This is a genomic window from Saccharopolyspora aridisoli, from assembly GCF_004348445.1.
Lineage (GTDB): Bacteria > Actinomycetota > Actinomycetes > Mycobacteriales > Pseudonocardiaceae > Saccharopolyspora > Saccharopolyspora aridisoli.
The window spans coordinates 1-56383 of the sequence record NZ_SMKV01000024.1; the positions used below are offsets into that span (position 1 = coordinate 1).

Below are 56383 nucleotides of genomic sequence, written 5' to 3' on the forward strand. Positions count from 1 at the left end.
GGGCCGGGGTGGTGGCTCGTTGGCGGGCCCAGCGGTAATCGGCTTTGCCGCTGGGGGAGCGTTGCACCTGGGGTACGCGGATGATGGCTTTGGGGAGCTTGTAGCGGGCCACGTGGTGGGCGGCTTCGGTGAGGAGCGCCTCGTCCGAGGCCTCGTGGTCCTCGAGGAGTTCCACGATGGCCACGACCTCGCTGCCCCAGCGTTCCGAGGGGCGTCCGGTGACGACGACGTCGGCGATGGCCGGGTGGGCGGCGATGGCGCGTTCGACCTCCTCGACGAAGATCTTCTCCCCGCCGGAGTTGATGGTGATGCTCTGCCGCCCGAGCAGCTGGATCCGGCCGTCGTCCAGGCGGAGCGCGCGATCCCCGGGGACGCTGAAGCGCCGGCCGTCGATGACCGGGAACGTGCGGGTGGTCTTGTCGGCGTCGCCGAGGTAGCCCAGCGGCACCAGGCCGTGGCGAGCGAGCCAGCCCTGGCCTCCACCGGGGGAGAGCTCGCGGGTGAGGTCGTCGTCGACGACCGTGGTGTCGCCGTCCGGGGTGAAAACACCCGTTTCGGCGCCGTTCCCGTCGGCGACCTGGCTCATCTGGATGCCGGTCTCCGAGGAACCGACGGTGTCGACGAACAGCACGTTCGGCAGCTGCGCCTGCAACCGCGCGCGCACCGTCGGGGTCAGCGGAGCCCCTCCGTTCTGCACCGCGAACACGCCGGAGAGGTCGTAGTCGCCGCGTTCCAGCTCGGCGACCATCGGCCGGGCCATCGCGTCGCCGACGACCGGGACGCTGACCACCCGCTCACGCTGCACGGTGCGCAGGACGTCCGGCCAGTCCAGGGTTCTCGCGTCGGTGGGCAGCACGACCGCACCGCCCTGGGTGATCATGTGGAAGGTCGACCACTGCGCGGCACCGTGCATGAACGGCGCGGTCATGATCAGCCGCATCCCGCCGCCGCCCTGCCTGGCGGCCTCGGCGATCTGCTCGTAGGAGCGGTAGGGCTCGGAGCTGCCGAACGGCGTGCCGCCCATCGCGCCGACGTAGGCGTCGTGCTGCCGCCACATCACGCCCTTGGGCATCCCGGTGGTCCCGCCGGTGTAGAGCAGGTACAGGTCGTCGCCGCTGGGTTCCGGCAGCACCTCGGGGGCCGGTGTGCCCACGATGGACTCGTACGGCACGGCGCCCGGCAGCAGCGGGTTGCCGCTGTCGTCGTCGACCTGGATCAGCAGCCGAACTCCCGGCAACCGGTCTCGGATCTCAGCGACCTGCGGCGCGAACGCGGAGTGGAACACCAGCGCCTCGGCGCCGGCGTCCTGGAACAGGTGCAGCAGCTCCTCCGCCACGTACCGGTAGTTGACGTTGAACGGCGCCGCCCGGGCGCGCAGCGCGCCGATCAGGGCCTCCAGGTACTCGTTGCCGTTGTGCAGGTAGAGGCCGACGTGGTGCTGCCCGGACTCGTGCCCGGGGAGCCGTTCGCGCGGGGTGTGGCAGCCGAAGCCCTGCCGGGTCAGGTAGTGCGCGACCCCGTCGATGCGAGCGTTGAGATCGGCGTAGCTGAACCGCTGCTCGCCCCGGACCAGGACCTCCTGGTCCGGGACCGCCTCGGCGACCGTCCGGAAGACCTCGGACAGGTTGAAGCTCGTTCCCGTCATCTGGTGCTCCTCACCGAACAGGCGTGATCGGAATGGACTTCCGGGGTTGGAAGGCGAAGTTGGATCCCGTGCTGATCCGGGTCACGGCCACCTCGGCGAACTCCCCGGCAGGTTCGTCGCCGGAGGTGACGCGCGCGGTCCAGGAGTCCTCGGTGCCCTCCACCACGACGTCCAACCGGGGGTCGACCGCGCGCACCACTGCCTGCAGCGGGGCGGTGGAACCGGGCCCGCACAACGAGATCCACGCCCCGTCGGCGTGCGCCGGGCCGGGCCGCACGGTGATCGATCCGGGGTCCGGGGACGCAACGACGTAGTTCGCCGGGTTGAGCAGGGGGTGCAGCTCCAGCACCCGCAACGCGCCCTCGACACCCCCGGGCAGGTCCAGCGCCCGGTGGATCCTTTCGGCGGCCAGCCCGGCGATGCCCACCAGCTGCTTGGTGCAGATCTCCCGCGGATCATCGGTCCGCCTCGCCACCGCGCGGACGAAACCGAGGTTGAGCAGGTGCATCTGCAGGCACACCTCGTCGGCCATGCGCACCAGCGCGGAGGTGCTGAAATCGGCGAAGTCCAGGTCGCCGAGCAGCGGCCCGGTGTAGTCACCGCGCCCGTCCTCGGCCGGGTCGATGGCGGACAGCTCCAGGTTCGCGGCCCGGGATTCCCGCAGCGCCAGGCAGTCCTGGCTGGGGGAGACCGGCGGGTGCGCGTCGTCGATGATCACCGTCCACGCGCAGTGCGGTTGCCGGTCGGCGGGTGTCCGAGGTGGCCGGTGCAGCGGTCGGACCTGCGCCTTCGGGTTCGTGGCCACGGCCGTGGCGTCGAAGGTGGGGTCTTCGATGTCGTGGCACATCGCGCGCACGTAGCGCTCGCCCATCGGCTCGACGTCCATCAGCGCACCGCAGTGGTCGAGCTGGAACTCGCCGTACCACGGGTCGTGCACGGTGTAGCGGAAGTCCATGAACTGCGGCGGAGCACCGATGTCGAGCTGCAGCCCCTTGAAGATGGTGACCACGTCGTCGCCGGAGTAGTCCAGCGCTCGCTGCATCCGGCGGGTGTAGATCGGGCTGGCCGCCATCCACTCCTCGATGGCGATCCGGGTCATCTCCTCGCGGCCGAACGACGAGATGCACCAGGCCATGGCCGATCGGTCGATCAACTGCCCGGCCAGCAGCAGTTCCGGCAGCAGCGCGGCCAGCCGGGGTCGGGTCAACGTTGCGTAGCGACTCTGCATACGTGCACCTCGCGCCAGTGCGGGGACGTGTGATCCTGCAACGACGGATGTCGCCTTCCGGTGCTGCTGAACCGATCACGAGGGGCGTCCCGGACGAGGCGCCCCTCGTCGGCTCACTTGCCCTGGAAGTCGGGCTTGCGCTTCTCCGCGAACGCCTTCGGGCCTTCCTTGGCGTCCTCGCTCATGAAGACGCCGATGCCGTGCTGGGCCTCGATGGCGAATGCTTCCTCTTCCGGGATCGCCTCGGTATCGCGGATGGTGCGCAGGATCGCCTGCACGGCCAGCGGGCCGTTGGCGGCGATCATCTCGCCCAGTTCGAGGGCCTTGTCCAGCGCCGTTCCGTCCGGCACGACGTGGCCGATCAGGCCGAGGTCCTTGGCCTCGGGCGCCTTGATGTGGCGTCCGGTCAGCAGCAGGTCGGCGGCCACCGTGTAGGGGATCTGGCGCGTCAGCCGAACGGCCGAGCCGCCCAGCGGGAACAGGCCCCAGCGCGGTTCGGAAACGCCGAAGCGCGCGCTCTCACCGGCCACGCGGATGTCGGTGGCCTGCAGTATTTCGGTGCCGCCCGCGATGGCGGGGCCCTCCACCGCGGCGATCAGCGGCTTGGTCAGCCGACGGCCCTTGAGCAGGCCTTCGATCTTGGCGGGGTTGAAGGAGCCCTGCGCGTGCTGGTCACCGGGGTGGTTGTTGCTCATGCTCTTGAGGTCCGCACCGGCGCAGAAGGCGCCGCCCGCGCCGGTGAGCACGCAGGCCCGGATCGAGGGGTCGTCGTCGACCCGGTCCCACGCCTCGATCATGATCTTGATCATCTCGCCGGACAGCGCGTTCTTGGCGCTCGGGCGGTTCATGGTCACCACCAGCACGCCGCCGCGCTGTTCCACGAGGCAATGCGGCTGCTCGGTCTCCTTCGCGGTCATCCCGCCTCCTTACGGGGCAGCTCGCCGGAACTGCCCGTGATCGACGAAGTTCGTGTCCGGTCAGTTCTCGGCCTTGGCCACGAGGTCCAAGGCGGCCACGTAGCCGAAGGTCATGGCCGGGCCGATCGTCGCTCCGGCTCCCGCGTAGGTGGAGCCCATCACCGCCGCGCTCGCGTTCCCCGCGGCGTAGAGGCCGGGAATGGCCGAGCCGTCCTCCCGCAGCACCCGGGCGCGGGCGTCGGTGCGCAACCCGCCCTTCGTGCCCAGGTCGCCGGGCACGACCTTGATCGCGTGGAACGGCGCGACCTCCAGCGGAGCCAGGCTCGGGTTGGGCAACCGCGGGTCGCCGTAGTACCGGTCGTAGGCGCTCTCGCCACGGTGGAAGTCCTCGTCGGCGCCCTTCTCAGCGAAGCCGTTGAAGCGCTGCACGGTCGCGCGCAGCTGGTCGGCGGGCACCTCGATCTTGGCCGCCAGCTCGTCGAGGGTCCGGGCGGTGTGCACGATCCCTGCCTCGTACCAGCGGCGGGGGAAGCGCTGGCGCGGCGGCAGTCCGGCGAAGGTGTAGTTGTTGCGGTAGCGCTGGTCGGCGACCAGCCACGACGGGATGTGCGACACCCCGGTTTCGTGCCCGCGGTACATCGCGTGCACCGCGTCGACGTACGGCGTCGCCTCGTTGACGTACCGCTGACCCGCGGCGTTGACCAGGATGCAGCCGGGCAGGTTGCGCTCGGACAGGCAGAAGTACGGTCCGCGGGGGAGCGGGATCGACGGGCCCCACCACGCGTCGTCCATCAGGTCCACGTCCGCGCCGAGTCGTTGACCGGCCTCGATGCCGTCACCGGTGTTGGACTCGGCGCCCACGGTCCAGTCGGTGCCGATCGGCTCGCGCTGGAACTGCTTGCGCATCCGCTCGTTCTTCTCGAAACCGCCCGCAGCCATGATCACGCCGTACCGGGCGCGGACGAGCACCTCCTCGTCCCGGCGCTGCACGCGCACACCGGTGACCGCGCCTTCCTCGACGTGCAGTTCGGTCAGCGGGCTGTTGAGCCACACCGGCACGTCCGCGCGCAGCAGTCCGGCGCGCAGGCCGGCGGCCAGGGCTTGGCCCAGTGCGAGCAGCGGGCGCTTGGTGGCCAGCGAGACCACCCGGCGCAGACCGACCTTGGCGGAGGTGAGCATGCCGCGCGGGTGGCGTGCGATGAGGTTCATCCACTTGTACTCGGCCGCGGTGACCGTGATCCCGGCCGGTGCGGGCAGGTACGGGGGTTGCAGGTTGGCCAGCTCGTCGCCGAGCAGCTTGCCGTTGAACGGTTCGGGTTCCAGCGTGCGGCCCTGCGGGGTGCCGCCGGGGGTTTCCGGGTAGTAGTCGGAGTAGCCGGGAATCCACTTCAGCTTCAGCGGGGTCCGGCGCAGCACGAGCGAGACCATGTCGGGTCCGTGCGACAGCAGCGCTTCGCGACGGTCGGCGGCAATCTCGTCGCCGATCAGGTGCCGCAGGTAGGTCGCGGCCTTCTCCGGGCTGTCCCCGGAGTTCGCGCGCCGCAGCACCTCGTTGTGCGGGGCCCAGACGGCACCGCCGGAACGGGCGGTGGAGCCGCCGAAGTAGCGGTCCTTCTCCACGACCAGCACCGACAACCCCCGGTCCGCCGCCGTGAGCGCGGCGGTCATCCCGGCGGCGCCGGAGCCGACCACGACGACATCGAAGGTCGCTTCTGCCATGGCACCTCCATGTGGGCCTCGCGGTACTGAAACAGGTTATAGTTTCGAGCGCTCCGATGCTACGGTTCGACGCGATTTCCGTTGTCACAACGGCGGCGTGGCAGTGAGAACTTGTTGCATGTGTCTGGAGGGGTGCGGATGTCTGGGCAGTGGGACGAGGAGGTCGACGTCCTCGTCGTCGGCTTCGGCGGAGCAGGTGCCTGCGCGGCGATCGAAGCAGTCGACAACGGCGCGTCGGTGCTCGCCCTGGACCGCTTCACCGGTGGCGGGGCCACCTCGATCAGCGGCGGCATCGTCTACGCCGGCGGTGGCACTTCGCACCAGAGGGCGGCCGGGTTCGAGGACTCCGCCGAGGAGATGTTGGAGTACCTGCGCCTGGAGACCGAAGGCGCGGTGTCCGACGAAACCCTGCGCAGGTTCTGCGAGAGCAGCGTGGTCAACCTGGAATGGCTCGAATCGCGAGGGGTCCCGTTCAACTCGAGCTTCTGCCCCTACAAGACGTCGTACCCGACCAACGACCACTACCTGTACTACTCCGGCAACGAGATCACCCCGCCCTACCGCGACAAGGCCAAGCCCGCGCCGCGCGGGCACCGGGTCTACGGCAAGGGGACCTCGGGCAAGGTCATGACCGAGAACCTCGACGCCTCGGCGCGCGAGCGCGGCGTGCGGGTGTGGACCCAGACCTCGGTCACCGAACTGCTCACCGACGGCTCCGGGCGTGTCGTTGGCGCCGAGTGCAGGCAGGTCAGGCCTGGTTTGGCGCGCACAGCGCACCGGCTGCTGTCGACGTGGAACCGAAAGCTCAACATCTACTACCGGCCGCTGGGCAAGCAGCTGGACAAGCCGATCCGGCGCATCGAGCAGCGCAACAGCGTCGTCAAACGGGTGCGGGCGAAGGGCGGAGTCGTGCTCGCCGCCGGGGGGTTCGCGTTCAACCGCGAGATGCTCGCCGAGCACGCCCCGGACTACCGCAAGGGCTCGGCGATCGGCACCATCGGCGACGACGGCAGCGGCATCCGGCTCGGCGAGAGCGTCGGCGGCGCGACCGCGCGCATGCACCGGGTGTCGGCGTGGCGGTTCATCAACCCGCCGCTGGAAATGGTCAAGGGCGTGCTGGTGGACCGGGCGGGGGAGAGATTCGTCAACGAGCTGATGTACGGCGCCAAGGTCGGTGACCGCATGGTCAACGAGCACGACGGCCACGCCTACCTGGTCCTCGACCAGCGCATCCTCGACGAGGCGAAGAAGCAGCTGCCCAGCCAGACGCTGTGGTTCCAGCGGTTGCAGATGGAGATCCTGTTCCGCTCCGCCCACCACAGGGCCGACAGCATCGCTGAACTCGCGGGCAAGGCCGGTATCGCCGAAGACGCGCTGCGGCGCACCGTTTTCGCCTACAACGAGGTGGCGCGCGCTGGTGGCGAGGACGAGTGGGGCAAGGCCGCCGAGTACGTGCAGGCCATCGACAGCGGGCCGTACTACGCCTTCGACTGCTCGCTGCGCTCGCAGATGGGCTACCCGTGCCCGATGATCACCCTCGGCGGCCTCACGGTCGAGGAGGGATCGGGCCTGGTCACCCGGGAGAACGGGACCACCATCCCCGGCCTGTACGCGGCTGGGCGCAACGCCTCCGGCATCTGCTCGGAGTCGTACGTCAGCGGCCTGTCCATCGCCGACTGCGTCTACTCCGGCCGCCGGGCGGGCCACTCCGCCGCCACAGCCTGCTGAGCCACCACGGGCGAGGCGAACACCTCGTGATCGCCTCACCCGCTGCAGGGCCGTCAGCCGTAGTCGACCTTGATCTTGGGGGTCTTGGGCAGGGATTGGCAGGCCAGGACGTAGCCGTCGGCGAGGTCCTCCTGCTCGAGGACCTGGTTGTTGACCATCGTGACCTCGCCCTCGGTCACCCGGCACTCGCAGGCCGCGCAGATGCCTTCGGCGCAGGACGAGGGGGCCTGGATGCCGTTGTCCTCGAGGAGGTCGAGCAGACGCTTGTCGGCGGGCCAGGTGAACGTGCGGGCCTCGCCGTCGATCGTCACCTCGACCACCGAATCCTCCGGCTGGGCCTCCTCGCCCGCTGGCTCGGCCGGTGCCGCGCTGTCGAAGGGGTTCCCGGCCAGCGAGGCGAAGCGCTCCAAGTGGATGGCGGACTTCTGGAACCCCGCTCCGCGCAACGCCTTCCGCGTGGCGTCCATGAACGGCTTCGGCCCGCAGACGAACGCGTCGTGGTCCGGGAACGCGTCGGCCAGCGACTGCAACGCGCCCTGGTCCGGCAGCCCCTGCACGGACTCCAGCCAGTGCAGCACCAGCAGGCGTCCGGGATGCGCCGCCGTGAGCTCGGCGAGCTCGCGGGCGAAGATGACCGACTGCTCGTCGCGGTTGGCGTAGACGAGCACGACCCGGCCGGTCCCGGTGGCCAGCGCCGACTTCAGGATCGACATGATCGGCGTGACGCCGCTGCCCGCCGCGAACAGCAGCAGGTCGTCATCCAGCGACTTCGGGGTGAACACCCCGGCCGGTTCGAGCACGTCGAGCTCGGTGCCCGCGGCGACGTTGTCGCAGATCCAGTTGGAGGCGTAGCCCTCGGCGGTGCGCTTGACCGTGACGGCCAGTCGTCCGTCGGTGACCGGTGAGCTCGACAAGGAGTAGGCGCGGGCCACCGAACCGCAGCGGTCGCTGGGGATCCGCAACGTCAAGAACTGGCCTGGCCGGTAGGGCAGCCGGGTGGTGTCGACGTCGAAGACCAGTGAGCGGGCGTCGGCCGTCTCCTCGACGACCTCGGCCACCCGCAACCGGTGGAACTCAGGCATCGCAAGTCTCCTCGCTGGTCAGTAGGTCACCAGGATCGCGTTGGCCTCGGCGGTGGTCTCGCCGTCGGCGACGATCTCGCCGGTGGCGAAGACCTTGCGGCCTTCCTTGCCGGTGAACCGGGCCTTGATCGTCAGCGGCACGCCGTGCGGGGTGCCGCGCCGGTAGTCCACGGTCAGTGAGACCGTCATCGCCGGATGGCCGGCCACCGCCACCGCCCGGCCCACGGCGTGGTCGAGCAGTGAAGCCACCCAGCCGCCGTGCACGCGCCCGGGCGGTCCCTCGTAGGCCGCGCCGAGCAGCGCGGACGAGGACGTCGCCCCGGAACCGTCGATCTCCAAGCCCACCATGGGCGGTGCGAGCGGGTTGCCGGGGCCCTCGACCGGGTTGTGCACGCTGACCTGTTTGCCGTCCACGTAGGACAGCAGCAGCGGCTTCTCGCGGGTGCGCTCGCGCAGCAGCTCGGTGGCGGCGGCGACGTGATCGGCGGCGGCGCGGAGGTCCTCGGTCGCGACATCGGTGAACACGCCGGCCTCGACGAGCTCGCGGATCCGCGCGGCCAGCAGGGTCGTCTCGGCCGGGATCTCCGGGAGGACCGGGGCGGGTCCCGCCGCCGGTGAGGAGGTCGTGCCCTGTCGCTCGTCGGTCATCCGGTGGTCCCCTCGTGCGCCGAATATCTAGAACATGTTCTATGCCTCGATTATGCTGTGTCAACGGGAGCTCGCGGAGAGGGGGAAACCGGTTCTATTGGGCGCGGACCTTGTGGGCCGGGAACGTGGATCTTAGTCTTGACACGTGTCTAGAAACCGGATGTGTTGCCGATGAGCGTCTGGACCGACAAGGCGTCGTCCCTGCTGGTCGACGGCGAACCCGCCCCCGGATCAGGGCAGCGGTTCGAAACCGCCAACCCCGCCACCGAAGAGGTGCTCGGCACCGCGGCCAACGCCACCGCCGCCGACATGGACCGCGCGATCGGCGCGGCACGCCGGGCCTTCGACGAAACCGAGTGGTCGCGCGACCTCGACCTGCGCGTGCACTGCCTCGAACAACTCAGCCGATCCCTGCGGGAACGCGCCGACGAGCTGCGCGAACTCACCATCGCCGAGGTCGGAGCACCGCGCTTCCTCACCCACGGCGCCCAGCTGGACGCGCCGATCGCCGACGTCGCCCACTTCGCCGACATCGCCGCCGGGTACGAGTGGACCCGTGACCTCGGCGTCGCCGAGCCGATGGGGATGCCCAGCAGGCGCTGGACCCGGCGCGAAGCCGTCGGCGTCGTCGGGGCGATCACGCCGTGGAACTTCCCGCACCAGATCAACCTCGCCAAGCTCGGACCGGCACTGGCCGCCGGCAACACCGTGGTCCTCAAACCCGCGCCTGACACCCCGTGGTGCGCGGCCGCGGTCGGCGAGGTCCTGCTCACCGAGACCGACATCCCGCCCGGCGTGGTCAACATCGTCACCTCCGACGACCACGCCCTGGGCGCGCAGCTGTCCTCCGACGACCGGGTGGACCTGGTGTCGTTCACCGGATCGACCGCCACCGGACGTGCCGTGATGGCCGCCGGTGCGGCCGGGATCAAGCGGACCTTCCTCGAACTGGGCGGGAAATCGGCGTTCGTCGTGCTCGACGATGCCGACCTGGGTGCGGCCTGCGGACTCGCGGCCTTCACCGTCTGCACCCACGCCGGGCAGGGCTGCGCGCTGACCACGCGCCTGCTCGTGCCCCGCGCCCACTACGACGAGGCGGTGCAGCTCACCGCCCAGGCGCTGCGCGGCATCGGGGTCGGGGATCCCGACGATCCCGGAACCGTGTGCGGGCCGCTGATCTCCGCCCGCCAGCGCGACCGGGTGGAGAGCTACCTGGGACTCGCCGCAGGAGAAGGTGGCGAGTTCGCCTGCGGCGGTGGCCGCGCCGAGCGCGACCGCGGCTTCTTCGTCGAACCCACGCTGATCACCGGGCTGAGCAACCAATCCCGGGTGGCGCGCGAGGAGATCTTCGGTCCGGTGCTGGTGATCCTGCCGCACGACGGCGACGACGACGCCGTGCGCATCGCCAACGACTCGCCCTACGGGCTCTCCGGCGCGGTGCACGGGCAGGACCTGGAACGGGCGCGGGGAGTGGCCGCGCGCATCCGCACCGGGACGGTCAGCGTCAACGGCGGGGTCTGGTACGGCGCTGACGCCCCGTTCGGCGGCTACAAGCAGTCGGGCATCGGCCGCGAGATGGGCGTTGCCGGATTCGAGGAGTACCTGGAGACGAAGCTGGTCGCCGAACCGGCCTAGGAGGCCAGGAGTCGTTCAGGGGCGGCGCTGCGCACCCCTCGTGGGTTTCGGGGCTACCGCACCGCCGACCGGAGCGATTGCTCAACAAATCCCAATGGAGGACGCAATGGGGCGTTTCGAAGGCGAGGTCGCCGTGGTGACCGGCGCCGCGCAGGGCATCGGTGAGGCGTACGCGCGAGCGCTGGCGGGGGAGGGCGCGAGCGTCGTGGTCGCCGACCTCAACACGACCTCCGGGGAGGAGGTCGCCGAGGAGATCAACGCCGATGGCGGCACCGCCGCGTTCGTCGAGGTCGACGTTTCCTCGCCGGAATCCACCGCCGCGATGGCGGCCTTCGCCGTCGAGCGGTTCGGCGGTATCGACCACCTGGTGAACAACGCCGCCATCTACGGCGGCATGAAGCTGGACCTGCTGTGCACGGTGGACTGGGACTACTACAAGGAGTTCCTGAGCGTGAACATGGACGGCGCGCTGCTGTGCACCAGGGCGTGCGTGCCGCACATGCAGGAACGCGGCGGCGGTTCCATCGTCAACCAGTCCTCCACGGCCGCCTGGGTCTACTCGGGCTTCTACGGGCTGGCCAAGGTCGCGGTCAACGGGCTCACCCAGCAGCTCGCGCACGAGATCGGCGGCATGGGAGTGCGGATCAACGCCATCGCGCCCGGCCCGATCGACACCGAGGCCACGCGCGAGACCACCCCGCCGAACATGGTGCGAGCACTGGTCGGGGGAATGGCGTTGAAGCGCATGGGCCAGCCCGAGGACCTGGTGGGGATGTGCCTGTTCCTGCTGTCGGAGGAAGCGGGCTGGGTCACCGGGCAGATCTTCAACGTCGACGGCGGGCAGGTGATCCGCTCGTGAGCGCGGTTGGGTTCATCGGGCTCGGGCAGATCGGGGCTCCGATGGCCCGCAAGCTGCTGACCTGGCCGGACGGGCTCGTCGTCCACGACGTCCGCCTCGAGGCCGTCGCCAAGCTCGTCGAAGGCGGCGCGCGGGCGGCCACCTCACCGAAGGAGGTGGCCCGCCAGGCCGAGGTCATCTCGGTGATGGTGCGCGACGACGCGCAGGTCGAGGAGGTGGTGTGCGGCCCGGACGGGCTGCTCGCCGGGGCTGCCGAGGGCACGGTCCTGGCCATCCACTCCACGATCGGCGAGGACACCGCGCCCCGGCTCGCGGAACTGGCCGCGCTGCACCGGGTCGCGGTGGTGGACGCGCCGGTGAGCGGCGGTGCGGTCGGTGCCGACCGGGCAGACCTGGCCGTCATGGTCGGCGGCTCGGAGGACGCGTTCAGGCGCTGCGAATCCGTTTTCGAGCGCTGGGCCGGACTCGTCGTGCACGCCGGCGAGGTCGGCGCGGGAACCCGCTGCAAGCTGGCCCGCAACCTGCTGCACTTCGTGGCGTTCACCGCCGCTGCGGAGGCCCAGCGGCTCGCCGAAGCCTCCGGGATCGGCCTGCGCGAGCTCGGCGAGATCGTGCGGCACACCGACGCCATCACCGGAGGACCCGGGGCGATCATGCTGCGCGGTGACACCGCGCAGCTGGACCCGTCGGACGGCTGGTACCCGATCTTGCGCAACGTCAGCGAACTCGGCGAGAAGGACCTCGCGCTGGCCCTGCGACTCGGTGAACGGCTCGGCGTCGAGCTGCCGCTGGGAGAGCAGGCGCTGCGCGACCTGGCGGCCGGACTCGGCGTGGCGGAGGAGGACGCATGAGCGACGAGCAGCGAGAACGCGGCCTGGCCAAGATGGGCGAGGTCTACGGCTGGGAGGTCTCCGACGGGCCGGGTGATTTCTTCGCCGTCACCGTCGACCACCTCTTCGCCGAGATCTGGTCCCGGCCCGGCCTGAGCCTGCGAGATCGCCGGTTGCTGCTGCTGGGGGCGCTGGCCGCTCAGGGGCTCGACGGCGTCGCCGCCATCCAGGTGCGGGCGGCGCTGGGCAACGAGGAGCTGGATGCCGAGCAGCTGCGCGAGATCGGGTTGTTCATGACGCACTACGTCGGCTGGCCGCTGGGCACGAAGCTCACCATGCGCATCGAGGAGATCCTCGGAGAGGAGGACCACTGATGGAGTACGGCATCGTGCAGTTCACCAGCGACCGCGGTCTCGCACCCGCCGTCGCCGCGAAAGCCGCCGAAGAGGCGGGGTTCGACTCCTTCTGGGTGCCCGAGCACACCCACATCCCGGTCAAGCGCGAAGCCGCGCACCCGGGCACCGGCACCGGGGAACTTCCCGACGACCGCTACTCGCGGACCCTGGACCCGTGGGTGGCGCTGTCGACGATCGCGGCGGTGACCTCGCGGATCCGGCTCGCCACCGCCGTGGCGCTGCCGGTGGAGCACGACCCGATTACCCTCGCCAAGACGATCGCCACGCTGGATCACCTCTCCGGCGGGCGGGTGAGCCTGGGGGCCGGGTTCGGCTGGAACATCGACGAGCTGACCCACCACGGCGTGCCCAAGGCCAAGCGCCGCACCGTGCTGCGCGAGTACCTGGAGGCCATGGAGCAGCTGTGGTCCCAGCAGGAAGCCGAATACCACGGTGACCACGTCGATTTCGGCCCCAGCTGGGCCTGGCCCAAGCCGGTCCAGCAGCCGCGGCCGCCGGTCCTCATCGGTGCAGGCGGCACGGAGAAGACCTTCAGCTGGATCGCCCGCTCCGCCGACGGCTGGATCACCACCCCGACCGAGGGCGAGATCGACGACAAGGTCGCCCTCCTCCAGCGCACCTGGAAGGAAGCCGGTCGAGAGGGCGAGCCACAGATCGTGGCGCTGTCGGGCAAGCCCGACTTCGACGCGCTGGCCCGCTGGGAGCAGCTCGGTGTCACGGAAGTCCTCTTCGGGTTCCCGGAGAAGGGCGAGCAGTGGGTCGCGGAGTACTTCCACCGCCTCGCAGGCAAGCTCGGAATCACCCCGTAGGACGAGGTCTTCCCCCGACTTCGCGGGAGTTGTGTCGTCGCGGTGACGACACGACCTCCGCGAAGATCTCGGCCGATCAGCTCGGTTCGCAGATGACCACCGGGATCTCACGTTCGGTCCAGGACTGGTAGTCGTCGAAGTCCGCGTAGACCTCCAGCAGGCGTGGCCAGAGCTCCGCCCGCTCCTCCCGGCTCGCCGTGCGGGCGCGCATCCGGCGGACGTCGCGCTTGACCTGGACCGTGACCTCGGGGTTCGCCCTGAGGTTGTGGTACCAGGCCGGGTGCGCGGGCAGACCGCCCTGCGAGGCGACCAATATGACCCGGTCGCCGTCGGGCACGTGCAGCAGCGGAGCGGTGCGGGGTCGGCCGCTGCGACGGCCGGTGGTGGTGAGCAGGCAGATCGGAACGCTCTTGCGGAAGCCGGCGCCGATGCGCCAGTTACCGCCCAGCCGCCCGCCGGTGGCGCGGTACAACCTGGTGTTGGCCCGCGAGACCACCTTGATGACCTTGCCCACGATCGGCGAATCCAGCTGCGGGGGACGTTCCTTCGGCATGCTCACCCCTCCAGCGACAGGGCGGCCTTCGGGCAGGAGTGCACGGCCTGCTCGATCGAATCCCGCAGTTCGGGTGTGGGGTCGGCGATGATGTTGAGGTTGTCGTCATCGTCGATCTCGAAGACCTGCGGTGCGACGGCCTCGCACATGCCGTTGGCCTCGCACAGGTCGAAGTCGACCACGATCTCCATGGGTCCTCCCGTTGCTCGCAGGTCACCACAGCTCGATCGGCGCCGTGCCCTTGCGGTAGTGGCCGGGCTGCGGCATGCCGGACGCGGCGACCTCCATGCGCTGCTCCATCGCGGGCGAGAGCGCGTCCACTTTAATCATCTCCAGGAAGAGGTGCGCGGCGTTGCCGAAGTCGAAGAAGTCCCGCTGCCACGACCACCGCATGTTCCCGCCGTAGCGGAACCAGCTGCCGCCGATGCCGGCGACCTGGTACGGACTGCCGTCGGGCCGCTGCGCGTCAGCGATCTGCTTCCACAACCCGATCACCTCGCCCTCGACGTCGTCGATGAGCACCCGCTGGTACGGGTAGCTCCAGCCGTGCAGGCCCTCCATCTCCACGCCGAGGGCGATGTCGCGGATCTCGTCGCGCCCCACCGTCATGAAGTCCTCGTTGGGCCCGGTGTTCCAACCGTAGGTGGCGTCTTCGGTGTAGAGCTGCGCGAGCGGCTTCCAGTCGCCGAGCCCTTCGCAGCGCTCGTTCTCGTCCAGCCAGTGCTGGACCATGCGTTCCAGTTCTGCCCGAGGGTATGCGGGCATGTCAAGCCTCCTCGATGCTCAGGGCCTGCGTGGGGCACTCCCGCACGGCACGTTCCACCTCGGCGCGCAGATTCCGCGGCGGCTCGCTGGTCAGCACGTCGACCTTGCCGCGCTTGGGGACCGAGAACACCTCCGGCGCCTCCACCTCGCACATCGCGTGCCCCTGGCACAGGTCGAGATCGCACACGACTCGCATCAGGACTCCTTCCGGCGGCGGTAGGTCACCCGGCACGGCTGGGTGAGCTGGACGACCATCTTCGAGTGGTCGTTGCGGTAGGACTCCGGAGGCTGTGAGAGTTCGAAGCTGAAATCCCGCAGCAATACCGAGAAGATCGCCTTGAGCTGCATCATCGCGAACGCCGCCCCCACGCACCGGTGGCGCCCGGCTCCGAAGGGGATCCACGTCCAGCGGTTGACCAGGTCCTCCTGGCGCGGCTCGGCGTAGCGCTCCGGATGGAAGGACTCGGGATCGGGGAAGTCCTCCGGTATCCGGTTGGAGATCGCGGGCGTGGCGGCCACGAAGTCACCGCGCTCGATCCGCTGCCCCCGCACCACGAAGTCGTCCTGAGCGACCCGCAGCAGCAGGATCAGCGGCGGGTGCAGCCGCAACGCCTCCTTGATCGCGCCCTCGAGCCGCGGAATCGCCCGCAACGAGCGGAAGCTCACCTCGGAACCGTCGGAGTACAGCTCGTCGAGCTCGGCGACGACCCCGTCCATCACTCCCGGGTTGCGGAGCAGCTCGATCAGCGTCCACGCGGCCGTGCCGGAGCTGGTGTGGTGCCCGGCGAACATCATCGATATGAACATCCCGGTGATCTCATCGGCGCTGAACCGCTGCTCACCCGCCTCGTCCTCGACCGACATCAGCACATCGAGCATGTCCCGCTCGTCGCGCGGCGGTTTCCCCGCCGCGGCCCGGCCGTCCATGACCTCCTCCACCAGCCGCACCAGACCGGCCCGCGCCTCGTCCCGACGCCGGAAGCTCTCGATCGGCGCGTACGGATCGACGTAGGCCAGCGCGTCAGTGCCGCGCTCCAGCTCGTGGTAGAGCTCGGCGAAGCGGTGGTCGAGCTGGTCGCGGAACCGCTTGCCGATCAGGCACGCCGAGGACGTGTAAATCGTCAGCTCGGCGAAGAAGTCCAGCAGGTCGATCTCGCCCTCATCGCCCCACCCCGCCACCATGCGGGCGATCTCGGCGTCGATGGTCTGGGCGTGGCCGCGCATCTGCTCGCCGCGCAGCGCCTGGTTGTGCAGCATCTCCTTGCGCCGCTCCGGCGGGGCGTCGAACACCACGCCCTGCCCGAAGATCGGCGTCATGAACGGGTATGCGGCGGCCTGGTCCAGGTCGTCGTCGGAGGCGCGGAAGAAGAACTCGTTGGCCTCGGCCCCCGACAGCAGCACCACCCTGCGCCCGGCCAGGTCGAAGGTGCCGACGTCGCCGCACTCCTCGCGAACCCGGCGCATCAGCGCGATCGGATCGGTGCGCAGCTCTTCGAGGTGGCCGTGCTCGTCCTGGCCACCGGAGACCCGTCCCGGCGCGAGCGACGTCATCTCTCCTCCAGCGGTGCTTCGGGTTCGACCTCGATCAAGCTCAAGTGCACGCCGCGCGGCGCGGAGATCACGTGGTGCACGGCGTCGGCGATGTCGGACGCGCGCAGGAAGTACGGGTGACGCGCCAGGCCCCACTTCACCCAGTCGTTGAGCACGGCCTCGGTGGTCTTGTCGTCCCACTGCATGCCCATCGAGGTCGAGGTGGGCCCGGGGCGCACGATGCTGGCGCGCACACCGGTGCCCTCCAGCTCCATGCGCATCGTCCTGGCCATGGCTTCCAGCCCGGCCTTCGCCGGCACGTAGGCGCCCATCCGGGGCCGGGGTGCGCGAACCACGTCGGAGCCGATGAACACCACGTCACCGCGCTGCCGGTCGACCATGCCGGGCACGATCCGCGAGATGAGGCGGTGAGCTCCGCCGAGGTGCACGTCGAGCTGGCACTGGAAGCGCGAGCCCTCCATCTCGTGCACGAGGTCGGCGTCGAGGTCGCCGGCGCCGTAGACCAGGACTTCGATGTCACCGAGCTCCTCGGTTGTCCTGGTCACGAACGCCGTCACCGAGTCCTCGTCGGTGACCTCCAGCGGCACGGCGACGGCCTGACCGCCGTCGGCGCGGATCTTCTCCGCCAGTTCCTCGCACTTGTCGACGCGGCGAGCGCCGAGCGCCACCGGGTGGCCGGAGGCGGCCAGGGCCTGGGCGGTCGCCGCGCCGATCCCGGCCGACGCACCGGCGATGGCGGTGGGGCGGCAGTGCGGGTTCGGTTCGAACCTGGGCACGGTCACCTGCTTTCCACGCGAACGGGCAGGGTCGCGAAGCCGCGCACGTTGCTGGAGTGCACCCGCTGCGCGCTGTCGGTGTCGACGTCGTAGGACCTCACCAGCTCGACGAACTCGGTCAGCGCGATCCGCGCCTCCAGCCGCGCGAGGTGCGCGCCGAGGCAGAAGTGGGCTCCGCCGCCGAAGCTGACGATCTGGGTGTCGGTGCGGCGGTCGAGGTCGTAGTGGTCGGCGTCGTCGAAGGCTCGTGGATCGCGGTTGGCCGAGCCGACCAGCAGCAGGACCCGCGCCCCCGCGGGAATCGTGGTGCCGTGGAGGTGGATGTCCTCGGTGGCGGTGCGCGCGACCATCTGGCTGGAGGTGTCGTAGCGCAGCGTCTCCTCGATCCAGTCGCTCACCCGGCCCGGGTCGTTGAAGGGCTTCGCCTGCTCTCCGAGGTTGAGGTGTGCCCAGTGCACGGCGTTGGCCAGCAGCTTCGTGGTCGTCTCGTTGCCGGCGACCACCATCAGGAACAGGAAGGCGATGATCTCGTCGTCGCTGAGCCGGTCGCCGTCGATCTCGGCGTCCAGCAGTGCGGAGGTGAGGTCGTCGGTGCGTTCGCGGCGGCGCTCGGCGAGCATGTCGGCGTAGTAGCCGACCAGTTCCAGGGATGCCTCCATTGCCGCCTGCGGAACGTCGAAAACGCCCTCGTCGCGGTGCATCACGGTGTCGGCGAGCTCCCGCAAGCGGTCGCGGTCGGCTCCTGGGACGCCCATCAGCTCGGAGATCACGTCCATCGGGAACTTGCCCGCGAAGTCGGCCACGAAGTCGAACTCGCCGGATTCCAGGGCGGGATGCAGGTGGTGGCGGGCGAGTTCGAGGACGCGGGGTTGCAGGTCGCGAACCCGGCGCGGGGTGAAGCCGCGGGAGACCAGCGAGCGCAACCGGTTGTGCCGGGGGTCGTCGAGCGCGAGGAACGACATCGTCCTGTGCGCGTAGGGGCCCCAGGCGGCCGGGTCCAGCGAGACGCCGTTGGCGTTGGACAGCCGGGTGTTGTCGCGGAACAGCGCCGCCACGTCGGAATGCCGTGACAGCGCCCAGAAATCGAGTTCGGCGTTGTGGTAGGCGGGTGCTTCGTCGCGCAGCCGCGCGTAGGTCGGGTAGGGGTCGGCGTGCACGGCGTAGTCGTACGGGCTGAACACGACACCACTGGACATGTGTCCAGACGCTAGTGCGAACGGCGCGCTCCGGCAAGCCCGTAGAGGGCTGAATCGAGAACAAGTTCATCCGCTTGTGAGGCCATGCTGCAGAGTGGGTTCCCTTTTGTCGAGAACGTGTTCTAGTCTCGGGTGCGGACGGCTCGGGCTCGGCAGGGAGGGCGGCGCATGGGACGGCTCGCGGGAAAGGTCGCACTGGTCACCGGCGCGGCGCGGGGGCAGGGCGCGGCCATCGCGCGCGGCTTCGTCGCCGAAGGCGCCTCGGTGCTCATCGCCGACATCCTCGACGCTCCGGGCAAGGAACTCGCCGACGAGCTCGGCGAATCCGCGAGCTACGCGCACCTCGACGTCTCCGAGGAGGACGACTGGAGTGCCGCGATCGCCCGGGCCACCGACGGTTTCGGCCGGCTCGACATCCTCGTCAACAATGCCGGCGTGCTCGCGTTCTCCGCGTTGGAGGACACCTCGCTGGCCGACTACGAGCGCATCGTGCGGGTCAACCAGTTCGGCGCCTTCCTCGGGATGCGTGCCGCGGCACCCGCGCTCACCGAGGCCGGCGGCGGGTCGATCGTGAACTTCTCCTCCGTCGAAGGCCTCGGCGGCATGCCGCACCTGGTCGCCTACACCGCGAGCAAGTTCGCCATCCGGGGCATGACCAAGGCCGCGGCCATGGAGCTCGGGCCGCGCAACATCCGCGTCAACTCCGTGCACCCCGGCATGTTCGACACCGGCATGACCCGGGAGTTCACCGGCGAGGGCACCGACCTCAGCCCGATCGGCGAGATGGTCCCGCTCGGCCGCATCGGCCAGCCCGAGGACATCGTCGGTCTCGTGGTGTTCCTCGCCAGCGAGGAGAGCACCTACTGCACCGGTGCCGAATTCGTGGCGGACGGCGGCGCCACCGCCACCCACGCCTACTACCGGCGCTGAGACGCGGTGCTGCGAGAGCGGTTCCGATGCTCGGCTGGCGAGTCCTGCGACGTCGATGTGAGGAGTGGGTGTGGGCGCTGAAGTCGTGATCGAGGGTTTGAGCAAGTCCTTCGGACCGCAGACGATCTGGCGGGACGTGGGGTTCACGCTGCCGCAGGGCGAGGTCTCGGCGCTGCTGGGCCCGTCCGGGACCGGCAAGTCGGTGTTCCTCAAGTCCATGATCGGGCTGCTCAAGCCGGAGCACGGCCGTTGCCTGGTCAACGGAGTGGACATCTGCTCGTGCAGCGAGCACGAGCTCTACGAGATCCGCAAGCTCTTCGGCGTGCTGTTCCAGGACGGGGCGCTGTTCGGGTCCATGGACCTGTTCGACAACGTCGCGTTCCCGCTGCGCGAGCACACCCGCAAGACCGAAGCCGAGATCCGCCGGATCGTCCTGGAACGCATGGAGATGGTCGGACTGTCCGGAGCCGAGGACAAGCTGCCGGGGGAGATCTCCGGCGGGATGCGCAAGCGCGCAGGACTGGCCCGCGCGCTGGTGCTCGACCCGCAGATCATCCTCTGCGACGAACCGGACTCGGGGCTGGACCCGGTGCGCACCGCCTACCTCTCGCAGCTGCTCATCGACATCAACGCGCACCTGGACGCCACGATCCTGATCGTCACCCACAACATCAACCTCGCCCGGACCGTGCCGGACAACCTGGGCATGCTCTTCCGCCGCGAACTCGTCCTGTTCGGACCGCGCGAAGTCCTGCTCACCAGCGAGGACCCGGTGGTGGCGCAGTTCCTCAGCGGCGACAAGACCGGCCCGATCGGGATGAGCGAGGAGAAGGACCAGGCGAGCATCGACCGCGAGCGCCAGTGGCTGGCCAGCGGGCAGATCGCCGCTGAGCAGCGCGTGGTCGGCGTGCCGTCGCAGCTGCCCGTCAGCGCCGGGACGCCGGAACGTCAGGCCGTGCAGCGGCGGAAGAACCGCGTCGTGGGGATGCTCGACCAGCTTCCGCCCGCCGCCCGGGACAGCGTGCTTCGCAGCATCAACGATCAGCCGGCGGCAACACCCGGTCGGTGATGCCCGCCAGGTGCGAGGCCATCTCCTCCATCGGCAGGTATCCGCTGCCCGCCAGCACCAGCGAGCCCACGAACGCCGTCATCACGGCCTCCAGCGCCGACGGATCGGCATCGCCGACGGCGTCGGTCAGCCGCCGGTGGACCTCCCGGCCGATTTCGTCGCGGAGCCGCTTGACCTCCTGCTGGTCGGCCAGCATCGCCGTGGTGCAGGCCCGCACCAGCGCCGGTTCGGCGGCCAGCATCCGCGCGATCGTGTCCACCACCTGCGCCACGTCCGCGCCGGGCGTGCCTGTGCGGCCCTCGTCGCTGGGCGGCAACGCCTGGACGCGCTTCCAGAACACGGCCGTGACCAGGTGCTCCTTCGAGGAGAAGTAGGAGTAGGCCGTGGCGCGGGAGACCTCGGCGCGTTCGGCCACCGACCGCACGGTCAACGCTCCGAAGCCGCGCTCCTCCAGCTCTTCGACCGTGGCCTCGAGCAACCGGCGAACGGTCTCGGCACGTTTGCCTTCCACGAACTGACGGACGGGCTCGGTCATGCGATGAGCCTAACGCTCGGGGTTCGTGATCTCTTCGCTTGGCGGTGCGGGTGGCGGAACCTGACACGCCCTCTGGCTCCGGGTCCGCGACTTGAGCATGCCGATACACGCGGCGCTGCGGCTGTCCTCACCGGAAGACGTGTTAGAACCCGCGGCTGTGCCGGGTGCTCAGGTGGGGCAAGAAGGAAGCGACTTCGTCGCTTGCCGTGTGTTCTCCGCAGTTCGCAACGATAACGAGTTCTACGTCCTTGGATTTCATCGGAGGAGGAGTCGGACCGTGAGTTCCAGGCGGTTGGACACGTCGGTGGCGGAGGCTCGCCGGGTCACCCAGGCGACCAGGTTCGACAGCCAGACGTCACCGATCACCCGGGCCACCGCCACCTGCTCCTCGCTGGGCTCGCCGTCGCTCATCACCGCGATGAACATGGCCTCCATCATCCGGTTTGCCGTGTCGACCTCGGTGGCGGCCGAGGCGTCCGCCGACATCAGCGCGCGGGTGACCGCCTCGGAGAGGTTCGGGTTGCGCTGGAAGGCCCGGGTGAGCCGGCTGAGCACGAACAGCAGCCGCTCGTAGGGCGAATCACCGCGGATCGGCGCGCGGTCCAGGCGTTCCTGGATGCGCTCCAGCTCGCGCACGAGGCTCGCCACCAGCAGGTGGACCTTGGACGGGAAGTAGCGGTACAACGTGCCCAGCGCGACGTCGGCGCGCTCGGCGACGGCGCGCATCTGCACCGCGTCGAAACCGCCCTTGTCGGCCAGGGCGACGGTCGCGTCGAGGATCCGCTTTCGGCGGTCGCGCTGGGCGGTCGCGGTGAGCTCGTCATCGGCCATCGCGTTGAGCGCGCGTCCGCCCTGGCCGTTCCGGTTGGCGGCAGAACTCATCGGCGCAACGCCCCCTAGCGCATTGGCGGAAAGGCGTTGGCGCGCCAACCGCGAGATCACGTAACGCGGTGTGATCGGGTAACCCGGTCCACCGGTCTTCTCGAGGATCACCCCTTGGTATCGGGAACTCCCAGGATGCCCTCGCGGAGCGCGTGCTCGATGGTGGCGCGCAGCCGAGGGCAGGTGTCCACCAGGGCCGGGTGCTCGCCCTCGGCGATGCGTGCGGCGATCTCCGGGCAGTCGCCGGTCGACGTGGTCCACTGGATGCTGGTCTGCTCCGGGCTGAGCTTCTTGACCAGCACCCGCACCCCGCACGTGGCGCATGGCAGCGGGCGCAGGCCTCCTTCCAGGTAGAGCCGCTGGTCGGCGGCCGTGCTGGCTGGGACGTAGGGGCGGGCGGCCGTCATGACTTGCCGGCTCCCTCTGCTTCGCGACGGGCCAGGTTCTCGGCGACCTCGGCTTCCCACGCCCGCACGGCGCGAGTGGTGTCCACCTCGAATTCGAAGCGGGAGGTCATCTCCTCGCTGACGTCCTCGACGTCCACGTAGAACTGGTCGTACCAGCGGCGGAGCTGGTAGACCGGCCCGTCTTCCGCGACCAGGAGCGGGTTGTCGATCCGCGACTTGTTCCGCCAGATCTCCACGTCTTGGAGGAATCCGACGCCGAAGGACTTGGCGAACTTGCCCGCCACCATGTCGGCCTGCTCGTCGTCGAGGCCGGGCAGCTTCTTGACCGAAACGCCCCACTGGAGGACGAAACTCGTCGGCGAGATCGGGTAGTGGCAGTTGATGAGGTAGGCGTCGATCGGCGTGCCCTTGAACTCGGTCCACAGCCGGTTGATCATGTACGAAGGACCGTAGTAGCTGGCCTCCGAACGCAGCGTGGTGTCGTCGCCGGCGTAGTTGCCCTGCGAGGCGCCCACGTCGGGACGTCCGCGCGAGTGCAGGTGTTGGGTGGCGACGTGACCTTCGAAGATGTTCTTGAAGTACGTCGGGAAGGCGAAGTGCACGTAGAAGAAGTGCGCCATGTCCACGACGTTGTCGATGATCTCGCGGCAGTTGGAGTTGTCGATCTGCACGCGGTCCCAAGTCCAGTTCGACCACTCGTCTGTGAAGACCTCGTCGATCCGCGGGATCGTGACCTCGGCCGGAGGCGGGTTGCCCTGCGGGTCGTGGTAGACGAACAGCTGCTTGTTCTCCTCCAGCGTGAGCCACGAGCGGGTCCGGGCGCGGCCGGGAACCCGCTTGGCGTAGGGGATGGAGGTGCAACGGCCGTTGCCGCCCCAGCGCCAGTCGTGGAAGGGGCAGGCCACCGAGTCGCCCTTGACCTCGCCCTGGGTGAGGTCGCCGCCCATGTGCCTGCAGTAGCCGTCGAGCACGTGCAGCGCGCCCTGGCTGTCGGCGAAGACCACGAGCTTGGTGCCGAACGCGTGCACCGCGTGCGGCTTGCCGTCCTGGAACTCCTCGACGGGGCCCAGGCAGTGCCACCCCCGGGCGAACCGTTGTGGCGGGGCACCGGCATCGATCGTGCGCACCCCGTGCTCACGCTCCGTCCCGCTCATCGCGTCCCTCCATCAGTCACGTGTTGTATGTGAAACAGGTTATAGGAATACGGGCCGAAAACGCCATCTGCGGGCGTTGCTCGATTGGAGGAAATTAGAACGAGTTATAAAACTTGCGGTTGGTAGGTGCCCGTGAGCGGGCACCACACCGGATCCCGCGTCCGGACTCCCTCGGCGGCGAGCTGGCGCTTGAGCACCTTGTGCGTGGAGGTCCGGGGCAGTTCGGCCACCAGCCGGACGTAGCTCGGCCACTGCTTGGGGCCCAGATCCGCCTGCGCCGTCAGGAACTCCTCCAGCGACGCCGGGTCGAACCCGCCGGTGGTGGTGATCGCCGCCATCACCGAATCACCCACCTCCGCAGGTCCCGCGTAGACTGCGGCCTGCTGGATCAGCGGGTGGCGCAGCAGGATTCGCTCGATCGGTGCGGCGCCCAGGTTCTCGCCGCCCACCCGCAGCCAGTCGCTCGAACGCCCCGCGAAGTAGCAGAACCCGTCCGCGTCGAGGTAACCGAGGTCGCCGCTCCAGTACATGCCCTCGCGCATCCGCTCCGCGTCGGCCTCCGGCGCCCCGTAGTAGCCGGCGAACCAGCCGGGTCCGGTGGTGTTGACCAGCTCGCCGATCGCCGCCTCGCCGTTGAGCAGCAGGCCGGAGTCGTCGAACTCCGCCGGAGGACAGGGTTTGCCGGTGTCAGGGTCGAAGACCGCTACGCCGTCCGTTGCCTTGCCCAGCGCGCCCGGAGGGGTGTCCGGGGTGCGGGTGACCGCGATGCCTCCCTCCGAGGAGCCGAAACCGTCGACGACGTGGCAGCCGAACCGCTCGGCGAAACGAGCGATGTCGCGCTGGTTGCCCTCGTTGCCGTAGACGATGCGCAGCGGGTTGTCGGCGTCGTCCGGTCTCACCGGCGTGGCCAGCACGTAGGACAGCGGAGTGCCGACGTAGTTGGCGTAGGTCGCGCCGTAACGGCGCACGTCCGGCAGGAAGCCGGAAGCCGAGAACTTCCGCCGCAGGGCCAAGGTCGCGCCCGCCGCCAGCCCGACCGACCAGCCCGCCATCAGGGCGTTGGAGTGGAACAGCGGCATTGAGACGTAGGCGACGTCCTCGCCGCCGAGCCCGAATCGCTCGGCCAGCATCCGGCCTGGGAAGGCGATCTTGGCGTGGGTGCAGCGCACCGCCTTCGGATCGCCACCGGTTCCCGAGGTGAACACCAGGACCAGCAGGTCATCGCCGCAGGCGGGCACCGGGTCCAGCGGCGCACCGATGTGCCGGTCGAGCTCGCGGTGCCAGGGATCCAGCGTGAAGACCTCTACCCCGTCGAGGTCCAAGTCTTCCAGCAGCGGCGCGTAGGCGGCATCGGCGAGCACGATCCGGCAGTCGGCCAGCCGGATGTCGCGCTCCAGCGCCGCGCCCCTGCGGGTCGGGTTGAGGCCGACCACCACCGAACCCGACAGCGCAGCACCGCCGAGCAGGAACGAGAACTCCGGGACGTTGTCCAGCAGCACGCCGATGTGCGGTGGTTCGTCGGAGGGCAGCAGCTCGCGCAGCAGCGCGGCGCGCTCCGCGCTGTGCCGCACGTGCTCGGCCCAGGTCCACTCGCCGTCCTCGGCGCGCAGTCCCGGCCGGCCGTCGTCGGCCCTGGCCAGCAGCAGTTCGGTGACCGTCGGCACCACCTCCGGCCGCGACAGCGCGGAGCTCATCGAGCCGCCAGGCCCGCGCCGATCCGGCGCAGCTGCGCGGTCGCCCCGCCCAGCGCGAACTCGTTGCGCTTGGCGGCCACGAAGTAGCGGTGCAGCTCGTGGTCGACGTCGATGCCGACACCGCCGTGCACGTGAACCGCGGTGTGCGCCAACCGGTGCCCGGCTTCGGCCGCCCAGAACTTCGCGGTGGCGGTCTCTTCCGCGCACGGCATGCCCTCGGAGGCCATCCAGGAGGCTTGCCAGAGGGTCAGCCGCGCGGCCTCCACGTCGATGAAACCGTCGGCCAGCCGCTGCGCCACGGCTTGGAAGGTGCCGATCGGACGGCCGAACTGCACGCGCTCCCCGGCGTAGGCGCTGGTGCGTTCCAGCGCGCCGGAGAGCACACCGACCTGCACCGCGCACACGCCGATAGTCGCGCGGACGATGAGCTGGTGCAGCGCTTCGGAACCGAGCACGTCGGCGTTGCTGATGCGGACGCCGGAGAGCTCCAGCCAGCCCTCGCTGTCGCCGTCGACGATCTCCTGGCGCTGCATCCGCGTTCCGGGGTCGCCGGGCCGGACCAGGAAGATCCGCGGTCCGTCGGCGGTGGCGGCGGGGACGAGCACGAGGTCGGCGATGGGGCCTGCGGGCACGGTGACCTTGGTGCCGGTGAGCACCCACTGGTCGCCGTTCCGCTCGGCGCGGGTGGCGGGGGAGTCCGGGGTGGCGCCGCCGTCCTCGGTCAGCGCGGCGGTGAGCACGACCTCGCCGCGCACGGCGGGTTCGACCCAGCGCTGCCGGTGCTCGTCGGTGCCGAACTCGGCGAGAGTCGTGGCACCCATGGTGATCGACGGCAGGTAGGGCACGGGGGCCACCGCGCGGCCGATCTCGATCAGCACGCTGCACTGCTCCAGCAGCCCGTAGCCGCCGTCGGGCAGTGCTGCGGTGAGCACGTCGGCCTTGGCCAGCTCAGTCCACAGCGCGCGGTCGAAGCGGTCGTCCTGCGCGTCGATCTCTCGCAGCCGCTCGTTGGTGACCTTGTCGCCGAGGATGCGCCCGACCAGCCCGGCCAGGTCCTCCTGGGCCTCGGTCAAGGTGAAATCCATGTCGCCTCCTGGGGGTGGTGGGTGTGGCCGGTTCCGGTCCGAACTGACCGGGCACGACGGACATGTTCATGGACGGTCCGGACCAGAACTGCCCGGGTCAGCGCTTCGCAGTGGGAAGGCCGAGGCCGACGGCGGCGATGATGTCGCGCTGAACCTCGTTCGTGCCGCCGCCGAAGGTGAGGATCAGCGCCGAACGGTGCATCCGCTCGATCCGCCCGGCCAGCACCGCTCCCTTCGACCCGGAGCGGACGTAGCCCGAAGTGCCCAGCACCTCCATGAGCAGCCGGTAGGCCTCGGTGGCGAACTCGGTGCCGAAGACCTTCGTCGCGGACGCCGCCGCCGGAGCCGGGTGCTGCTCGGCGGTGGTCGCGATCTTCCAGTTCATCAGCTTCAGGAATTCCGCGCCCGCGTGCACCCGCGCGAGGTGCTGCTGCACCCACTCCTGGTCGATCACCCGCCGACCGTCGGACAACCGGGTCTGCGCCGCCCAGTCCCGCACCTCCGACAGCGCCAGCTGCAGCGGGGCGGCGGAGGTGAGCGCGACGCGCTCGTGGTTGAGCTGGTTCGTCACCAGCGGCCAGCCCTCGTTCTCGGTCCCGACCAACGACGACGTCGGAACCCGCACGTCGGAGTAGTAGGTGGCGCTGGTCGTCGGCCCGGACACGGTGTGCACCGGGGTCCAGGAGAAGCCGGGGGAGGAGGTGGGCACGACGAGCACGCTCAACCCGCGGTGCTTGCGGGCCTCGGGATCGGTGCGGCAGGCCAGCCAGACGTAGTCGGCGTACTGGACGAGGCTGGTCCACATCTTCTGGCCGTTGATCACGTAGTCCTCGCCGTCGCGCACGGCGGTGGTGCGCAGCGAGGCCAGGTCGGTGCCTGCTTCGGGTTCGGAGTAGCCGATGGCGAAGTGGATCTCACCGGCCGCGATCTTGGGCAGGAAGTGGGACTTCTGCTCGTCGGTGCCGAACCGCATGATGGTCGGCGCGATGCTGTTGAGCGTCAGGAAGGGGACCGGGGCGCCGGCGATGGCCGCCTCGTCTGTGAAGATCAGCTGGTCCAGCATGCTGCGGTCCTGCCCGCCGTACTCCTCGGGCCAACCCAGTGCCAGCCAGCCGTCGGCCCCCATCTGCCGCACCAGCTGCTCGTAGGCGCCGCCGTCGCCGTAATCGCCTTGCGAGAGCTCCTGGCGAAGCTCGGGCGTCATGAGATCGGCGAAGTAGGCGCGCAACTCCTCACGCAGCTCCTCGTGCTCGGGCGTGTAGGCGATGCGCATGCATCCTCCCGGGTGGTACGCGCTTGTGGAACACGTTTCGAAAATCATAGACCGGCGGTCGCAATCTGGTCGAGACCAGCGGGCACTGCCTCATCATCAAATGTGTAACGTGTTCCAGGAATGAGGTTGACGGGCAGAGGTCGCGTCCGAATGGAGCAGTGACCGGGCTCCGGCTTCGCTCGTTGAAGGCCCGAGGGGGCCGCCCTCTCGAACCCGTGACCCGAATGTGACCGAGAAGTCCCATTCGCTAGAACGAGTTTCCATCGCTAATTACAGGTCATGCAGCTGGATGTTCTGGGGAATCCGCGCATCTGGACAGGGCACTTGATACTGAGTGAGAACACATTCTAGTGTGTGTTGGCTAACACCTCCCCGCGCCGTGGCGGGGGTCGATCCGGTGAGGAGCGTGCCGATGAGGGCAGCGGTGCTGAAGCAGATCGGCGACCCCGAGCTCGACGTGCGCTCCGACGTGGCCACCACCGAGGTGGGCCCCGACGAGGTGCGCGTGCGAGTCCGGGCGTCGGGCATCTGCCACAGCGACCTGTCGGCCATGAGCGGCGGACTGCCCGCGCTCGCCCCAGGGATCATGGGGCATGAGGGTGCCGGTGACGTGATCGCCGCAGGCGCGCGGGTCTCGCATATCCGCGAAGGCGACCGCGTGGTGCTCTCCTTCGTGCCGCCGTGCAGCCGCTGCGCCGTCTGCCTGAACGGGCAGCCGCACCTGTGCGAGGTGCACACCGTCAACGCCTTCGTCTCGCCCCGCTTCGAGGTCGGTGGCGAGCCCGCCTTCGGCTTCGCCGGGTGCGGGACCTTCGCCGAAGAGCTCGTGATCCCGTCCGACGCCGCGGTCAAGGTCGACGACGACCTGCCCTACGAGGCCGCGGCGCTGATCGGTTGCGGCGTGCTGACCGGTGTCGGTGCGGTGCTCAACACCGCGGAGGTCGAGCCCGGGTCCACCGTGGTCGTCATCGGCTGCGGGGGCGTGGGGATCTCGGTCATCCAGGGCGCCCGGATCGCCGGTGCCTCGCGCATCGTCGCGGTCGACCCCGCGGTGACCAAGCACGAGGCGGCGCTGCGCTTCGGTGCCACGCACGCCACCACGCCCGACGGGCTGGCCGAGGTTCGCCAAGAGGTCACCGGCGGACGCGGTTTCGACTACGCCTTCGAGGTCGTGGGCCTGGCAGCGACCATCCGCGCGGCCTACGACGCCGCTCGTCGCGGAGGCACCGCGGTGATCGTCGGGGCCGGAGGCGAGGAGCAGGAGGTCGAGTTCACCGCCCAGGAGCTGTTCATCAACGACAAGAACATCGTCCCCTCCTTCTACGGTTCGGCCGACCCGCGCCGGGACACCGGCCGCATGGTCGAGCTGTGGCGGGCGGGATTGCTGGACCTGGAAGGAATGATCAGCCGGCGGCTGGCGCTGGCGGACATCAACGACGGGCTGGCCGCACTGCGCAGCGGGGACAACGCGGTGGTGCGCCAGGTCGTCACTTTCGACCCGAGGTGAGGCGCACGTGTCGAGTGTGGACGGGAAGGTAGCGATCGTCACCGGAGCCGGTGCGGGACTGGGGCGCGCAGAAGCGCTCGCGCTGGCGCGGGCTGGGGCGAACGTCGTGGTCAACGACGTCACCGCCGCGGCGCACGCCGTGGTCTCCGAGATCGAGGAGATCGGCACCAAGGCGGTCGCCGTCGTCGGCGACGTCTCCGATTCCGATGTCTCCGCCGAGATGATGGCCGCCGCGACCGAACGCCTCGGCGGGCTGCACGTGGTGGTCAACAACGCCGGGCTGCTGCGCGACCGGATGCTGTTCAAGATGAGCGACCAGGAGTGGGACGACGTGCTGCGGGTGCACCTGCGCGGCCACTTCCTGCTCTCCCGCAACGCGACCGCGCACTGGCGCCAGGAGTACAAGGACACCGGCGCGACGTACGGCAGCGTCATCAACACCGCCTCCGAGGCGTTCCTGCTCGGCTCGGCGGGACAGCCCAACTACGCGGCGGCCAAGGGCGGCATCGCCGCGCTGACCGTCTCCACCGCGCGCGCGATGTCGCGAATGGGCGTGCGCGCCAACGCGATTTGCCCGCGCGCCCGAACCGCGATGACCGAGCAGACCTTCGGCGACGCCCCCGGCGAGGGCGTGGACCCGATGTCGGTCGAGCACGTCGCCCCGCTCGTGGCCTACCTCGCCGGACCGTCCGCGAAGGACATCAGCGGCCAGGTCTTCGTGGTGCACAGCGGCACCGTCGCGCTGCTCGCGCCGCCCACCATCGAGCAGAAGTTCGCCGCCCCCGGCGAGCTCTGGACGCAGCAGGACTTGGAGAACGGTCTGGGCCCCTACTTCGCCGGCCGCGATCCCGAGCGCTCCTTCGCCGCCAACGACGTCCTCTCGATTCCATAACGCGGATCGCGCATCGCCACCCCGCCGGGCTCACAGGCGGTACGCAGAACGTTTCTCGTCAACGAGGCCGGGAGGAAGCATGGGTATCCAGGAGCGGCTGCCATGAGCGCGCCGGTCGCCGGAGTCTCGACGGCCCTCGGCCACGTGGGCAAGATCGCCACGCTGGCCTGGGAAGTCGTGCGCCTCACGCCGCGCCGGCCGTTCGCGGTGCGCGAGTGGATCCAGCAGGCGTGGTTCTTCGCCAGCGTCACGATCCTGCCGACCGCTATGGTGGCCATCCCGTTCGGCGCGGTGATCGCGATGCAGCTGGGTTCGCTGACCCAGCAGATCGGTGCCCAGTCGTTCACCGGCGCGGCCAGCGCGCTGGCGATCCTGCAGCAGGCGAGCCCGCTGATCACCGCGCTGCTGGTGGCCGGTGCGGGCGGTTCGGCGGTGTGCGCCGACATCGGCGCCCGGTCCATCCGCGAGGAGATCGACGCCATGGAGGTGCTGGGGATCTCACCGGTCCACCGGCTGATCGTGCCCAGGGTGCTCGGCGCGGTGCTCGTGTCGCTGCTGCTCAACGGCCTGGTCAGCGTCGTCGGCGTGCTCGGCGGCTACTTCTTCAACGTGATCCTGCAGGGCGGCACGCCAGGCGCCTACCTGGCCAGCTTCAACGCGCTGGCCTCGCTCCCCGACATCTGGGTCAGCGAGGTCAAGGCCGCCATCTACGGGTTCGTCGCGGGAGTCGTCGCCGCCTACCGGGGGCTCAACCCCGCCGGCGGGCCGAAGGGCGTGGGGGACGCGGTCAACCAGGCCGTGGTCATCACGTTCCTGCTGCTGTTCATGATCAACCTGCTGGTCACGGGCATCTACTTGCAACTCGTGCCGCCGAAGGGCTTGTGAGATGGCAGTCCTGGAAACGACACCTCCGCCGACACCGGCCCCGGTGCAGCGCCGCATCGCCAAGGTCGCCTCCCGGCCCGGTGACGTGCTGGCCAACCTCGGCTGGCAGCTCTCGTTCTACGTGCGGGCCCTGGCGCTGGTGCCGGTCACGCTGACCAAGTACCGCAAGGAGACGATGCGGCTGCTCACCGAGGTCGTCTTCGGCAGCGGTGCGCTGGCCATCATCGGCGGCACGCTCGGCGTGATGGTCGGCATGACCATGGCCACCGGTGCGGTCGTCGGTCTGCAGGGCTACTCCTCGCTGAACCAGCTCGGGACCGCCGCGCTCACCGGGTTCATCGCCGCCTACTTCGACACCCGCGAGGTGGCGCCGCTGTCGGCCGGTTTGGCGCTGTCGGCCACCGTCGGCTGCGGGTTCACCGCGCAGCTGGGCGCGATGCGCATCTCCGACGAGATCGACGCGCTGGAGGTGATGGGGGTGCGCAGCGTTCCGTACCTGGTGACCAGTCGGGTCCTGGCCGGTGTCGCCGCCGTCATCCCGCTCTACGTGGTGGGGCTGCTGGGTTCCTACCTGGCGTCGCGGCAGATCACGGTGTGGGTCTACGGGCAGTCGGCGGGCACCTACGACCACTACTTCCACCTGTTCTTACCGCCGGAGGACGTGCTGTGGTCCTTCGGCAAGGTCATGGTCTTCAGCGTCGCGGTGATCCTGACCCACTGCTACTACGGCTACACCGCGAGCGGCGGACCGGCCGGGGTGGGCATCGCCGTCGGCCGCGCGGTGCGGACGTCGATCGTGCTGGTGACCGTGCTCGACTTCTTCTGCAGCCTGGCGATCTGGGGATCGACCACGACGGTTCGGATCGCGGGATGATCGAAGCGCGCAGCAGACGCCGTTACCAGGCGATGGGCATCGCGTTCCTGGTCGTCGCCGGGCTTTTCCTGGCGGGCACGATCGGGATGTACAACAAGGCGTTCACCCGGTTCGTCGCGGTGACCGTGCGCGCCGACACCGCGGGCAACCAGATGATGCCGGGCGCCGACGTCAAGGTGCGCGGTGTCGTGGTCGGCGAGGTGCGGGCCATCGACGCGGGCAAGGGCCACGCCGACCTGAGGCTGGCGCTGCAACCCGAGGAGGCGGGCATGATCCCGGCCAACGCCTCGGCGCGGCTGCTTCCGAAAACCCTGTTCGGCGAGCGCTACGTGGCCCTGGACATCCCGGAGGAAGCGGCCTCGACGACGTTGAGCGCAGGGGACGTCATCCCGCAGGACCGCAGCGCATCGGCGATGGAGATCGAGAAGGTGCTCGGTGACCTGATGCCGGTGCTGCAGGCGGTGCAGCCGCAGCAGGTCGCCACCACCCTCAACGCCGTCTCGCAGGCGCTGGAAGGACGCGGCGAGCAGCTCGGCGACACGTTGGTGCAGCTCGACCGCTACTTGCAGGACTTCGACCCGTCGCTGCCGAAGGTCGAATCGGTGATCAGCCGGGTCGACGACGTCGCCGAGAACTACGCCGACGCGGCACCCGATCTGATGCAGGCGGTCAACGACCTGACCACCACCAGCCGCACCATCGTCGAGCAGCGAAATCAGCTCCAGCAGATGACCGGAGCGCTGACCAGCGCCAGCGGTGAGATGGACCGGTTCCTGTCGGCCAACGGCAACAACTTCATCCGGCTGGCGGGCACCTCGCGGTCCACCCTGGAGCTGCTGGCGAAGTACTCGCCGCAATACCCCTGCATGCTCCAGCAGTTCCAGGCGGGCACCAAGAACGCCGATCTCACCTTCGGCAAGGGAACAGACACCCCGAACATGGCGCGGATGACCCTGGAGATCACCGGCAGCCGCGGCAAGTACCTGCCCGGTGTGGACGATCCGAAGAACCTGGAGCACCGCGGTCCGCGCTGCTACCCGTTCGTCGAGGCACCGGAAACGTTCCCGCAGTACCCCCCGGGCGGACCGCTCAACGACGGCTCCACCAAGCCCGAGCCACCGCTGGACCGCGATGCGGTGTTCCCGTGGAAGGGGACCGGCGGGGCGCCGGCGTCGACCTCGCCGCAGTCGGCGAGCTCGTCGTTGGCCAACTCCCAGCCCGAGCGCGACCTGCTCGCCGCCCTGGTGGCGCCCCGACTGCAGGTCCAGCCCAAGGCGGTTCCGGACTGGACGAGCCTGCTCGTCGGGCCGCTGTTCCGGAACGCGGAGGTGACCGTGCGATGAGGTCGATCACCGCACCGCTGATCAAGCTGATCGTCTTCGTGGCGGTCACGCTGACCCTGACCGGGATCCTGGTGTCCACCATCGCCGCCAACTCCTCCGGTGACGCTCACGAGTACACAGCGCGCTTCGCCGATGCCTCCGGTCTCGGTGAGGGCGACGACGTGCGCATCGCCGGGGTCAAGGTCGGCAGGGTCACCGATCTCGAAGTCGATGCCGACGACCAAGCCCTGGTGCGCTTCGACGTCGACAGCGCCCGGGAGCTGCCGCGCGATGCCCAGGCCACCGTGAAGTTCCGCAACATCGCGGGCCAGCGCTACCTCGCGCTCGACGCGCCGCTGCGCGATCCGGCCGACGTCCTGCGGCCCGGCGGGGAGATTCCACTGGAGCGCACCCACCCGGCGCTGAACCTCACCGCCCTGTTCAACGGCTTCAAACCGCTGTTCCAGGCCCTGAACCCGGAGGACGTCAACCAGCTCTCGGGTGAGCTGGTGAAGGTGCTGCAGGGCGAGGGCGGAACGGTCGACAGCCTGCTGGCGCACACCGCGTCGCTGACCGGGACGCTGGCGAAGAAGGACGAGGTCATCGGCCAGGTCATCGACAACCTCAACGCCGTCCTGGGCAACGTCAACGAACGCGGTCCGCAACTGGCCGAACTCATCGACGCGCTGCAACGGCTGACCACCGGGCTCGCCGAGCAGCGCAAGCCGGTCGGCGAGGCAATCGGCGCCCTCGACGAGCTGACCAACACCACCGCCGGGCTCGTCGAGCAGGCCAGACCGCCGCTGCAGCAGGACATCGCTGCGCTGCGCGACGTCACCGGGCTGCTCAACGAGGAACTACCGCTGCTGGACCACACGCTGCAGACCATGCCGGGGCGGCTGGACCGGCTGACCCGGACCGTCAGCTACGGCGGCTGGTTCAACTACTACTCGTGCCAGGTCACCGGCAACATCCGCATCGACCAGCTCAACATCAACGTCCCGCTCCTGCCCGTGCCGACGACCCAGTTGCCGGAGAGATGCCGATGAAACCACTACGGGCCCGCAACCAGGTCACCGTCGGCCTCGTCACGATCGCGCTGCTGGTGGTCGGGACCTTGACGGCGTTCTCCGCCAAGGACCTGCCGCTGATCGGCTCCGGCAACTCCTACTCGGCCTACTTCGCCGAATCCGCCGGGTTGGAGCCGGGGAACGAGGTGCAGATCGCCGGGGTGCAGGTCGGCGAGGTCGACGACGTGTCGCTGGAGGGCAACCGCGTGCTGGTGTCGTTCACAGTGGACGGGCGTGAGATCGGCGATCGCACCAGCGCCGACATCCAGATCAAGACGCTGCTCGGCGAGAAGTTCGTCGGCCTGCGACCGGCAGGCGACGAGGAGCTGTCCGAACCGATCCCGGTGCGCAACACCAGTTCTCCGTTCGACATCCCCGACGCCATCGACCAGCTGACGCAGACCACCGGGCAGCTCGACAGCGGCAAGCTCGCCGAGAGCTTCCGGGTCATGTCCGACACCATGCGCGGCGCGCCGCAGCACATGGACCAGGCCGTCACCGGTCTGTCCCAGCTCTCGCAGACCATCGCCTCCCGGGACCAGCAGCTCGCCGAGCTGATGCACAACGCCAGCAACGTCTCGGGCATCGTCGCCGACCGCGACCAGCAGGTCAGCAAGCTCGTCTCCGACGGCAACCTGCTGCTGTCGGAGGTGCAGGCCCGCAAGCAGGCGATCAGCGGACTGCTGGTGGGCACCGAGAGCCTGTCGCGGCAGCTGCGCGGCCTGGTGGCCGACAACCAGGAGCAGGTGAAGCCCGCCCTCGACCAGCTCGACCAGCTCACCGCGATGCTCAAGCGCAACCAGGACAACCTGAACAGGGCCATCGGCGCGCTCCAGCCCTACGTGCGCGGCTTCAACAACACGATCAGCAACGGCCGCTGGTTCGAGGGCTACTTCTGCGGTCTGCTGCCGCCGCCGATCCACGCCGGTCCGATCCAGACCAACACCCCCGAGTGCGAACTCCCGGTTCCCGAGGGAGGCGGCCGATGAGCAGGCTCACCCGCACGATCGCGGTGCTGTGCGCGCTGGCACTGGTCACCACCGGAGCGCTGTGGTGGACGCTGTCGGCCAGCGGCACCACCATCACCGCCTACTTCGACAAGGCCGTCGGCCTCTACGCCGGTTCCAGCGTGCGGGTGCTCGGCGTCAAGGTCGGACAGATCGATGCCGTGACGCCCGAAGGGCCGGTGGTGCGGGTCGACATGCACGTCGACGACGGGGTGAGCATCCCCGCCGACGCCAACGCCGTGGTCGTCGCACCCAGCCTGGTCAGCGACCGCTACGTGCAGCTCACGCCGGCCTACACGCAGGGCGAGGTGATGGCCTCCGGTGCGGTCCTCGACCGCAAGCGCACCGCGACCCCCGCCGAGCTCGACGAGCTCTACAAGAGCGTCAACGCCCTGTCCACCGCGCTCGGCCCGGACGGGGCCAACCGCGAAGGCGCGCTCAACGACGTCGTCAACACCACAGCGGCCACAGTGGACGGGAACGGCCAGGACCTCAACACCACGATCAAGCGGCTCGGCGAGCTCTCCACGACCCTGTCGGAGAACCAGGGCGACCTGTTCGCCACGGTGGACAACCTCAACCGGTTCACCGGCACGCTCGCCCAGAGCGATGAGCAGATCCGCGAGCTCTACGGGCGGATGGCTGACACGACCGGCTACCTGGCCTCCGAGCGCGAGCAGCTGGGCACCTCGCTGCACTCGCTGGCCATCGCGCTCGACGACGTCCAGCGGTTCGTCCACGACAACCGCGACCACATGTCCTCCAACGTCCGCAACCTCACCGGCGTCACCCGGGCGCTGGTCGACCAGCGGGAAGCGCTGGCCGAGGTGCTGGACCTGATGCCGCTGGCGACGACCAACTTCATCAACGCCTACGACTCGGCGTCCGGCAGCGTGGCCTCGCGCTGGAACCCGCAGGAGCTCGCGCAACCGCCGATCCTGCTGGTGTGCAGGCTGATCGCCAACGTCACACCGCTTCCAGAGCCCATCCCGCAATCGCTGCGCGACACCTGCGAGGAGCTCAACCCCGTCGTCGAGGGCCTGGCGCCGCTGCCGTCGGTCGCCGACGTGCTCGGCAAGCTCCAGACCGGCTCGGGTGACGTACCGGACCAGCTCGGCAAGGGCGAGAACCCGGTGCCGCTGCCGCTGGTGGACGCGATGAAGCGAGGGGCGGGGACGCCATGACGGCCAGGCGGTGCGCGCTGCTGGCAGGTTCCCTGTCGCTGCTGCTGGTGTCCGGTTGCGGCCCAGCCGGTTTCACCGGTCTCTACAACACGCCGCTGCCCGGTGGCGCCGAGCTCGGCGACCACCCCTACGCGGTGACCGCGCACTTCCACGACGTGCTGGACCTGGTGCCGCAGGCCAGCGTGAAGGTCAACGACGTGGCCGTGGGACGCATCGACCGCATCGACCTCAGCGCCGACAACACGACCGCGATGGTGACCCTGCGGGTCAACGGCGACGTGCGGTTGCCCGCCAACGCCTACGCGCGGCTGCGCCAGTCGAGCCTGCTGGGGGAGAAGTTCGTCGAACTAGCACCACCGCCGGACAACGCCACCGGCGAGCTCGCTGAGGGCGCGGTGATCCCGCTGGACCGCACCAACCGCAACCCGCAGATCGAAGAGGTGCTCGGCGCGGTGTCGCTGCTGCTCAACGGTGGTGGCATCGAGCAGCTGCAGACCATCGTGCAGGAGCTCAACAAGGCGTTCACCGGCAACGAGGAGGAGATCCGCTCGCTGCTGGGCAACGTCAACGACGTGGTCACCCGGCTCGACGGCCAGCGCGGCGAGATCACCAAGGCGCTCGACGGTCTCACCCGGCTTTCGGCGAACCTGCGCGAGCAGACCGGCAACATCAACACCTCCCTCGACGGGCTCTCCCCCGGTTTGCGCGAGATCGAGGCCCAGCGGGGTCAGCTGGTCGGGATGCTGCAATCGCTGGACAAGCTCTCCGGCACGGCTACCCGCACCGTCGAGGCCAGCCGCGAGGACCTGGTGGCCGACCTGCACGCGCTCGCTCCGACGCTGCAGCAGCTCGCCAAGACCGGCACCGATCTGCCCAAGGCGATGGCGTTCCTGTCGACCTACCCCTTCCCGGAGTACGCGATGGTCCCGCTCAAGGGCGACTTCGTGAACACCGACGTGCTCATCGACCTGGACCTGTCCGCGCTCTACGAGAACTTCGCGCGGTCCTCCGGGCCGCCCATCCCGATCCCCGGGCTCTCCGACTCCGGGCAGTCCGGGGCCAACATCCCGCTGCCGCCTGGCGCACCAGCGCTGCCGCCGCTGCCGATCCCCGGAACGCAGCCGGACGGCGGGTTGATGCCGGGACGGTCCGGAGGAGGTTCCTGATGATGGCGCGCAAGGTGAAGGTGCAGCTGGCGCTGTTCCTGGTCATCGCCGTGGTCGGCGTGGGTTTCGTCGGCGGTCGCTACGCCGGGCTGGACCGGCTCTTCGGCTCCAACGGCTACCCGGTGTCGGTGCAGCTGCCCGAATCCGGAGGGCTCTTCGCCAACTCCGAAGTCAGCTACCGGGGCGTGGCCGTCGGCCGGGTCACCGGGCTTCGGCTGACCCATGAAGGCATCGCCGCCGACCTTCACATCGACGACGGCGCACCGCAGATCCCCGCCGACGCCCGCGCCGTGGTCGCCAACCGCTCGGCGGTGGGCGAGCAGTACATCGACCTCCAGCCGCAGCACCGCGGCGGGCCTTACCTGGAGGAGGGGTCGGTCATCCCGGTCGAGCGCACTTCCATCCCGCCTGCGCCCGAGTCGCTGCTGGTCAACGTGGATCGGCTGGTCGCGGGAGTGCCGACCGACAAGCTGCGGACGGTGGTCACCGAGGTCGGGACCGCCTTCGACGGAACCGGCTCCCACCTGCAGGAGCTGCTCGACACCACCAGCTCGTTCACCACTGCCGCGCAGCAGAACCTGCCGCAGACCACCGGCTTGCTGAACAACGGCGACGTCGTCCTGCGCACCCAGCAGGAGCAGGCGCAGAACCTCACCGAGTTCAGCACCGGGCTCCGGCAGATCTCCGGGCAGCTCAAGCGATCCGACCCCGACCTGCGCAAGACCATCCAGGAGGCGCCCGGCGCGGCCACCGAGGTGCAGGAGCTCACGCGCTCGATGGGCACCGACTTCGGCATCGTGGCCGCCAACCTGCTCACCACCATGCAGCTGACCAGCGTGCGCGGTCCCGCGCTGGAGCAGACGTTGGTCGCGCTGCCGATGATCTCGGCGTTCACCCACACGCTTTCGCCGGACGGCACCGGTCACCTCGGTCTGGTGCTCAACATGTTCAACCCGCCGGCGTGCACCGCGGGGTACGAGGGCACGCCTCGCAAGCACGGGTCCGACACCACCGACGGCCCCACCAACTACGACTTCGCGTGCGCCGAACCCAAGGGCAGCCCCACCGGGGTGCGCGGCTCGCAGCACGCGATCCGCTACCCGGTCCCGGCGCCCGTCCCGCCGCCCGGTCGCTGAGCGGTGGCCGGGCTGGAACGGCCGTGATCGACGTTCTCCGTTCCCGGTGGTACCGGGCGGAACAGACCGAAGGTCTCACCCCAACGGTGCCACCGCTTCCGACGACGAAATATGATGTCCACCGATCGGACTACGCGATCTTGGTGTGTCAGGCTTGCAATCGACTGCGGGTAGCCGATAAAGGGCGCCCGCTGCGTTCGAACCACTCGATGGAGCGTTCATCGACGTGGAATGAGCCTTCGCTGGCCAACAACACCCCTCGGCGAACTGTGAATCGCCCACCCCGCGCCGCTTGATCGTGTTGAGAACCCCGCTCACCGCACGGACAGTTACTGATTACCAACGAGACGGTGCAGGGTTCTTGGGGAGGCCGGTATGCGGGGGGCAGTTGCGTGCCAACTAGTCATCGCGAGCCTGGTCGCGTGCGCGCTGACGGCGTGCGGGCCGGACATTTCCGAGGCGGCGGTGACCACCTCGGTTCCAGACAGGACGACATCGCTGTCGCCGAGTGAACCACTGGAGCTCACTGCGCAGCGCGGAGTGCTGACCTCGGTCAACGTGACCGCCAACGGCGCACCGGTTCCGGGCAAGATCGACCGCAGCGGTCACAAGTGGACGATCGACTCACCACTGGCCTTCGGCACCACCTACCAGGTGCACGCGGTCGCCCACGACAAGGACGGCGTTCCGTCGATCCCGCTGAACTCGACGTTCACCACCGCCACGCCCACCGACATCGTCAACGTCGAGCGCACCCGGCCCACCGACGGGGACACCGTCGGCATCGCGATGCCGGTCTCGATCTACTTCGACAAGCCCGTCAAGGACCGCGCCGCCGTCGAGCGCCGCCTGAAGATCGAAACCTCCGTGCCCACCGAGGGTTCGTTCAACTGGTACTCCGACGACCAGGTCAACTGGCGGCCCAAGGACTACTGGCAGGCCGGCACCCAGGTGAAGGTGCGCGCCGACCTCTACGGCATCGACACCGGCGACGGTGTGATGGGCGACAAGAACTTCGAAGCGAACTTCACCATCGGCCGCGACCAGCGCTCCGTCGGCGACGTCAACGCACACACCTTCACCGTCTACCAGGACGGCCAGGAGATCAGGAAGATGGACGCCTCCTACGGCCAGGCGGCGTACCCGACGCAGCACGGCATCCACGTCGCCACCGAGCGGCACGACTCCGTCCGGATGAACTCCTGGAGCTGGGGCGGGCCCGCCAGGGGAACCGCGGGCGCCTACGACGAAGTGCTGCCCAACGCCGTCCGCATCTCCAACAACGGCGAGTACGTGCACACCAACACGGCGAGCACGTACGCGCAGGGGTCGAGCAACATCACCCACGGCTGCGTCAACCTCTCCAGCACCGACGGCAGGTGGTTCCTGGAGTTCACCCAGATCGGAGACCCGGTGGAGATCGTCGGGTCGACCAAACCGCTCACCCCGGCCGACGGCGACATCTGGGACTGGACCGTCCCGTGGGAGGAGTACGTCAAGGGGAGCGCCCTGTACCACGCGCCCTGAGCGGCGGTGCCGGTCGCTCGGGTGGGACGAGAAGAGGAGGCTCAGCAGGGGTCCGGAGCGCGCATCGCGTTCCGGACCTTGTGCTTGGATCGGTGGTGTGGACCTCCTCCGTCATCTCCGGTTCTTCGTCGCGGTCGCCGAGGAAGGTCACTTCGGGCACGCCGCCGACCGCCTCGGCATGACCCAGCCGCCGCTGTCCCAGGGAGTGCAGCGGCTGGAGAACCGGCTCGGCGTCACCCTGCTGACCAGGAGCTCTCGGGGCGTGCGGTTGACCACCGCCGGGGCCGACCTGCTGCCCCGGGCGCGGACGCTGCTCGCCGGGGCCGACGAGTTCGCCGAAGCGGCCCGAAGGCAGCGGGAGAACAGGGGAGCTGTGCGCATCGGCGTCATCGCCGCCCTCGGGGATCGCCAGGTCGCCGGTCTGGTCGCGGCCCTGCGCGCCGCGGCGCCGGAGCCGTCGGCGCGCACCGTCATCGTCAGCACCGCCCCGACCATCGACCTGGTCGATGCCGTGGCCAGCGGCCGGTTGGACTGCGCGGTCGTGCACCACCCGGCGCTGCTCGGCGACCTCCGGACCTCCTCGGTGGTCAAGATCCCGCGCCGACTGCTCGTACCCGCCGACCACCCTGCGGCGGCCAAGAAGTACTCGATCCGCGCGCTGCGCGGGCTGGTCTGCGCCACCGCTCCGCGCGCCCACGGCACCGCGGCCTTCGACCTGCTCGTGGACACCCTCCGGGAACGCGGCCTCGACCCCGAGTTCCTGCCCGCGCCCGGTGATCGCGACGCGCTCAGCGCCGTTGCCGCCGGACGCGCGTTCGCGCTCAGCACCGACCCCGAGGTGCGCGCACCCGGGGTGGCCGTCGTCGCCGCAGGCGAGGAGCTCGCGTTGCGGGTCCGGGTGGTCTGGCCCGACCCGGCCCCGCAGCCCGACGTGTGCGAGGCGCTCGAAGTCGCGCTCCGGGAGCTGGCGTGAACGCCGAGCAGCGCATCCGGGACGTGCTCGCCGACGCGGGCGCTGAGGGCTGGGTGCACGCAGTCCGGCTCGGCGGAGGTGGTCACGAACTCGGCTTCGGCGCTGACGAGCTCGTGGTCACAGCCTCGGTCTACAAGCTGCCGCTGCTGGTCGCACTGGCCCGCGCCTTCGACGCGGGAACCCTCGACCCGCGCGAGGCCATCCGGCTCGACCCCGGTTCCTGCACGCCCGGCCCGACCGGCGTGTCGACCTTCCAGGACCCGGTGCGGATGTCCTGGCGCGATCTCGCGGCCTCGATGATCGCGGTGTCGGACAACGCCGCCGCGGACGTCATCCTGGGTGCGGTCGGCCTCGACGCCCTGGCCGCGACGCTCGCCGACCTCGGCCTGCAACGCACCCGGGTCGTCGGCGGCACCGCCGACGCGCACGCCGCGCTGGTCCGTGAGATGGGCGCCACCAGCGCTTCCGAGGCGTTCGCCCTGCTGGCCGACAACGACGAGGCGCGCACCCTCCGCGCCTACGACCCGTCCTACGCCAGCGCCACCACACCCCGCGAGATGACCGGGCTGATGGAGTTGATCTGGGCCGACGCGGTCGCCTCGCCGCAGCAGTGCGCGTTCGTCCGCAGGTTGCTCGGCCAGCAGGCGTGGATGCACCGGGTCCGCGCGGGTTTTCCGTTCCAAGGGGTTCGGGTCTCGGGGAAGACGGGCACGATCGGTGCCGTCCGCAACGAGGTGTCGGTCGTGGAGTTCGACGGCGAGGCGCCGGTGGCGGTGGCGATCTTCACGCTCGCGGCGCGCGCTGACCCGTCGCTTCCCCGGGTGGACGCCGCGATCGCCGAGTGCGCCCGGATCGCGGTGACGGACCTGCGCTCAGGGCGCCTCTAGCGCCTGTTCAGGAATGGCTGCGCGTTGCGGTGCGGGTGGCAGACACCTCCGGAGGGCAAGCGCAGCGGTTACCCGCACTCCGCGCGCCACGCCTGATGTGTGCCAGTACGCGGCGTCGCGGCGTGCTCGCCACGAAACCGCGACCTGCGGCGGTGCCAGCTGAGTCCCAGACTCCGCCCATTCCCGAACAGTTCAGCACAGGCGGTCTTCCCGCCACCGCGGCTGATCGATGTCGCCCTCGTCAGGTCGGTTCGGACGCGGACCTGCCCTGAGCAGCTACCCGGGAGCGGACATCGGAAGAAATTTCCGGGTGTTCTCCCGGCTTCGGCGACGGCTCGCGCTGGGGCGATATCGATGCGCTATCGCCAACCGGGCGGGTTCTTATTGGCGCTATCAGCGATCGGCTGCTTGATTGGGGGCATCGTTCTACTGGGAGGAAATCAGTTGCAGCACAATGAAATCCGCTTGGGTCGCCGGGCGGTTCTGGCGGCGTTGCTGGCCGCGCCGGTGGCCGCTTGCGCGCCGAGCACCCCGCCTGCCGCGCCGGTCGCGACCGCTCCCCCGCCCGACCCGGTGTGGGCCGAGCTGGAACGTCGTTACGACGCGCGTCTGGGGTTGTTCGCGCGCAACGTCGCCACCGGGCGAACCGTCGCGCACCGCGCCGACGAGCGCGTCGCGCTGTGCTCGACCTTCAAGGTCTACGCGTCGGCGGCGCTGCTTCGCGCTCACGGGCTCGCCGGCGGCTACTTCGACCGCGTCATCCGCTACGACGCCGGCCAGCTCGTGGAGAACTCGCCGATCACCGAGACCCGGGTGCACACCGGCATGACCGTCGGCGAGCTGTGCGCGGCAGCGGTGCAGCACTCGGACAACACCGCCGCCAACCTGATGCTGCGCGAACTCGGCGGCCCGCAAGCCATCACGGAGTTCGCCCGCACCATCGGCGACCCGATGACCCGCTTGGACCGCTGGGAGACGGAGCTGAACACCGCCATCCCCGGCGACGAGCGCGACACCTCCACGCCCAGGGCGCTGGGTGACGGCCTGCAGCGCCTGCTGCTCGGCGATGCGCTCGGCCCGGCGGAACGCGACCGGCTCACCGGCTGGATGCTCGGAAGTGCCACCGGCGCCGCGCGGATCCGCGCCGGGGTTCCGAGCAGCTGGCGCACGGCGGACAAGACCGGTGGTGGCAGCGCCTACGGAGTCGCCAACGACATCGCCGTGACCTGGACCGACACCGCAACGCCGATCGTCATCTCGCTGCTCACCGGCCGTCCCCGCGAGCACGACACCGCGAACAACGCGCTGCTGGCCGATGCCGCCCGCGTGGTGGCCGAGCGGCTGGTCTGACCGGCGAGCATGGACCGGGAGCGTTCCGCCGGCGGCGGAACGCTCCCGGTTTCGTCCGCACGCGGGCGAATCGAGGCGGTGGACTATCTGTCGAAGCGACCCGTTTTGATCGCTCTCACGAAATAGCGCCACTGAGCGGAATTGGCGGTCACGAGGCCCCCGGCGCGGTCCTTGGTGTCGCGCACGGCGGCCCCGCCGATGACGCGGCCGACCTCGACGCAATTGGTCTCCTGGCTGCTCCGGCTGGACTTGCGCCAACCGACCGGCGACTGCAGCAACGTCACGGTGTTGTCTCCTCTCGGTGGATGATCTCGTCGACGAGGCGAACCGAGTCGTCGCTGCTCATCGCGAATTGCCCCAAGTCCCTCCCGGCCTTGACGAAAGCCGTCACGTCGCCGGGATCGCGCAGGAACGCGCTGGACCTGTGGTGTTCGAGGTGCACGACGGGGGAAGCCTTGGCGAACTCGAGGAGCACGAAGGGTCCGGCGTGCGCGGGGGTCCATCCCGCGGACAGCGGGATGATCCGGATGTCGATGTTGTCGCGAGCGCTCATGTCGCGGACGTGCCGCAGCTGGTCGATCAGCACGGCTCGGCCGCCGATGGGCTGGTGCAGCACCGATTCGAGCAGGAACGCCGTGTACCGCACGGGTTCTTGGTGGCGGGTGATGACCTCGCGCCGACCGAGCCGGACCGCCACGCGGGTGGAGACCTCGTGCTCCGGGATGCCGGTGCCCATGATCGCGCGCGCGTACTCGGTGGTTTGCAGCAGACCGGGGATGAGGATCGGGGAGACGTCGGTGATCGCCGTGGCGATCCGCTCGAACTCCAGCAGCGCGGTGAGCTGATCGGCCTCACCGACTGACCCGACCGACACCGAGTTGGGCGGTTCGGCCTGCGCCTCACGGGTGAGCCGAAGCAGCCGATCGCGAGCCGGGCTCGACAGGCCCAGCACCGCGCACACGGCGGACACGGATTCGGTCGACGGCACTCGTTCACCGCGCTCCCAGCGGACGACGACGGAGTGCGAAACGTCGAGACGTCCTGCTAACTGGCGCAGCCCGAGACCGGAACGCGACCTCGCATCCCGGATTTCCGCACCGAGAACGTACGCCCGCGGTGCCGGAGTGGTCTCGCTCATGCACCACAGCTTATTTCAGGTGCGGAATTGCACGGCACCCTGGGTCGGGGTCGGCGTGACCACCCGAGCACGCACAGGCGTGTGCGCCGAATGGCGTCATCCGTTCGGGGAATTGCCGCAGTGGTCCCGAGACCACGAGCATTGGTCTCGTCTTGATCGAGGTCGCTTCGGAGTCGAGGGGGTTCCGCCGCGATTCTCGTTCCGGGACGCGGAATCGCCGATCGGAACCGACAAGAGGGGATGTGCGCAGCGATGTATCCGTTCCACTGGGTGCCGGCGGACGGAAGCCGGCACGCGAGCTTGGACAAGCGGCCGTGGGGCAACGCCTATCCGAGCGGCATGCTCGTCAGCACCTTGTGCAGCCAGGAAGTCGTGGCCGACGCGACCGAGGAGGCGTGGCTGTGGCAGACCTGCGGCGACTGCCATTCCGAGGCTCACCGGGTGGCTGCGGCGGTCCGCGAGGTCCCGCGCATGTCGGCCTAGCGAAATCTGGTGCAAGGGAACGGTTCTCGGTCAGTCGCGCTTGGCTCGGCTCGGTGCCACCCGGGGCGGCTCGTTGGGCTGCTTCGGGTACACCGGCGGCCACGGCGCGTCCTGCGCTCCGGCGGCGATGTCCCGGTCGTAGCGTTCCAGCAGCGGTTGGATCGACTGCGGCCGGGTGTCGGCCCACGGGTCACCGCGCTCGGCGAGCCGGTCTGGCACCGTGGCGATGGTCAGCTGGTCCGGGTCGATGCCGTCCAGCTCGTCCCACGCGATCGGTGTGGACACCTGCCCGCCCACCCGGGGACGGGCGCACCAGGCGCCGAAAACCGTCTTGTGCGGAGCGTTCTGGTTGAAGTCGACGAAAACTCGCCGACCCCGCTCCTCCTTCCACCACTTCGCGGTGATCAGATCGGGGTGGCGGCGTTCGAGCTCGCGCGCCAGCGCCACGGCTGCGGCACGGACCCGGTAGCTGTCCCACTCGGGACGCAGCGGGACGTAGAGGTGCAGGCCGCGTGAGCCGGAGGTCTTCAGCCGCACGTCGATGCCGTCCTCGCGGAGGAGGTCGCGGGTGAGCACCGCGGTCTCGCACACCTCGGCGAAGCCGACTCCGGGCGACGGGTCGAGATCGATGCGCAGCTCGTCGATGAGCTCCGGCCGCCCTTCCTGGTAGGGCCACACGTGGAAGCCCAGGCAACCCATGTTGACCGCCCAGACGACGTGCGCCAGATCAGCGGCCACGAGTGCGTGGCTGGTCGTCCCGTTGGGCGTTTCGACGACGGTCGTGCGCAGCCACTCCGGCGCCGAGGCGGGCACCCGCTTCTGGAAGAACGACTTGCCGCTCGCCCCGTCGGGATGGCGCTCCATCAGCAGCGGGCGACCCCCCAGGGTGCTCAGGAGCGGGCCGGCCACCGCCCGGTAGTAGTTCACGAGGTCCAGCTTGGTCTCACCGCGGGTCTTGAAGAACACCTTGTTCGGATGCGACACCGATACCTCGGTGCCCCCGATGTCCAGCTTCACGGCCTCGCTCACGACGACCTCCGGTGCTCGCGCTCCCGGCAGTCAGAGTAGGCGGGGGCTCCGACGACCGCAGCCACATCGGTGCGCACGCCGGGCGCGGGGGAAGTCCCACCGGGAACTTCCCCCGCCGTCCATCACCAGCCGCGTTCGCGCCACTCGGCGAGCTTGGGACGCTCGGCGCCGAGGGTGGAGTCGTCGCCGTGGCCAGGGTAGAACCAGGTGTCGTCCGGCAGTTCGCCGAAGACCCGGGTCTCCACGTCGTCCACCAGCGACGTGAAGTCCTCCCGCGAGGTCGTGCGGCCCACCCCGCCCGGGAACAGCGAGTCGCCGGTGAACAGGTGCGGGTGGCCCGCCGGGTCCCGGTAGACCAGGGCGATCGAACCCGGCGTGTGCCCGCGCAGGTGGATCACCGACAGCTCCGAGTCGCCGACCGCGATGGTGTCGCCGTGCTCGACCAGGTGGTCCGGCGGCACCGGCAGCTCGTCGGCGTCGGCGGGGTGCGCCACGGTGAAGCAGCCGGTCGCGCCGGCCACGGCGCCCAGCGCCTGCCAGTGGTCGCCGTGCTGGTGGGTGGTGACGATGGTGCGCAGCCGGGGCCGCCGCTCGTCGTGACCGAGCAGGTCGCTCAGCCGTTCGGGGTCGTTGGCCGCGTCCACCAGCAACGCGTCCCCGGTGTTCTTGCACACCAGGAGGTAGGCGTTGTTGTCCATCGGGCCGACCGAGATCTTGGTGATGGTCAGCGCGTCCAGGTCCCGGCGCGCGGCCGCGCCGCCGGGCTCCACGTGTCCGGTGTACTCAGCTTGAAGCTCCACGCCCGTGAGCCTAACGCCCGCGGCCCGGCGTCGGCCGCAAGATCGGGCTCACAGCCACTCGGGCAGTTCGGGTGCGTCGCCGCGCAGCTCGCCGGGGCCCGTGCGACCGAGCAGCCAGCCCAGCATCGGGCCGGGCTCGCCGGAGACAGCCGCCGGTCGCGACGTGGTGCCTCGCAGGTCCCAACCGCGGCGGTGATCGCCGAAGTCGACCTCCAGCGTGAGCGCGGGCACGTCCAGTCGCCCACCGAAGAACTGGACCACGTCCTCCAGCAACATCTCGGCATCGGCGGTGGGGATGTCGGTGAAGTCCACGTCGTGGTCGAGGTCGACCAGGTGCACCCAGAGCTCCAGCAGCCGAAGCCGCGGGACGTGGAGAGCGGGGATGACGTCGCCGCCGGAGAGGGAGACCTCGGCAGTCCAGTCGGAATCGGGCATGTCCCGAGCCGCCACGGCGAACCGGTCGCTGGAGGCGATCAGGTCCTCCATCAGCAGCAGGTGGCTGCGCGAGGAGCCTTCCTCGATGTCCTGGTCGCGGTCCTCGCGGCTGGCGTACATCGGGTGCTCGATGCCGGTGCGGGCCCACAGCAGGAGGTTGCAGCAGGCGTCGGCGTTGCGGGCCAGGTGGGTGAGCACGTGCGAACGGCTCCAGCCCGGCAGCAGGCTGGGTTGCCGGACCGAGATCTCGTCGAGGCCGGACGCGGAGCGCACCAGGACCTCCGTGGCGTGCCGCACGGCGGCTCGCCGGTTCGTGACCTCGTCTGCCAGGGCGGCAGCGGACCATCGGCCGGTACCGAGGACGATGTCAGCCATGGCTCTACCTCACGTGGGGGAGAGGGGGAGGGTCGATTCGGCGAGAACGTGAAGCCCTGAGCGTAAAGGTGCAGGACACATCGGGGACAGTGCCCAATGCGGGCGACTTTGCGTATCGTCGTGAGGGGCAGCCACCGCCGGATCACGCAGCATCTCACACGTTGGGGTGACGGCCGGTGAAGGTGCTCGGTACCGGAAGCCGTCGGTCCGAGACTGTCGGTGGCCCCGAATAGCATGGACGTCGCAACGTCGCGACCTGATGCCGCGCCGGCGGTCCCGCTGCCTGAAGCAGGCGGCCGCTCGCAGTCGGCGCGCTCGCGCAACACCAGAACTTCTCGAAGGGATCACCGTGGCTGACCGCCTCGTCGTTCGCGGCGCCCGTGAGCACAACCTGCGCGGGATCGACCTCGACCTGCCCCGGGACAGCCTGATCGTGTTCACCGGGCTTTCCGGCTCGGGCAAGTCGAGCTTGGCCTTCGACACCATCTTCGCGGAGGGGCAGCGCCGCTACGTGGAGTCGCTGTCCGCCTACGCGCGGCAGTTCCTCGGCCAGATGGACAAGCCCGACGTGGACTTCATCGAGGGCCTGTCCCCGGCGGTGTCGATCGACCAGAAGTCCACCAGCCGCAACCCGCGGTCCACGGTGGGCACCATCACCGAGGTCTACGACTACCTGCGGCTGCTCTACGCCCGCGCGGGCAAGGCGCACTGCCCGACCTGCGGTGAGGCGATCAGCAAGCAGACCCCGCAGCAGATCGTCGACCAGGTCCTGGAGATGCCCGAGAGGGCGAAGTTCCAGGTGCTGGCGCCGGTGGTGCGCGGACGCAAGGGCGAGTACGTCGACCTCTTCGAGCAGCTGCGCTCCTCCGGCTACGCCCGCGCCCGAGTGGACGGCGTCGTGCACCCGCTCGACGAGCCGCCGAAGCTCAAGAAGCAGGAGAAGCACGACATCGCGGTCGTCATCGACCGGCTCACCGTCAAGCCCAGCGCCAAGCAGCGGCTCACCGACTCGGTCGAGACCGCGCTGCGGCTGGCCGACGGGCTGGTGCTGGTCGAGTTCATCGACCTCGACGAGTCCGACCCCGCCCGCGAGCGCAAGTTCTCCGAGAACCTGGCCTGCCCGAACGGGCACGCGCTGGGCGTTGACGAGCTCGAACCCCGATCGTTCTCCTTCAACTCGCCCTACGGCGCCTGTCCCGAGTGCGCGGGCCTGGGCATCCGCAAGGAAGTCGACCCCGAGCTGGTCGTGCCCGACGAAGACCTCTCGCTGGGCGACGGGGCGATCGCGCCGTGGGCAGGTGGGCACACCGCCGAGTACTTCTCCCGGTTGCTGACCTCCCTGTCGGAGGCCATCGGGTTCCGGATGGACACCCCGTGGCGCCAGCTGCCCACCAAGGTCAAGAAGGCGGTGCTGCACGGCACCGACGACCAGGTGCACGTGCGCTACCGCAACCGCTACGGCCGCACCCGCTCCTACTACGCCAGCTACGAGGGCGTCATCCCGTTCCTGGAGCGGCGGCTGGAGCAGACCGAGTCGGACTACGCGCGCGAGAAGTACGAGGGCTACATGCGCGACGTGCCGTGCCCGGCCTGCGACGGCACCCGCCTCAAGCCCGAGATCCTGGCCGTGACCATGGAGGACGAGCACGACGAGCTCTCCATCGCCGACGTCAGCGCGCTGAGCGTGGCCGATTGCGCGGAGTTCCTCAACGCGCTGGTCCTGGGACCGCGCGAGCAGATGATCGCCGGTGCCGTGCTCAAGGAGATCCAGGCCAGGCTGGGCTTCCTGCTCGACGTCGGCCTGGACTACCTGTCGCTGGACCGCGCGGCGGGGACCCTCTCCGGTGGCGAGGCGCAGCGCATCCGGCTGGCCACGCAGATCGGGTCCGGCCTGGTCGGTGTGCTCTACGTGCTCGACGAGCCCTCGATCGGGCTGCACCAGCGCGACAACCACCGCCTGCTGGAGACGCTGAGCCGGCTGCGCGACCTCGGCAACACCCTCATCGTCGTCGAGCACGACGAGGACACCGTGCGCAGCGCCGACTGGGTGGTCGACATCGGTCCCGGTGCCGGTGAGCACGGCGGCAAGGTCGTGCACAGCGGTCCCTACGAGGAGCTGCTGGAGAACAAGGAGTCGCTGACCGGTGCGTACCTGGCGCGGCGCAAGGAGATCCCGGTGCCGACCGAGCGCCGGGTCCCGGACCGCAAGCGGCAGCTGACCGTGGTCGGCGCGCGTGAGCACAACCTGCGCAAGATCGACGTGTCCTTCCCGCTGGGACTGCTGACCGCGGTGACCGGTGTGTCCGGTTCGGGGAAGTCGACCCTGGTCAACGACATCCTCGCGTCCGTGCTGGCGAACAAGCTCAACGGCGCGCGGCAGGTTCCGGGCAGGCACACCCGGGTCAAGGGCCTGGAGCACGTCGACAAGCTGGTGCAGGTCGACCAGTCGCCGATCGGTCGCACGCCGCGGTCCAACGCCGCCACCTACACCGGCGTGTTCGACCACATCCGCAAGCTGTTCGCGGCCACCACCGAGGCGAAGGTGCGCGGTTACCAGCCGGGCAGGTTCTCGTTCAACATCAAGGGCGGCCGCTGCGAGTCGTGCGCGGGCGACGGCACGCTGAAGATCGAGATGAACTTCCTGCCCGACGTCTACGTCCCGTGCGAGGTGTGCAAGGGCGCCCGGTACAACCGGGAGACCCTGGAGGTGCACTACAAGGGCAAGACGATCGCCGAGGTCCTCGACATGCCGATCGAGCAGGCCGCCGAGTTCTTCGAGCCGATCAACGCCATCCACCGGCACCTCAAGACGCTGGTGGACGTCGGCCTGGGCTACGTGCGGCTGGGGCAGCCCGCCCCGACGCTGTCGGGCGGTGAGGCGCAGCGCGTCAAGCTCGCCAGCGAGCTGCAGAAGCGCTCCACCGGCAAGACGGTCTACATCCTCGACGAGCCGACCACGGGTCTGCACTTCGAGGACATCCGCAAGCTGCTCGGCGTGCTCAACGGCCTGGTCGACAAGGGCAACACGGTGATCGTCATCGAGCACAACCTCGACGTCGTGAAGACGGCCGACTGGATCCTGGACATGGGCCCCGAGGGCGGCAACGGCGGCGGTCTGCTGCTGGCCGAGGGGATGCCCGAGGACATCGCCGAGATCGAGGACAGCCACACCGGCCGGTTCCTCACCCAAGTGCTGGGCTGAATGCCAGTCGGGCACCCACCAGGGCACCCATTCCAACGTGTTTGTAACCTTTCCGCCAATGCGCGGGTCGCCACCACATGGCGGCCCGCGCTTGGACTGCCCGCGGTGAACGTCATCGGGCGCCGCACTCCTGGCGTCCGCTGACGCGAGAGTTCCCGCGCCACAAGCGGAAAGGGAGTGCCCGTGGAAGCGCTCAACGACGCGATCGTCGCGCTGAACGACACGTTCTGGCTTTACATCATCATCCCCGTGCTCGCGGTGCTGAGCCTGTACTTCACCGTTCGCTCGAAAGCCGTGCAGATCCGGATGATCCCCGAGATGATCCGCGCGATGGGCGGCAAGGCCGAGATCGCCGAAGACGGCCGGAAGGCGATCTCGTCGTTCCAGGCGTTCGCGATCTCCGCCGCCGCCCGCATCGGAACCGGCAACATCGCAGGCGTGGCCACCGCCATCGCGCTGGGCGGCCCGGGTGCGGTGTTCTGGATGTGGACGATGGGTCTGATCGTGGGCGCGGCCAGCTTCGTGGAATCCACCCTCGCGCAGCTCTACAAGGTGCGGGACGAGTCCGGTTTCCGCGGCGGCCCGGCCTACTACATGCTGCACGGCCTGCGGGCGCGCTGGATGGGCGTGCTCTTCGCCGTGGTCATCACGGTGACGTTCGGCTTCGTGTTCACCGCCGTGCAGGCCAACACGATCGTCGACGCCGTCGTCACGTCGGCCGAAGCCACCGGCATGGGTTCGAACGGCTGGATGCAGCCGGTCCTGGGCGTGGCGCTGGTCGCGCTGACCGCGCTGATCATCTTCGGTGGCGTGCGCCGGATCGCGCAGACGGCGGAGCTGCTGGTGCCGTTCATGGCCGGTCTCTACATGCTGCTCGGCCTGATCATCGTGGTGCTCAACATCGACGCGGTGCCCGGCGTCATCGCGCAGATCTTCGCGCACGCCTTCGGTTTCGAGGCGATCGCGGGCGGCGGCATCGGTGCGGCGATCGTGCAGGGCGTGCGGCGGGGCATGTTCTCCAACGAGGCCGGTCTGGGTTCGGCCCCGAACGCCGGTGCCACCGCCTCGGTGAGCCACCCGGTCAAGCAGGGCCTGGTGCAGACCCTCGGTGTCTACGTGGACACGCTGCTGGTGTGCTCGACCACGGCGTTCATCGTGCTGCTGTCCAACCCGACCTTCGGTGACGAGGACCGCGGCGCCTCGATGACCCAGACGGCGCTGCAGAACAACCTCGGCGACTGGTCGCTGCACCTGATGACGCTGATCATCCTGCTGGTGGCGTTCACCTCGGTGCTGGGCAACTACTACTACGGCGAGTCCAACGTGGGCTTCCTGACCCGCAGCAGAGCGATGCGGGCCGGCTACAAGTGGGGCGTGCTGGTCGTGGTCTTCCTGGGCGCGATCGGATCCTCGGACCTGATCTGGAACCTCGCCGACACCACGATGGGCGTCATGGCCCTGGTCAACCTCGCCGCCATCGCTCCGCTGAGCGCGGTCGCGTTGAAGCTGCTGCGCGACTACAACGAGCAGCGCGAGCAGGGCCTCGACCCGGTCTTCACCCGGGACCGCCTGCCGGAGCTGACCGGCGTCGAGTGCTGGGAGCCCCGGGACCCGGTCAAGGCCGAAGCCTAGGGCAGAGCCGGTGGGTGGGGTCCGGGCCGGTCCGGACCCCACCCGCGTCGTTCCTGGCGCGAGCACCGCTCAGCGAGGTCTGCCCTCGATACCGGGACGCAGCTGCCAGGGGTAGGGGCCGTCGAGGGGCCGGTACTCGACGCCGTAGGCGTCCAGGCGCGGCAGGTGGTGGTGTGCGAGGCGGTGGTGGAACTCCGCCGGGTCCCGCTCGTTGCTCCAGGCGACCTCGGCGAACGCGCACAGCCGGGGGAAAGCGGCGTAGTCGATGCGGGCGGCGGAGTCGAGCTGCTCGGTCCACACCTGCGCCTGCAGGCCGAGAACGCGTTCGGTCGGCGGCTCGTAGGCGTAGACGTTCTCCAGGGTGTTGAGGAACCCGACCGGGATCGGCTCGTCGGGCTCGTCCGATTGCCGGTGGTCCAGGTAGAAGTGCGTTTCCGGGCACAGCAGCACATCGTTGCCGGCTTCGGCCGCGCGGGCGACCGCCTGCACGTCCTGCCAGCTCAGCACGATGGTTTCCGTCGGCAGCGAGACCAGTTGCATGGCGTCGTCCCACGCCGATGTGCGGCGGCCGTGATCGTGCACGTGCTCCAGCAACCGCCGCAGCAGTGCGCCGTGCGCCGACGTGGCGCCTGGGACCTCGTCGCCGCCGAGGCAGATCACCGGCGACGGGAAGATGGACATCACGTGGTCCAGCACGTCGCGGAAGAAGTCCACGGTGGCCCGCCGGGGAGCCAGGATCCGGTCGCTGACCCCCCACGAGTCCCACACGCCAACGGGGCCGCCGGCACCCAGGTCGGGGTAGGCGGCGATGGCGGCCTGGCTGTGCCCGGGGACGTCGATCTCGGGCACCACCGTGATGTGGTGCTCGGCGGCGTAGGAAACGATCTCCAGCAGGTCTTCGGTGGTGTAGTAGCCGCCGTGCGGCTGCCGGTCGTACTCGGGCACCTCGCCGCGGCCGACCATGGAACGCTCGCGCCACGAGCCGATGCGGGTCAGCTCCGGGTGCTGCGGGACCTCGATGCGCCAGCCCTGGTCGTCGGTGAGGTGCAGGTGCAGGACGTTGAGCTTGTGCATCGCCAGCAGGTCGACGAACCGCAGGACCTCTCGCTTGGCCACGAAGTGCCGGGCGACGTCGAGGTGGCAGCCGCGCCAGCCGAACCGGGGGTGGTCCTCGATCACCCCGCACGGCAACGAGAGCGGCTCGTCGTGGATGGGGGCGCGGCGGAACGCGTCCGGCGGGAGCAGCTGCCGGAGCGTCTGCGCCGCGTGGTGCGCGGCGGCGGTGTGCTGCGCGGTCACCACGGCCTTGGCGGGGCTGATCTCCAGGCGGTGGCCGTCGATGTGGGGATCGATGCGGAACTCGATGGTGGGCTTGGCGGCGAGCGGCAGCGGAAGTCCCGTCGCGGCACCGACGTGCCTGCGGAACCACCGCGCCACGCTCGGGTCACCGCCGACGCTGGTGCGGATGTCCAGCGACAGCTGCCCTGGGGCGCACTCGACGCGCCGCGGACGCGGCAGCAGCGAGTGGAAGCTCATCCCTTCACCGCGCCGGAGAGTCCCGACACCAGGTTCCGCTGGACGAGCACGAAGAAGATCAGAACCGGAATGGTCATCAGCGTGGAGCCTGCCATGATCGCGCCCCAGTCGTTGCCCTGCGGGCTGAAGAATACCAGGATCGCCATCGGCAGCGTCTGGTTCTCCGTCGCCGAGATGATGAACGTTCTGGCGAACAGGAAGTCGTTCCACGCGTGGATGAACGACAACACGCTGGTGGCAACGAGTCCCGGAGCCACGAGCGGGAACAGCACCTGCCAGACGAACCGCGTGCGGCTCGCGCCGTCGAGAGTGGCCGCTTCCTCCAGCTCCACCGGGACGGCGGCGACGAATCCGCGCAGCATCCAGATGGCCAAGGGCAGGCTGAACGCCAGGTGCACCAGCACGAGCGAACCCAGGTGGTTGAGCCCGAAAGCCGGTGCCGCCGAACCGACTTGGCGCATCAGGAAGAACAGCGGGATGGTCAGGGCCTCCACCGGGACCATCTGCGCCACCAGCAGCATGAGCAGCAGCACGGCACGACCCTTGATCCGGAACCGGGTCAGCGCCACCGCAGCGAGGAACGACATCAGCAGCGACAGCAGGACCACGGCGCCTGCGACGAGGAGGCTGTTGAGGAAGTAGCCGCCCAGTCCGTCGACGGTGAGGACCCGGCGGAACCCGTCCAGGGTCGGCGCGGTGGTCCAGGGGCGCGGATCGGCGGTCTGGAGTTCGGCTTCCGGTTTGAATGCCGAAAGCACCATCCAGTAGAGCGGAAACGCCACCAGGACCGCGATCACGACCGCGGCGGTGTTGGCGACGGCGCGTGGACGTCTCATGACAGGACCCCGTTCCCGCGCTGCGCCCGCAGGTAGAGCAGCGTGATCAACAGCAGCAGCGCGGTCATCACCACGCCGATCGCCGAGCCCAGACCGTAGTTCGAGGCCGCGAACGCCTCCTGGTAGGCGTAGACGTTGAGCACCATGTTCTGCCCGGCGACACCGCCGCCGTTGGTCATCACGTAGACCTGCGTGAACACCTTGAAATCCCAGATGATCGATTGGATGGTGGCGATGACCAGCACCGGGCGCAGCATCGGCAGCAGCACGCTGCGCGTGGTCCGCCACGTCGAAGCCCCGTCCAGCGCGGCGGCCTCCACCACCTCGCCCGGAATCCCGATGAGCCCCGCGTAAGTGGTGACGAGCACGAACGGGAAGGAACACCAGATCACCTCGGCGGCCACCAAGCCGAAGGCGAGGTACTTGTCGTAGGTCCACGACATGCCCTCGGCACCGCTGATGCCGATGCCGGTCAGCGCCTCGTTGATCAGCCCGAAGTCCTGGTCGAACAGGAACAGCCACACCGTCGAGCCGGCCACCGCGGGCGTGGCCCAGGCACCGATGGCCGCCAGGAACAGCATGATCCGGGGCAGCGGCGAGACCTTGGTGGCCAGCACCGCCAGCCCGATGCCGGTCACCAGGCTTCCCAGCACGCAGATCGCGGCGAAGACGCATGTCTGCAGCAGGATCGTCCAGAAGTGCGCGTCACCGAGCAGCGCCAGGTAGTTGCCCGCGCCCAGGAACTCCAGCGGCGCACCGCCGGAAGCCTGCGCCTGGCCGTACTCGTAGAGCGAGATCTGCACCAGCTGGTACAGCGGGTAGCCCATCATGCCGACGAGCAGCAGCGCCGCCGGTGCCAGGTAGAGCAGCGCCATCATCGGCCTTCGAAGGCCGCGTCCATCTGCGCCGCTGCCTGCGCCGATGCCTCGGACACCGGGGTGCCGCGCACGACCTGCTGCACCATCGTGGGAAGCACGCCCTGCGCGTCGATCTTCGACCACGCCTCGGTGGCGGGCACGAAGTGCGTTCCGCCGCGCAGCGTCATCACGAACGGAGCCGCGGCCGGGTCGTGCTCGGCCACCTCGCCCTGGACGTCGATGAACGTCGGCAGGTTGCCCATCGCGCCGTACATCTTGCGCTGGTACTCCTTGCCCGCGAGCAGCTGGACGAACTCGCGCGCCAGGGTCGCTCGCTGCGAGGACTTGAGCACGGACAGCAGGTTCCCGCCCGCGAAGGCCGGGGCGGTGGAGCCGATCGCGTCGCCCGGCAGCGGCACGACGCCGTACTTGCCTGCCACGCCCGCGTCGACGGCCTTGCGGTTGAAGTCGCCGCCGATGGTCATCGCGGCCTTGCCGGAGGCGAACGCCTGCACGCTCTGGCTGCCGGTCATGTCGGAGCACTGCTCGGGCGGGCACGCGCCGCTGGTGATCATCTCGGCGTAGGTCTCGATGCCGCGCTGCGCTTCCGGACTGTCGATCGTGGACACCCAGCGCTGGCCCTCCTGGCGAGCCAGGTCGCCACCCGCCGCCCAGATGAACGGCATCAGCGCGTAGTGGTACTTGCCGCCGGTGGCGATGCCGTAGAGGTCGGGACGTTCGGAGCGGATGCGCTGCGCCGTGGCCAGCAGCTCGGCGGTGGTGCGCGGTGGCTGCAGTCCGAGCTCGTCGAACACGTCGGTGCGGTAGTACAACGCGCGCACCCCGGTGTACCAGGGAACGCCGAAGACCTTGCCCTCGACTCGAGCGGTGTCC

At 69.6% G+C, this 56383-nt stretch carries 54 protein-coding genes (1 of these 54 cut by a window edge); 25 read left to right on the top strand and 29 right to left on the bottom strand.

Annotated features, from left to right (window positions below; translation table 11 throughout):
* The 4 genes from E1161_RS18435 to kstD form a co-directional block, all read right to left on the bottom strand.
* Nucleotides 1-1645, bottom strand: a 1645-nt coding sequence (locus E1161_RS18435; RefSeq protein ID WP_132624937.1) for an acyl-CoA synthetase, incomplete at its 3' end; no start/stop codon positions are given.
* Between the two features lie 10 nt (nt 1646-1655).
* A complete protein-coding gene (locus E1161_RS18440) occupies nt 1656-2873 on the bottom strand; it encodes a hypothetical protein (RefSeq protein ID WP_132624939.1) in 1218 nt (405 codons plus the stop codon).
* A 113-nt stretch (nt 2874-2986) separates the two neighbouring features.
* On the bottom strand, nt 2987-3790 hold the full coding sequence (locus E1161_RS18445; protein WP_132624941.1) for a crotonase/enoyl-CoA hydratase family protein: 804 nt from the start codon (nt 3788-3790) through the stop codon (nt 2987-2989).
* Nucleotides 3791-3850: 60 nt separating this feature from the next.
* Nucleotides 3851-5509, bottom strand: coding sequence for a 3-oxosteroid 1-dehydrogenase (gene kstD, locus E1161_RS18450; RefSeq protein ID WP_132624943.1), 1659 nt, complete (start codon nt 5507-5509; stop codon nt 3851-3853).
* Between the two features lie 138 nt (nt 5510-5647).
* Between kstD and E1161_RS18455 the strand changes: the two genes are divergently transcribed.
* Nucleotides 5648-7237: an FAD-binding protein gene (locus tag E1161_RS18455; protein WP_132624945.1), complete on the top strand. Its 1590-nt coding sequence runs from the start codon at nt 5648-5650 to the stop codon at nt 7235-7237.
* A 53-nt stretch (nt 7238-7290) separates the two neighbouring features.
* Here E1161_RS18455 and E1161_RS18460 read toward each other — a convergent pair whose 3' ends face one another.
* Together E1161_RS18460 and E1161_RS18465 are read right to left on the bottom strand one after the other, a co-directional pair.
* The gene (locus E1161_RS18460; protein WP_132624947.1) at nt 7291-8319 is read right to left on the bottom strand and encodes a ferredoxin--NADP reductase; all 1029 of its coding nucleotides are present in this window, start codon (nt 8317-8319) and stop codon (nt 7291-7293) included.
* 18 nt (nt 8320-8337) lie between these two features.
* On the bottom strand, nt 8338-8967 hold the full coding sequence (locus E1161_RS18465) for a PaaI family thioesterase (RefSeq protein ID WP_132624949.1): 630 nt from the start codon (nt 8965-8967) through the stop codon (nt 8338-8340).
* 171 nt (nt 8968-9138) lie between these two features.
* On the opposite strand from E1161_RS18465, the gene E1161_RS18470 reads away from it, so the two are divergent.
* The 5 genes from E1161_RS18470 (at nt 9139) to E1161_RS18490 (ending at nt 13516) form a co-directional block, all read left to right on the top strand.
* Nucleotides 9139-10602, top strand: a complete 1464-nt coding sequence (locus E1161_RS18470) for an aldehyde dehydrogenase (RefSeq protein WP_132624951.1) — start codon at nt 9139-9141, stop codon at nt 10600-10602.
* Nucleotides 10603-10708: 106 nt separating this feature from the next.
* On the top strand, nt 10709-11461 hold the full coding sequence (locus tag E1161_RS18475) for an SDR family oxidoreductase (RefSeq protein ID WP_132624953.1): 753 nt from the start codon (nt 10709-10711) through the stop codon (nt 11459-11461).
* A complete protein-coding gene (locus E1161_RS18480; RefSeq protein WP_132624955.1) occupies nt 11458-12312 on the top strand; it encodes an NAD(P)-dependent oxidoreductase in 855 nt (284 codons plus the stop codon). Before E1161_RS18475 ends, E1161_RS18480 begins: the two co-directional genes overlap by 4 nt.
* Nucleotides 12309-12665 (top strand): carboxymuconolactone decarboxylase family protein, encoded by a 357-nt coding sequence (locus E1161_RS18485; protein WP_132624957.1) that lies wholly within the window; start codon nt 12309-12311, stop codon nt 12663-12665. Before E1161_RS18480 ends, E1161_RS18485 begins: the two co-directional genes overlap by 4 nt.
* Entirely contained in the window at nt 12665-13516 is an 852-nt protein-coding gene (locus tag E1161_RS18490) for an LLM class F420-dependent oxidoreductase (RefSeq protein WP_132624959.1), read from the top strand. The genes E1161_RS18485 and E1161_RS18490 overlap by 1 nt, the downstream gene beginning before the upstream one ends.
* A gap of 76 nt (nt 13517-13592) precedes the next feature.
* Here the strand turns inward: E1161_RS18490 and E1161_RS18495 are convergent, their stop codons facing one another.
* The 7 genes from E1161_RS18495 to E1161_RS18525 are packed head-to-tail and all read right to left on the bottom strand — an operon-like array spanning nt 13593 to nt 18357.
* The gene (locus tag E1161_RS18495; protein WP_132624961.1) at nt 13593-14069 is read right to left on the bottom strand and encodes a nitroreductase family deazaflavin-dependent oxidoreductase; all 477 of its coding nucleotides are present in this window, start codon (nt 14067-14069) and stop codon (nt 13593-13595) included.
* Between the two features lie 2 nt (nt 14070-14071).
* Entirely contained in the window at nt 14072-14260 is a 189-nt protein-coding gene (locus E1161_RS18500) for a ferredoxin (RefSeq protein ID WP_132624963.1), read from the bottom strand.
* A gap of 22 nt (nt 14261-14282) precedes the next feature.
* Complete coding sequence (locus tag E1161_RS18505; protein ID WP_132624965.1) at nt 14283-14834, bottom strand: Cif family virulence factor; 552 nt, start codon at nt 14832-14834, stop codon at nt 14283-14285.
* Nucleotide 14835: 1 nt separating this feature from the next.
* A complete protein-coding gene (locus tag E1161_RS18510; RefSeq protein ID WP_132624967.1) occupies nt 14836-15030 on the bottom strand; it encodes a ferredoxin in 195 nt (64 codons plus the stop codon).
* Complete coding sequence (locus tag E1161_RS18515; protein WP_132624969.1) at nt 15030-16385, bottom strand: cytochrome P450; 1356 nt, start codon at nt 16383-16385, stop codon at nt 15030-15032. The genes E1161_RS18510 and E1161_RS18515 overlap by 1 nt, the downstream gene beginning before the upstream one ends.
* On the bottom strand, nt 16382-17161 hold the full coding sequence (locus E1161_RS18520; RefSeq protein WP_132624971.1) for an SDR family oxidoreductase: 780 nt from the start codon (nt 17159-17161) through the stop codon (nt 16382-16384). The genes E1161_RS18515 and E1161_RS18520 overlap by 4 nt, the downstream gene beginning before the upstream one ends.
* A 2-nt stretch (nt 17162-17163) precedes the next feature.
* The gene (locus E1161_RS18525) at nt 17164-18357 is read right to left on the bottom strand and encodes a cytochrome P450 (protein ID WP_132624973.1); all 1194 of its coding nucleotides are present in this window, start codon (nt 18355-18357) and stop codon (nt 17164-17166) included.
* A 168-nt stretch (nt 18358-18525) separates the two neighbouring features.
* On the opposite strand from E1161_RS18525, the gene E1161_RS18530 reads away from it, so the two are divergent.
* Together E1161_RS18530 and E1161_RS18535 are read left to right on the top strand one after the other, a co-directional pair.
* On the top strand, nt 18526-19287 hold the full coding sequence (locus tag E1161_RS18530; RefSeq protein ID WP_132624975.1) for a glucose 1-dehydrogenase: 762 nt from the start codon (nt 18526-18528) through the stop codon (nt 19285-19287).
* A 70-nt stretch (nt 19288-19357) separates the two neighbouring features.
* Entirely contained in the window at nt 19358-20356 is a 999-nt protein-coding gene (locus tag E1161_RS18535) for an ABC transporter ATP-binding protein (RefSeq protein ID WP_132624977.1), read from the top strand.
* Here E1161_RS18535 and E1161_RS18540 read toward each other — a convergent pair.
* The 7 genes from E1161_RS18540 to E1161_RS18570 all read right to left on the bottom strand — a co-directional run bounded on the left by E1161_RS18540 (nt 20322) and on the right by E1161_RS18570 (nt 27386).
* Complete coding sequence (locus E1161_RS18540) at nt 20322-20891, bottom strand: TetR/AcrR family transcriptional regulator (protein ID WP_132624979.1); 570 nt, start codon at nt 20889-20891, stop codon at nt 20322-20324. The genes E1161_RS18535 and E1161_RS18540 overlap by 35 nt on opposite strands.
* Nucleotides 20892-21146: 255 nt before the next feature.
* Entirely contained in the window at nt 21147-21773 is a 627-nt protein-coding gene (gene kstR, locus E1161_RS18545) for a cholesterol catabolism transcriptional regulator KstR (RefSeq protein ID WP_132624981.1), read from the bottom strand.
* A 107-nt stretch (nt 21774-21880) separates the two neighbouring features.
* Nucleotides 21881-22180 (bottom strand): hypothetical protein, encoded by a 300-nt coding sequence (locus E1161_RS18550; protein WP_132624983.1) that lies wholly within the window; start codon nt 22178-22180, stop codon nt 21881-21883.
* Complete coding sequence (locus E1161_RS18555; RefSeq protein ID WP_132624985.1) at nt 22177-23334, bottom strand: Rieske 2Fe-2S domain-containing protein; 1158 nt, start codon at nt 23332-23334, stop codon at nt 22177-22179. The genes E1161_RS18550 and E1161_RS18555 overlap by 4 nt, the downstream gene beginning before the upstream one ends.
* A 104-nt stretch (nt 23335-23438) precedes the next feature.
* Nucleotides 23439-25028 carry a long-chain-fatty-acid--CoA ligase gene (locus tag E1161_RS18560; RefSeq protein WP_132624987.1) on the bottom strand — a complete coding sequence of 530 codons (1590 nt, stop codon included), beginning with the start codon at nt 25026-25028 and terminating at the stop codon, nt 23439-23441.
* A complete protein-coding gene (locus tag E1161_RS18565) occupies nt 25025-26113 on the bottom strand; it encodes an acyl-CoA dehydrogenase family protein (RefSeq protein ID WP_132624989.1) in 1089 nt (362 codons plus the stop codon). The genes E1161_RS18560 and E1161_RS18565 overlap by 4 nt, the downstream gene beginning before the upstream one ends.
* Before the next feature lie 97 nt (nt 26114-26210).
* Entirely contained in the window at nt 26211-27386 is a 1176-nt protein-coding gene (locus E1161_RS18570) for an acyl-CoA dehydrogenase family protein (protein ID WP_132624991.1), read from the bottom strand.
* Between the two features lie 412 nt (nt 27387-27798).
* On the opposite strand from E1161_RS18570, the gene E1161_RS18575 reads away from it, so the two are divergent.
* The 14 genes from E1161_RS18575 (at nt 27799) to bla (ending at nt 43166) form a co-directional block, all read left to right on the top strand.
* Nucleotides 27799-28893, top strand: a complete 1095-nt coding sequence (locus E1161_RS18575; protein WP_132624993.1) for a zinc-binding dehydrogenase — start codon at nt 27799-27801, stop codon at nt 28891-28893.
* A gap of 7 nt (nt 28894-28900) precedes the next feature.
* Nucleotides 28901-29785: a 3-oxoacyl-ACP reductase gene (locus tag E1161_RS18580; RefSeq protein WP_132624995.1), complete on the top strand. Its 885-nt coding sequence runs from the start codon at nt 28901-28903 to the stop codon at nt 29783-29785.
* 102 nt (nt 29786-29887) lie between these two features.
* Nucleotides 29888-30670, top strand: coding sequence for an MlaE family ABC transporter permease (locus tag E1161_RS18585; RefSeq protein WP_132624997.1), 783 nt, complete (start codon nt 29888-29890; stop codon nt 30668-30670).
* Between the two features lies 1 nt (nt 30671).
* Entirely contained in the window at nt 30672-31544 is an 873-nt protein-coding gene (locus tag E1161_RS18590) for an MlaE family ABC transporter permease (protein ID WP_132624999.1), read from the top strand.
* Nucleotides 31541-32887, top strand: coding sequence for an MCE family protein (locus E1161_RS18595; RefSeq protein ID WP_132625001.1), 1347 nt, complete (start codon nt 31541-31543; stop codon nt 32885-32887). The genes E1161_RS18590 and E1161_RS18595 overlap by 4 nt, the downstream gene beginning before the upstream one ends.
* Complete coding sequence (locus tag E1161_RS18600; RefSeq protein WP_132625003.1) at nt 32884-33915, top strand: MCE family protein; 1032 nt, start codon at nt 32884-32886, stop codon at nt 33913-33915. Before E1161_RS18595 ends, E1161_RS18600 begins: the two co-directional genes overlap by 4 nt.
* Nucleotides 33912-34925 (top strand): MCE family protein, encoded by a 1014-nt coding sequence (locus tag E1161_RS18605; protein ID WP_132625005.1) that lies wholly within the window; start codon nt 33912-33914, stop codon nt 34923-34925. Before E1161_RS18600 ends, E1161_RS18605 begins: the two co-directional genes overlap by 4 nt.
* Nucleotides 34922-36127, top strand: a complete 1206-nt coding sequence (locus tag E1161_RS18610; protein ID WP_132625007.1) for an MCE family protein — start codon at nt 34922-34924, stop codon at nt 36125-36127. The genes E1161_RS18605 and E1161_RS18610 overlap by 4 nt, the downstream gene beginning before the upstream one ends.
* A complete protein-coding gene (locus E1161_RS18615; RefSeq protein ID WP_132625009.1) occupies nt 36124-37293 on the top strand; it encodes an MCE family protein in 1170 nt (389 codons plus the stop codon). Before E1161_RS18610 ends, E1161_RS18615 begins: the two co-directional genes overlap by 4 nt.
* Nucleotides 37293-38429 carry an MCE family protein gene (locus E1161_RS18620; RefSeq protein ID WP_132625011.1) on the top strand — a complete coding sequence of 379 codons (1137 nt, stop codon included), beginning with the start codon at nt 37293-37295 and terminating at the stop codon, nt 38427-38429. Before E1161_RS18615 ends, E1161_RS18620 begins: the two co-directional genes overlap by 1 nt.
* 375 nt (nt 38430-38804) lie before the next feature.
* Nucleotides 38805-39956 carry a L,D-transpeptidase gene (locus E1161_RS18625; protein WP_132625013.1) on the top strand — a complete coding sequence of 384 codons (1152 nt, stop codon included), beginning with the start codon at nt 38805-38807 and terminating at the stop codon, nt 39954-39956.
* 97 nt (nt 39957-40053) lie between these two features.
* A complete protein-coding gene (locus E1161_RS18630; RefSeq protein WP_132625015.1) occupies nt 40054-40929 on the top strand; it encodes a LysR family transcriptional regulator in 876 nt (291 codons plus the stop codon).
* Nucleotides 40926-41816, top strand: coding sequence for a serine hydrolase (locus E1161_RS18635; protein ID WP_132625017.1), 891 nt, complete (start codon nt 40926-40928; stop codon nt 41814-41816). The genes E1161_RS18630 and E1161_RS18635 overlap by 4 nt, the downstream gene beginning before the upstream one ends.
* Nucleotides 41817-42260: 444 nt before the next feature.
* Nucleotides 42261-43166, top strand: a complete 906-nt coding sequence (gene bla / locus E1161_RS18640; protein ID WP_207920296.1) for a class A beta-lactamase — start codon at nt 42261-42263, stop codon at nt 43164-43166.
* 83 nt (nt 43167-43249) lie between these two features.
* On the opposite strand, the gene E1161_RS18645 is transcribed toward bla, so the two are convergent.
* Both E1161_RS18645 and E1161_RS18650 read right to left on the bottom strand, forming a co-directional pair.
* Nucleotides 43250-43444: a DUF397 domain-containing protein gene (locus E1161_RS18645; protein ID WP_132625075.1), complete on the bottom strand. Its 195-nt coding sequence runs from the start codon at nt 43442-43444 to the stop codon at nt 43250-43252.
* A 2-nt stretch (nt 43445-43446) separates the two neighbouring features.
* A complete protein-coding gene (locus tag E1161_RS18650) occupies nt 43447-44304 on the bottom strand; it encodes a helix-turn-helix domain-containing protein (RefSeq protein WP_132625021.1) in 858 nt (285 codons plus the stop codon).
* 252 nt (nt 44305-44556) lie between these two features.
* On the opposite strand from E1161_RS18650, the gene E1161_RS18655 reads away from it, so the two are divergent.
* Nucleotides 44557-44787 (top strand): zinc finger protein, encoded by a 231-nt coding sequence (locus E1161_RS18655; protein ID WP_235875140.1) that lies wholly within the window; start codon nt 44557-44559, stop codon nt 44785-44787.
* Nucleotides 44788-44817: 30 nt separating this feature from the next.
* Here E1161_RS18655 and ligD read toward each other — a convergent pair whose 3' ends face one another.
* From ligD to E1161_RS18670, 3 genes are all read right to left on the bottom strand, one after another.
* Nucleotides 44818-45816 carry a non-homologous end-joining DNA ligase gene (gene ligD, locus E1161_RS18660; RefSeq protein ID WP_132625025.1) on the bottom strand — a complete coding sequence of 333 codons (999 nt, stop codon included), beginning with the start codon at nt 45814-45816 and terminating at the stop codon, nt 44818-44820.
* Between the two features lie 122 nt (nt 45817-45938).
* Entirely contained in the window at nt 45939-46616 is a 678-nt protein-coding gene (locus tag E1161_RS18665) for an MBL fold metallo-hydrolase (protein WP_132625027.1), read from the bottom strand.
* Nucleotides 46617-46664: 48 nt separating this feature from the next.
* A complete protein-coding gene (locus E1161_RS18670; protein WP_132625029.1) occupies nt 46665-47426 on the bottom strand; it encodes a maleylpyruvate isomerase family mycothiol-dependent enzyme in 762 nt (253 codons plus the stop codon).
* Between the two features lie 349 nt (nt 47427-47775).
* On the opposite strand from E1161_RS18670, the gene uvrA reads away from it, so the two are divergent.
* Entirely contained in the window at nt 47776-50628 is a 2853-nt protein-coding gene (uvrA, locus tag E1161_RS18675) for an excinuclease ABC subunit UvrA (RefSeq protein ID WP_132625031.1), read from the top strand.
* Nucleotides 50629-50811: 183 nt separating this feature from the next.
* On the top strand, nt 50812-52260 hold the full coding sequence (locus tag E1161_RS18680; protein WP_132625033.1) for an alanine/glycine:cation symporter family protein: 1449 nt from the start codon (nt 50812-50814) through the stop codon (nt 52258-52260).
* 69 nt (nt 52261-52329) lie between these two features.
* On the opposite strand, the gene E1161_RS18685 is transcribed toward E1161_RS18680, so the two are convergent.
* The 4 genes in view from E1161_RS18685 to E1161_RS18700 are tightly spaced (each overlapping or abutting the next) and all read right to left on the bottom strand, a layout consistent with a single transcriptional unit that may run on beyond the window.
* Nucleotides 52330-53796: a beta-N-acetylhexosaminidase gene (locus tag E1161_RS18685; RefSeq protein ID WP_132625035.1), complete on the bottom strand. Its 1467-nt coding sequence runs from the start codon at nt 53794-53796 to the stop codon at nt 52330-52332.
* Nucleotides 53793-54632: a carbohydrate ABC transporter permease gene (locus E1161_RS18690; protein ID WP_132625037.1), complete on the bottom strand. Its 840-nt coding sequence runs from the start codon at nt 54630-54632 to the stop codon at nt 53793-53795. Before E1161_RS18690 ends, E1161_RS18685 begins: the two co-directional genes overlap by 4 nt.
* Complete coding sequence (locus E1161_RS18695; protein ID WP_235875141.1) at nt 54629-55507, bottom strand: carbohydrate ABC transporter permease; 879 nt, start codon at nt 55505-55507, stop codon at nt 54629-54631. The genes E1161_RS18690 and E1161_RS18695 overlap by 4 nt, the downstream gene beginning before the upstream one ends.
* Nucleotides 55507-56383: the 3' portion of an extracellular solute-binding protein gene (locus tag E1161_RS18700; protein WP_132625041.1), read on the bottom strand. Its footprint extends 407 nt past the window's final position; 877 of the gene's 1284 nt are visible here — the last part of the coding sequence; its start codon lies off the right edge, out of view — the gene reads right to left on this strand; its stop codon occupies nt 55507-55509. The genes E1161_RS18695 and E1161_RS18700 overlap by 1 nt, the downstream gene beginning before the upstream one ends.

Coding starts and splice junctions, on each gene's coding strand:
- E1161_RS18440 (WP_132624939.1), bottom strand. CDS start 2,873: ATGCAGAGTCGCTACGCAACGTTGACCCGACCCCGGCTGGCCGCGCTG.
- E1161_RS18445 (WP_132624941.1), bottom strand. CDS start 3,790: ATGACCGCGAAGGAGACCGAGCAGCCGCATTGCCTCGTGGAACAGCGC.
- kstD (WP_132624943.1), bottom strand. CDS start 5,509: ATGGCAGAAGCGACCTTCGATGTCGTCGTGGTCGGCTCCGGCGCCGCC.
- E1161_RS18455 (WP_132624945.1), top strand. CDS start 5,648: ATGTCTGGGCAGTGGGACGAGGAGGTCGACGTCCTCGTCGTCGGCTTC.
- E1161_RS18460 (WP_132624947.1), bottom strand. CDS start 8,319: ATGCCTGAGTTCCACCGGTTGCGGGTGGCCGAGGTCGTCGAGGAGACG.
- E1161_RS18465 (WP_132624949.1), bottom strand. CDS start 8,967: ATGACCGACGAGCGACAGGGCACGACCTCCTCACCGGCGGCGGGACCC.
- E1161_RS18470 (WP_132624951.1), top strand. CDS start 9,139: ATGAGCGTCTGGACCGACAAGGCGTCGTCCCTGCTGGTCGACGGCGAA.
- E1161_RS18475 (WP_132624953.1), top strand. CDS start 10,709: ATGGGGCGTTTCGAAGGCGAGGTCGCCGTGGTGACCGGCGCCGCGCAG.
- E1161_RS18485 (WP_132624957.1), top strand. CDS start 12,309: ATGAGCGACGAGCAGCGAGAACGCGGCCTGGCCAAGATGGGCGAGGTC.
- E1161_RS18490 (WP_132624959.1), top strand. CDS start 12,665: ATGGAGTACGGCATCGTGCAGTTCACCAGCGACCGCGGTCTCGCACCC.
- E1161_RS18495 (WP_132624961.1), bottom strand. CDS start 14,069: ATGCCGAAGGAACGTCCCCCGCAGCTGGATTCGCCGATCGTGGGCAAG.
- E1161_RS18500 (WP_132624963.1), bottom strand. CDS start 14,260: ATGGAGATCGTGGTCGACTTCGACCTGTGCGAGGCCAACGGCATGTGC.
- E1161_RS18505 (WP_132624965.1), bottom strand. CDS start 14,834: ATGCCCGCATACCCTCGGGCAGAACTGGAACGCATGGTCCAGCACTGG.
- E1161_RS18510 (WP_132624967.1), bottom strand. CDS start 15,030: ATGCGAGTCGTGTGCGATCTCGACCTGTGCCAGGGGCACGCGATGTGC.
- E1161_RS18515 (WP_132624969.1), bottom strand. CDS start 16,385: ATGACGTCGCTCGCGCCGGGACGGGTCTCCGGTGGCCAGGACGAGCAC.
- E1161_RS18525 (WP_132624973.1), bottom strand. CDS start 18,357: ATGTCCAGTGGTGTCGTGTTCAGCCCGTACGACTACGCCGTGCACGCC.
- E1161_RS18530 (WP_132624975.1), top strand. CDS start 18,526: ATGGGACGGCTCGCGGGAAAGGTCGCACTGGTCACCGGCGCGGCGCGG.
- E1161_RS18540 (WP_132624979.1), bottom strand. CDS start 20,891: ATGACCGAGCCCGTCCGTCAGTTCGTGGAAGGCAAACGTGCCGAGACC.
- kstR (WP_132624981.1), bottom strand. CDS start 21,773: ATGAGTTCTGCCGCCAACCGGAACGGCCAGGGCGGACGCGCGCTCAAC.
- E1161_RS18550 (WP_132624983.1), bottom strand. CDS start 22,180: ATGACGGCCGCCCGCCCCTACGTCCCAGCCAGCACGGCCGCCGACCAG.
- E1161_RS18555 (WP_132624985.1), bottom strand. CDS start 23,334: ATGAGCGGGACGGAGCGTGAGCACGGGGTGCGCACGATCGATGCCGGT.
- E1161_RS18560 (WP_132624987.1), bottom strand. CDS start 25,028: ATGAGCTCCGCGCTGTCGCGGCCGGAGGTGGTGCCGACGGTCACCGAA.
- E1161_RS18565 (WP_132624989.1), bottom strand. CDS start 26,113: ATGGATTTCACCTTGACCGAGGCCCAGGAGGACCTGGCCGGGCTGGTC.
- E1161_RS18570 (WP_132624991.1), bottom strand. CDS start 27,386: ATGCGCATCGCCTACACGCCCGAGCACGAGGAGCTGCGTGAGGAGTTG.
- E1161_RS18575 (WP_132624993.1), top strand. CDS start 27,799: ATGAGGGCAGCGGTGCTGAAGCAGATCGGCGACCCCGAGCTCGACGTG.
- E1161_RS18585 (WP_132624997.1), top strand. CDS start 29,888: ATGAGCGCGCCGGTCGCCGGAGTCTCGACGGCCCTCGGCCACGTGGGC.
- E1161_RS18590 (WP_132624999.1), top strand. CDS start 30,672: ATGGCAGTCCTGGAAACGACACCTCCGCCGACACCGGCCCCGGTGCAG.
- E1161_RS18595 (WP_132625001.1), top strand. CDS start 31,541: ATGATCGAAGCGCGCAGCAGACGCCGTTACCAGGCGATGGGCATCGCG.
- E1161_RS18600 (WP_132625003.1), top strand. CDS start 32,884: ATGAGGTCGATCACCGCACCGCTGATCAAGCTGATCGTCTTCGTGGCG.
- E1161_RS18605 (WP_132625005.1), top strand. CDS start 33,912: ATGAAACCACTACGGGCCCGCAACCAGGTCACCGTCGGCCTCGTCACG.
- E1161_RS18610 (WP_132625007.1), top strand. CDS start 34,922: ATGAGCAGGCTCACCCGCACGATCGCGGTGCTGTGCGCGCTGGCACTG.
- E1161_RS18615 (WP_132625009.1), top strand. CDS start 36,124: ATGACGGCCAGGCGGTGCGCGCTGCTGGCAGGTTCCCTGTCGCTGCTG.
- E1161_RS18620 (WP_132625011.1), top strand. CDS start 37,293: ATGATGGCGCGCAAGGTGAAGGTGCAGCTGGCGCTGTTCCTGGTCATC.
- E1161_RS18625 (WP_132625013.1), top strand. CDS start 38,805: ATGCGGGGGGCAGTTGCGTGCCAACTAGTCATCGCGAGCCTGGTCGCG.
- E1161_RS18650 (WP_132625021.1), bottom strand. CDS start 44,304: ATGAGCGAGACCACTCCGGCACCGCGGGCGTACGTTCTCGGTGCGGAA.
- E1161_RS18655 (WP_235875140.1), top strand. CDS start 44,557: ATGTATCCGTTCCACTGGGTGCCGGCGGACGGAAGCCGGCACGCGAGC.
- E1161_RS18670 (WP_132625029.1), bottom strand. CDS start 47,426: ATGGCTGACATCGTCCTCGGTACCGGCCGATGGTCCGCTGCCGCCCTG.
- E1161_RS18685 (WP_132625035.1), bottom strand. CDS start 53,796: ATGAGCTTCCACTCGCTGCTGCCGCGTCCGCGGCGCGTCGAGTGCGCC.
- E1161_RS18690 (WP_132625037.1), bottom strand. CDS start 54,632: ATGAGACGTCCACGCGCCGTCGCCAACACCGCCGCGGTCGTGATCGCG.
- E1161_RS18695 (WP_235875141.1), bottom strand. CDS start 55,507: ATGGCGCTGCTCTACCTGGCACCGGCGGCGCTGCTGCTCGTCGGCATG.